We start from the raw sequence: 57,022 nt of genomic DNA, 5'->3' as shown, positions 1-57,022 counted from the left end.
GCCGGTCCGCGGGCGGTGGGACAATGGCCGGGTGAGTGATCGCGAGGAAACCGTCACGTTCTACGAGGCGGTCGGCGGAGCGCCGACCTTCACGAAGCTGGTTGCCCGGTTCTACGAGGGGGTGGCGTCGGACCCGTTGCTGCGGCCGATGTACCCCGAGGAAGACTTGGGGCCGGCCGAGGAGCGGCTGCGGATGTTCCTGGAACAGTACTGGGGCGGCCCGACGACGTACTCCGAACAGCGCGGACATCCGCGGCTGCGGATGCGCCACTTCCCGTTCAAGGTCGATCCCGCGGCCCGGGACGCCTGGCTGGCCCATATGCGGGTGGCCGTCGACGAGTTGGAGCTGCCGCCGCTCTACGAGGCCGAGCTCTGGGACTACCTGGAGCGCGCCGCGCACAGCATGGTGAACTCCGAGTGAGCCGCCGCTGAGTAATCCGCTCGTGGCCCGGCCCGGCCCCGGTTAGGGTCGGCGCCATGAGCGAACGCACCTTCCGGATCATGGTCCGCGGCTCCTTCGACGCGTTGAGCGAGGAGCAGCGGGCCGAACTGCTGGCGCGGGCGGCGGAGCACGACGTGCTGAACGCGGCCTTCACCGCGGAGGGCAGCCTGACCTACGACCTGGCGATGCGGCCGTTCTTCACGTTCCGGTACCTGGAGCACGGCGACCGCGAGGAGGACATCGTCGTGGCCGGCGAGCTGGCGCAGGCGAAGGCTGAGACGTGGCTCACAGAGCATGGGTACGGGTACAAGGGGCTCAAGGTCAGCGCCGAGGACATGTCGTTGATGCCGCTGGCGAAGCGGCAACGGAAGGCCCGCGCGGCCGGCGCTTAGCAAGCGTTGAGAGCGGTTCACGACGTTTTCGACGCGAGCTGCCTCACATGAGGGGCATTCGGACCGGACCCGGCGGACTGCTTCGGTGAGCGGTTTGAGCTGGGGCGTCGACGACACTTGAGGCGAGCGGATAACAGGGTGTCGTAGACCGGCGACTATGGGTCATGCCCGTTTTGTCTAGCTTTGAACTATGCGTACCGCTCGTCTTCGCCAGCCCGTCCGCACCGATCGCCGTCGTCGTCGCCTGCCGCTGTTCGCGGTGGTCGGCGGAAGCACCATGGTGGCCCTCGCCGCCGTCGCCACACCGGCGGTCGCGGCGCGGCCGGGTGCGCCGATCGCCGAGGCGCAGCAGACGGTGGTGGCCGGCGCTGCGGCGCCCGATTTGCTGACGGCGCGTATCAGCCACGCTGATACCGCGGCGCTGAGCGCGGGTGGCTCGGGGCAGGCGACTCAGGCTGCTTCGGCAGCGCAGGCCGCTCCGGCCCCGGCTGCTCAGGCCGCGCAGGAGCCGGCTGCTGCCGCTCCGGCGCCCGCTGCCGCTCCGGCCGCGCCGCAGCCTGCCGCAGCCCCGGCTCCGGCTCCGAAGCCGACGCACTCCTCCCCCGTCCCCGGCGCCCGGCTGACGGCCCATTTCGGCACGGCCGGCAGCATGTGGGGCAGCGGCGCCCACACCGGCCTGGACTTCGCCGCCCCGTACGGCACGCCGGTCAAGGCCGTCGCCGACGGCACCGTCGTCCAGACCGGCTGGGCCGGCCCTTACGGCCTGCGAGCCGTGGTCAAGCACGCCGACGGGAGCAGCTCCACCTACAACCACCTGTCGCGCCTGGCGGTGACCGGCGGCAAGGTCGCGGTCGGCCAGACCGTCGGGTACCTGGGCTCCACCGGCAACTCCACCGGGCCGCACCTGCACCTGGAGATCATGAACCGGCAGGGCACGTTGATCGATCCGCTGACGTGGCTGCGGGGCCAGGGTGTCACGGTCTGAGGACCTCTACCGCAGGCTGAGTCGCACCGCCGCACCACGACAGCCATGCCTCGGGTCGCTGCCTCACCCCTGAGGCAGCGACCCGAGGCAGTCATCGGCGCCGCCGCCGTCCGGGTCCAGTCCCGCCACCAGCTTCACCAGCGCCGCGAAGCCGTCTTCGCCCAGCGGCTCCACAGCCCGCTCGCGCAGCGCGCCAAGGAAGGTGGCGATGGCTCCCGCCGCCACTTCGAGGCCGTACGGCGTCAGCGTCACCAGGATCACCCGCCGGTCGGCGGCCGAGGGGCTGCGCTCGATCAGGCCGGCCTCGGCCAGCCGGTCGGCGACTTTGGTCGTGCCGGCCGTGGAGAAGCCCAGGATCGCCGACAGCTGGCTCATCTTCGCCGTGCGGTCGGGGCTGCCGGCCAGGAACCACAGGGCCTGGAAGGCCGACGGCGACACCCCGGCGCTGTCCTCGACGTCGTCCAGGAGCCGGCTGTTGAGGCGCCGGAACGCCCCCTGGAGCTGGTTCCACTGCCCGAGCAGGGCCAAGTCCGCCGCGGAGGGGCAGTTGTCGTCCGCGCCCCCTTGCGCGCCGTGCGCGCACGCGTCCACTCCGTTCACGTCCACCACGTTGACCAGGATAGGCCACCTGGCTATTATCTCGCCAGCTAGCTAATTGCTGGCGAGAAGATATCCCGCTACCTACCTGCCTCCCTGGAGCCCGCCATGACCACGAAATGGACCCTCGACCCGTCGGGCCACGCCGTGACCTTCCAGCACAAGACCTTCTGGGGCCTGGCGACCGTCCACGGGGTGTTCCGGACCGTCCACGCCGAGGGCGTCGTCGCCGACGACGGGACGACCGCCGACGGCACGGTGACCGTCGACTCCGCGTCGCTGGACACGAAGCACCGCAAACGGGACACCCACCTGCGCTCCGCCGACTTCTTCGACGTGGAGCGCCATCCGTCGTTCGAGTTCACGGCCGACCGCGTCGAGCCGGTCGCACCGGAGAGCACCGAGGTGCAGGTCCAGGGCACGCTGCGGGTGCGCGAGGTCGTCAAGCCGCTGAGCTTCGTGGCGCAGGCCGAACGGCACGGGGAGCGCGTGACGCTGAGCGCGACGATCCCCTACGACCGCGCGGACTTCGGGATGACGTGGAACCGGCTCGGCATGATGGCCGACCGGGGAGAGCTCGGGGTGAAGCTGCGGTTCACGCAGCAGGTCTGAGGCCAGCTGGGCAGGGCTGGTCAGGGCAGCAAGCCGGAGCCGGTGCGCACCACGACCGTCCCATAGCGAGCGTCCAGGCGCAGCCAGCGGCCTGCGGAGCGAACAGCGGCCGTCGCAGTTGCGGCTTCACCACTGGCTCCCGCTCCTGTTTCCGATCCAGTTCCTGTTTCCGATCCAGTTCCCGTTCCGGTCGGGCCCAGGAAGGCCATGGCCCGGGCAGCGTGCGCAACCCGTACCGACAGTCCATGGTCGAGCGGCCGGTCCCAGATCTCGGCCGCGACGCGGTCGACAGCAGCCCGCGTGCGCTCCCGGTCCGGAATCGCCTCGGCCCGCTCCTTGAACGCCGCGATCCCGGCCAGCGCGGCCGCCTCGACCTCGGCGATCGGCAGCTCCCCGACCGGCTGCCAGCCCGCGCGCGGCGGCAGGAACCCGGTCCAGGCAGTGGCGCCGGCCAGCGGACGCGGGAGGGGCAGGCCCCCGTCGGGCGCGATGGCGTGCAGGAGGTCGCCGGCCGACACGGTGATGTCGACGTCCGGCGCGGCCTCGGCCAGGGCCAGGGTGCGCAGGGTCAGCACGTCGAACGGCGGCTGGCCGTAGACCCCGACCGTCGTGCCCACGGCGACGACGCGGACCGCGGCGGCCTTGTCGAAGCGCAGCAGGCGGGTGAGGTAGCCGCCGAGGTCGTCGGCTTCGGCGGTGCCGGCCAGGAGCAGAGCCAGCGCCGTCGAGCCCGGGGCGTTCACGCCGCCGCCGGGGTGTAGTACTCGGCCAGGTAGTCCTTCTCCATCTGCGACAGGCGGCGCAGGTGGCCGCCGGCCAGGTTGTAGGGGACCAGGACCGAAGAGGCGGTCGCGTAGACGCCGTCGTCGTCGCAGACCTCGTAGGCGACGGTGAACTTCGCCGCCGCGACGTGCGTGACCCACACCTCGACCCGCACCGGCTCCGGCCGGTAGACCAGCGGGCGGCGGTAGGCGATCTCGTGGCTGGCCACGACCGTGCCGAAGGTGGCGAAGCCCTCGACCCCGGCCTCGGAGGCGCGGCGGAACATCCAGTCCACGCGCGCCTCCTCCAGGTACCGGAGGTACACCACGTTGTTGACGTGCTGGTACGCGTCCATGTCCGACCATCGGAGCGGGCAGAGGTACACGTGCCGCCTCCCCGCCGGGGAGTCCGGCGGAGAGGCGGTGGCGGTGCTCATCCGGGAGTTGCCGGACATCAGTCGCGGGTCAGCTTCCGGTAGGTGGCGCGGTGCGGGCGCAGCGACTCCGGGCCGAGGCGCTCGGCCTTGTTCTTCTCGTAGCCCTCGAAGTTGCCCTCGTACCAGAACCACTTCGAGTCGCCCTCCCACGCCAGGATGTGCGTGGCGACCCGGTCCAGGAACCAGCGGTCGTGGGAGATGACCACGGCGCAGCCGGGGAAGTCCAGCAGCGCGTTCTCCAGCGAGGAGAGCGTCTCCACGTCCAGGTCGTTGGTGGGCTCGTCGAGCAGCAGCAGGTTGCCGCCCTGCTTCAGCGTGAGCGCCAGGTTCAGCCGGTTGCGCTCGCCGCCGGAGAGCACGCCGGCCGGCTTCTGCTGGTCCGGGCCCTTGAAGCCGAACGCCGACACGTAGGCGCGGGACGGCATCTCGACCTGGCCGACCTTGATGAAGTCCAGGCCGTCGGAGACGACCTCCCACAGGGTCTTCTTCGGGTCGATGCCGGCCCGGTTCTGGTCGACGTAGGAGATCGAGACGGTCTCGCCGATCTTCACCGACCCGGCGTCCGGCTGCTCGAAGCCGACGAGGGTCTTGAACAGCGTGGTCTTGCCGGCGCCGTTCGGGCCGACGATGCCGACGATGCCGTTGCGCGGCAGGGTGAAGGACAGGTCGTCGATCAGCACCCGGTCGCCGAAGCCCTTGACCAGGTCGTCGACCTCGATCACGACGCTACCCAGACGCGGGCCCGGCGGGATCTGGATCTCCTCGAAGTCCAGCTTGCGGACCTTGTCGGCCTCCGCGGCCATCTCCTCGTAGCGGGCCAGTCGGGCCTTGCTCTTGACCTGGCGGGCCTTGGCGTTGGAGCGGACCCACTCCAGTTCTTCCTTGAGGCGCTTCTGCCGCTTGACGTCCTTCTGGCCCTCGACCCGCATGCGCTGGGCCTTGGTCTCCAGGTAGGTCGAGTAGTTGCCCTCGTAGGGGTAGGCGCGACCGCGGTCGAGCTCCAGGATCCACTGGGCGACGTTGTCCAGGAAGTACCGGTCGTGGGTGACGGCCACCACGGTCCCGGCGTACTTCTCCAGGTGCTGCTCCAGCCAGTTCACCGACTCGGCGTCGAGGTGGTTGGTGGGCTCGTCGAGCAGCAGCAGGTCGGGGGCCTCCAGCAGCAGCTTGCACAGCGCCACCCGGCGCTTCTCGCCACCGGAGAGCACCGAGACGTCGGCGTCCCCGGGCGGGCAGCGCAGCGCGTCCATCGCCTGCTCGATCTGGGAGTCCAGCTCCCACGCGTTGCGGTGGTCCAGCTCGTCCTGGAGCTTGCCCATCTCGGCGAGCAGCTCGTCGGAGTAGTCGGTGGCCATCTGCTCGGCGATCTCGTTGAACCGCGTGAGCAGGCCCAGGGTCTCCTTCACCGCCTCCTGGACGTTCTCCAGCACCGTCTTGGACTCGTCCAGCGGCGGCTCCTGGAGCAGGATCCCGACGGAGGCACCGGGCGCGAGCATGGCGTCGCCGTTGGACGGCTGCTCCAGCCCGGCCATGATCTTCAGCACCGTCGACTTACCCGCACCGTTCGGGCCGACGACACCGATCTTCGCCCCCGGCAGGAACGACAGGGTCACGTCGTCGAGGATGACCTTGTCGCCGTGGGCCTTACGCGTCTTGCGCAGGGTGTAAATGTACTCCGCCATAACTCACAAGCTTAGTTGCCATGGGCGCGTGATTTTTACGTCCAGTGGGGGCGGGTGGGGGACGCGGGGTCAATGTGCGCCGGGTGGGGGGACGTGGCGTCGGCGCGCGCCGGGTAGCGGGGTGCCCTCAGCAAGCCAACGGGGCGCCGGTGCTCCGACCTGGCTGCGGCCGCGCAGCGCCGGTGGCGTCGACACAACCGCCGTGCGACACCGCCGTACGGGAGTAGACCGCGACAAAGTCCCGCGCCGAGTGTGAGAAGTAACGCTCGGCGGGACGCGGGTAATCACCCCATTTGAAGGGACGCGGATCAAGCGGATCGACCGACGAGTCATAAGCCATGAACGACGGCCAGCTGATGTTGATGTCCAACTCCATCGCCCGCACCGCCCCGGCCTGCTGCAACGCGGTGGCGAGCGACCGCGGCGACATGACCGGCCCCAGCGCGAAGACAACGTCACCACCGGCGGTGACACCGACACCGGAGCGACGAACGTAAGTAGCACCGCCGTCAGTGATACCCCAGGTATTGAGCGAGTCGATGTTGCCGGCGATACGCCCCCCATCGATCATCAGCTGCCGCTGCTGCCGAACCCCGACGACGGTCGGATCCATTTTCACGTCCCGGCCCCAGACCCCGACGGTGAACGACCCGTCCCGATGAAAGACCTCCGCGGCGACCCCCGGAACGAGCGGACCGTACTGCTTACCGTCGAGGAAGAAGCCACCACCGGAGTCACCCATCAGAAACCCGCCATTCCACGTGGCAAGCAACCCGGAACGACTCTCACGCGGCAGCATGTCAGGCTGCGACCACGTACCACCAGGCTGCGCGTAGCCGGGATGCAACTCGAAACGAGCGGCAGCCTGCCGAATCCACGCGATAGCCACCGGCACCGAACTCCCACCGGCCCGAAGCATGGTGCCCTGCACGACGGGCTGACCATGCGAATCGGCGGCCAACGCCCGCCACTCGCCCTCACCGGTGAAGGAGCGCTGAGCGGTCGGGACGAGCGGGGCTTGGAGGGCTAGCGATGGGAGGGCGGTGGCGGTTTGGTTCACACCATGCTCGGCGGCATGTCCATGTCGGAGGCTTGACGAGGTCAGCGCACCGGATGCCGCGGCCGCACTGCCGCTGCCAGTTCCGATCCCGAAGCCGATCCCGCCATGCGCCCAGACCGCACCGCCGACCGCTGCGGCCACCGCCGCCCCGACCGCTGCCACCGGCACCCACCGCGCCCGCACTCGCTTTATTTTGCCCACGGAGGGGATTTTGCCCGAGTTTGGGGGCGGGCAGACGACGCCGAATGGCTGATGGGAGGCGGGCCGTCGCTTGGTCTGAAGCCCGAGCGCGAGCCCGAGCCCCGAGCCGGGTCGGGATCGGGGTCGGGACGGCGGTCGGGGCAGGCAGGCGGCCTCGGGGTCGGAACCAATGAATCGAAGGCTGCGACAAACCCGGGCACCCGACCTCTTTCGGTTTCGCGGCGGCATCTTGAAGCTTCAGCACTTGAAGCTCGCGAACGACAACGAGCAGCGGCAGCCTCCAGCACCAGCACCAGCGACATGCCGCTGCCGCCAGCCCCGGCCGCCGGCTGCCTGTCGCCCGCCGCCCGCCGCCCGCCGCCCGCCGCCCGCCGCCCGCCGCCACGATCTTCGCCCAACCACATGCCGTCGCAGCCAGGCACATGCCGCCGCAGCCGGCCACATGCCGTCGCAGCCAGGCGCATGCCGCTGCCGCCTTCGCCCAACCACATGCCGTCGCGGCCAGACACATGTCGCCGCCGTCTCCACCCAGTCGCATGCCGTCGCAGCCAGGCGTCCCGCAGAGCGGCCGGTCCCCGCGGGCCGGCCGCGTGCCTCGTTGAAGAGGCGGGGGAGGCTCCGGGCGGCGCGCTGCGCCGGGAGGCTCGGGTGGGGTCGCGGGTCAGGCGGCCAGGGGCAGCTCCAAGGGTTCTGTTTCGGTCGGGGTGGGTTTCGAGGTGGTGGGCTTCAGGGTCGCTGTCGCCGTCGGTACCAGGGTGGGTGGCGTGGTCGGGAGTGGAGTGGTCGGGATGCCAGGGTTGCGGGCGGGTGCGGGTGCGGTGTCACTGGTCGGGCGAGGGTCGGGGGTTTCGCGGTCGGCGGTTTGCGCGGCGGCGGTTGGGCGGCCGGGGCCGGGGATGCGGGTGGGCGGGTGGGAGCGGCGGTAGACGGTGGTGCCCCAGCGGAGGTCGTGGCCGATGGCTTGGACGTCGAGTTCGGCGGTGACCATGTTCTCCTCGCCGCGGCGCCAGCGGTTGATGCGGAGGCGGCCGGTGGCCACGACGAGGTCGCCGACGCCCATGGAGCTGGCCACGTGGTCGGCGAGGGTGCGCCAGCAGACGGCTGTGTAGTAGCTGGGGTCGCCGTCGGTCCAGGTCTCGGTGCGTTTGTCGAAGCGGCGGGGGGTGTGGCGGAGTTGGAAGCGGGCGACCGGGGTGGTGTGGTCGGTGGCCGGGGTGTAGCGGATTTCGCTGCAGACCATGCCTACGACGGTGACGGTGGTTTCGTTCATCGGGCATCCCCCTGGATGTCGGTGGGGTGCGGTCGCCGGCCCCCCGGTGTGCATTGGTGGGTTTATGGTGTCATTTGGGGTCAATCGGGCACAAGGGTTCGAAAGGGGGAGCACTCTTTCGGCCTAGTCAGGACTCTTCCGTGCGGGTGCGGGTGGTTTTAGTGTTCGTCGAAACGAGTCGAGGTGGGAGGACCGTCGTGGACGGTGCTGAGCGGGATGTCGAGGAGGCCGTCGCCGGCGTGCGGGAGGAGACGGTGCCGTCGTTGCTGGAGCGCAATGCCCGGGAGTACGGGGAGCGCGCCGCGATCACGGGGGTGCCGGACGCGGAGGGCAGCGCCGTCACGCTGACGTGGGCGGAGGTGCGGGAGCGGTCGGCGGAGTTCAGCGAGGGGCTGGTCGCGCTGGGGTTGGAGCCCGGCGATCGGTTGCTGACGATGATGTCCAGCCGCGTCGAGCACTGGATCACCGATTACGGGGCCCAGCACGCGCGCGCCATTCCGTGCACCGCCTACGCCACCTTGTCGACCGAGCAGATCGGCTTCGTCGCCGCGCACAGTGCCGCGCCGATCGTCGTGCTGGAGGGCCGGGCGGAGATCGAGCGCTGGCTTCCGGTGCTGGACGAGCTGCCCGCGCTGCGGCATGTGGTGGTGGTCGAGGAGGGTGACGTCGTCGTCGGGGAGGGCGCGCACGGCAAGCAGTTCCTGCCGTTCAGCGCCGTCGCGGCGATCGGGCGCGAGCGGCTGGCCGCCAATCCCAGCGTGTTCGAGCAGCGCTGGCGCCAGATCAAGCCCGACGACCCGGTCGGGATGATGTACACGTCCGGGACCACCGGCGATCCCAAGGGCGTCGTGCTCTCGCATCGCAACGTCCTGTACGAGGCGGCCGTCGTCGACTGCATCACCACGATCGAGGAGTTCCCCGACGCCGTCGCCTACCTGCCGCTGGCGCACATCGCCGAGCGCGAGCTCAGCCTCTACGGCTCCGTGCTGAAGGTCGCGCACGTCCATCTGTGCCCGGACCCGCGCCAGGTCGTCGGCGCGCTCGGCCGCGTCCATCCCAGCGGGCTGTTCGGCGTCCCGCGCATCTGGGAGAAGCTCGCCGCCGGCATCCAGGGCCTGCTGAAGATGGCCGATCCGGCGCAACGGGAGGCGTTCGAGCGGGCGCACGCGCTCACGCTGGAGGCGTTCGAGCTGCGGAACGCCGGCAAGCAACTGCCGGAGGAGATGGCCGAGGCGGTCGCGGAGGCCGATCGGACCGTGCTGGCCCCGGTGCGGGCGATGCTGGGCCTGGACCGGGTCACCCGCGCCACCAGCGGCGCCGCCCCGATCTCGGTGGAGACCCTGCGGTTCCTGCACGGCCTGGGCATCCCGCTGATGGAGGTCTGGGGCATGTCCGAGACCAGCGGCGCGGCCACCGTCTGCACCCCGGACGCGAACCGGGTCGGCACGGTCGGCAAGCCGATCCCGGGCGTGGACGTCAGGCTCGGGGACGACGGCGAGATCTTCGTCCGCGGCCCGATCCTGCTGTCCGGCTACCTCCAGCCGGACGGGACCGTGGCCTCGCCGCTGGACGCCGAGGGCTGGCTGGCCACCGGCGACGTCGGCACCCTCGACGCCGACGGCTACCTGACCATCACCGATCGCAAGAAGGAGCTCATCATCACGTCGGGCGGCAAGAACATCCCGCCGACGCTGATCGAGAGCCACCTCACCGCGCATCCGGTGATCGGTTTCGCCGCCGCGATCGGCGACCTCCGCCCCTACGTCACGGCCCTGATCGTCCTGGACCCGGACGTGGTCCCGGCCGAGGCCGCCGACTCCCCCGAGACGAAGGCCGCGGTGGACCAGGCGGTGGCGAACGCTAATACGAAGCTGTCGCGCGCCGAACAGGTGAAGAAGTACACGATCCTCGCCGGTCCCTGGACCCCGGACACCGGTGAGGTCACCCCGAAGCTCAGCCTTCGCCGCCGGATCATCACCGAACGCTATGCAGAGGTGATCGACACCATGTACGCAGAGGCCGCAGACGCGGAAACTCAGGCAGACGAAGAGACAGAGTAGCTGCGGTATCGCTTACGGAAATCGCGCATATAGAAGTTCATCGGCAGGTGACGTACCCGCTGCGGCAGCCACGGGTACGTCGCCCGGGTGACACGCATGGTCAGCCCGAACGCCCGCTCGCGGCGGCCGTTCCAGGCGAGGCCATACTGCGTTCTGATGCGCTCCGGCAGAAGTCCCGCCGTGACGAGCCTGTTAGTGGGAAGCAGAGCGCGCAGGTACCAGGGAATCGCTCTGCTATACATCAAGTCGCGATAGATGCGTTTGGCATCATCCGAGACCTCCAGAGAGTCCACCTGACGCTGCCAGTACGCGTCGAACTCACTGACCGAAGACGGCCACAGGTCCTCAGGGCATCCCAGCAACGTGGCGTACCGCGAACTCTCTCTACAGAACTCCTCCTGCATCGCTGCGGGCATCGGCCCGAGCGTCAGTTCGTAGATCCGCATAGCGGAGTCGTACAGCGTCGCCGCCACCCACAGCTGGAGATCAGGATCGTCTGCCGAGTACCCGGGCCCGACGACGTACTCATGGATGCGGTTCACCGTGGCGGCGATCCACGCGGCCTCGCCAGGTGTCCCGAACGACACGCCATAGACGTAGTCCAACGTCCCGCGCAGTCGCTTTAGCGGATCCTCGGTGAAGCGGCTGTGCTCGGCCACCCCACGCCCCACCATCGGATGCGCGACCTGGAGCAGGATCGCCCGCCCCGCCGCAGCCAGCACACACGCCTCACCGCTCACCCGGCGGATCGCGATCTCTTCGGCTTGCCTCACGGCACCCACGCTAACCGGCCCGCGCCAAAACCGCCCCCGACGGTCAGCGGCACCTCCGAACCGGGCCCGAAACAGGCCCGAAAGCCCTCCGCGGACGCCCGGTATTTCTCCATGGCCGTCATAGCCGAATCGCACCCCCGCCAAGCGTTGACGCGCTGGCCACAGCCTCAGCCACACTGAACCGACGGCTCAGCCGGGGTTCCCTTGGAGTCTTCTCCCCCGCTGCTTGGATTTTACCGTTACGTCGCAGATCACGCATTTACAAGCACTGCGATGCGCACCTACATTCACAGGGCATCTCGCGCGGGTGCCACCCTCACCGAACTCCCACACCGTCTCTGGAGTGAGATGTCCCCCCTGACCAGACGCAAGTTCCTGTCCGCTTCCGCCGCGGCGGCCGCCGGAGCCACGCTCATCCCGGAATCCCTGCGCACCGCCATGGCCGCCACCGCGGGCCAGACCGGCACCCTCAGCGACGTCGGCCACATCGTCGTCTTCATGCAGGAGAACCGCAGCTTCGACCACTACTTCGGCACCCTGGCCGGAGTCCGCGGCTTCGGCGACCCGACGCCGTTCCGGTTCCAGAACGGCACCTCGATCTTCACCCAGCCCAACGGCAGCGGCACCCTGCTGCCCTGGCACCTGGACACGAAGACCACCAGCGCGCAGTGCGTGGCCGACTTGGATCATGGCTGGAGCGGCACGCACAACGCCTGGGCCAGCGGCTCCTACAACGGCTGGGTGGCGGCCAAGACCAACAAGACGATGGGCTACTACACCCGCGCAGACATCCCGTTCCAGTACGCCCTCGCCGATGCCTTCACCATCTGCGACGCGAACTTCTGCTCGGTCATGGGCCCCACCAACCCGAACCGGCTGTACCTGTGGACCGGGATGATCGACCCGAACGGCACCGGCGGCGGCCCGGTCACCGACAACTCCGAGGCCGGCTACACCTGGACCACCTACCCGGAGCGGCTCCAGGCCGCGGGCGTGACCTGGAAGGTCTACCAGGAGACCGACAACTACGACGACAACGCGCTGGCCTGGTTCAAGCAGTACAAGAACGCCGCCACCAGCAGCCCGCTCTACCAGCGCGGCATGGTGAAGGCCTCGGACTCGATCGCCGCGTTCCAGGCCGACGTCACCGCCGGGACATTGCCCCAGGTGTCCTGGATCGTGGCCCCGGCCGGCAAGTCCGAGCACCCGAACTACGCCCCGGCGCTGGGCGCGGACTACGTCTCGAAGATCCTCACCGCGCTGTCCTCGAACCTGAACGTGTGGTCGAAGACCGTGCTGATCCTGAACTACGACGAGAACGACGGCTTCTTCGACCACGTCATCCCGCCCACCCCGCCGGCCGGCACGCCCGACGAGTTCGTCGGCGGCCTGCCGATCGGGCTCGGCGTCCGGGTGCCGCAGATCGTGATCTCGCCCTGGTCGCAGGGCGGCTGGGTGGACTCCACCATCTACGACCACACCTCCTCGATCCGGCTGATCGAGAAGTGGACCGGCGTGCAGGAGCCGAACATCTCGGCGTGGCGCCGCGCGACCTGCGGCGACCTGACCAACGCGCTGAACTTCACCACCTCGACCACCACCTTCCCGACCCTGCCGGCCACCGGACCGCTGGTGACCGCCGCCAACAGCGAGTGCTCCACGCTGCCCGCGCCCACGCCCCCGGCCAGCCAGACCATGCCGGGACAGGAGTCCGGCACCAAGGGCCAGCGCGCGACGCTCTACCAGCCGAACGTCACCGGCCGCTACGACCTGGCCGCCGGCCGGTTCTGGACCGACTTCTCGAACGCCGGCGCGCAGGCCGTGCCGTTGCAGGCCTACACCATGGCCTACCGCGCCTTCGCGAACTGGCAGTACCTGGTGCAGCCGAACTCCACGTCCAACGACTACTGGAGCGCGCAGAGCGTCAGCGCCGGCAAGTACTCGATCGACGTGCACGGCCCCAACGGCTTCCTGCGCTCGTTCGTCGGCGACCTGACCACCATCAGCAACGCCGCCCTGGCGCACCTGGAGGTCAAGCCCAGCTACGACACGGCGAACAACAAGCTGGTGCTGACGATGACCAACACCGGCACCGCCTCCGCGGTGATCACGGTGAAGGCGAACACCTACATCACCGGCGGGCCGTGGACGTTCACCGTCGGGGCCAACGCGACCGTCACCAACTCCTGGGCCACCGCCAACGGCTGGTACGACCTGACCGCCACCGCGAACGTCGGCGACAACTTCCTGCGCCGCTTCGCCGGCAAGATCGAGGTCGGCCAGCCCGCGGCGCCCACCGGCGGCCCGACGCCGGGCGTGCTGGACCGCACCGGCTGGACCGTGAAGTACTACGACAGCCAGGAGACCGTCGGCGAGAGCGCCCCGGCCACCAACGTCATCGACGGCAGCACCACCACGTTCTGGCACACGCAGTGGTACAACGTGACGCCCAACCCGCCCTGCCCGCACGAGATCCAGCTCGACATGAAGTCCGCGCACTCGGTGTCGGGCTTCAGCTACCTGCCGCGCCAGGACGGCGGCAACCACGGCTGGGTCGGCCAGTACGAGTTCTACGTCAGCACCGACGGCACCAACTGGGGCACGGCGGTCGCGACCGGGACCTTCGCCAACAGCAACGCGCTGAAGACGGTGAACTTCACCGCCGCGACCGGGCGCTACGTGCGGTTCCGGGCGCTGACCGAGGTCAACGGGAACCCGTGGACCTCCTGCGCCGAGCTGAACGTCATCGGCATCTGACGTCTTATAGAACGGAGAACGCTACGGAGATGCGCTACCGGAACGTCGGGTAGCGCATCTCCACCAGCTCGTGCGTCGGGTCAAGGTTGTGCGGCTCGGCGAGGCCCGTGAACTCGAACCCCTCCCGCTCGTAGAAGCGACGCCCGCGGTAGTTGTCGTCGCGGACGAGCAACAGCAGTTCCTTGGCATCCGTAGTCCGCGCGAAGGCGATGGACTCGTGCATCAGACGGCGCGCGAGGTCCATGCCGCGCACCGCGGGCTGAACGTAAACACCGAGCACGATGCACACCCCGGGCCGGTCGAAGTGCGGAAACACACCCCACATGCCGACGAGCTTGCCGCTGGCGTCGTCCACCGCCACGTGGAAGGCCCGGTCGTCAGCCGAGGCGTTGCTCTGCGCGCGTTCCTGCCAGTACTCGTCGGGCAGGGCCGAAGCCTGCTCGTGGGTCTGCCCATAGTTGTTCGGGGAGTCCAGCAGCGCCTCCAGACGCAGCTCACGGAACTCTCGCCATTCCTCGGCGGTAGTGCGGCGCACAATGAAAGCCATACGCCGATATTCACAGGTGCGCGGAGTCCGACGCCACCCAGTTACGCGGCCACGCGGCGAGCTCACATGTGCGTACCGCCGTCGATGCGGATCTCGGTACCGGTGATGAACTTGCCGTCCTCGGACGCCAGCATCGCGACCACACTCGCGACCGCCTCGGGGCCCGCGAACCCCTGGCCGATCGCCGGCAGCAGCTTGGTGATCAGATTCCAGTCGACGTCGTGCTCGGGGAAGCCGGGGCCGGCGTTCTCCTTGGAGGTTCCGGAGCCGTCGGTCATACCGGAGGAGATCGACCCCGGACATACGCTGACGGCGCGCAAGTTCTGCTTGGAGTACTCCAGCGCGATGGCGTGCGTGAAGCTCTGGATGGCGCCCTTCGACGCGGCGTACGCAGCCAGGTACGGGTGCCCGAACGACGCGGACGTCGAAGAGAAGTTCACAACGACCGGCGTCCCGGTCTTCAGCAGCTCGGGCAGCGCCTCGCGGGTCATCAGGAAGGTCCCGGTCAGGTTGACCGTGAGGACCTTGTTCCAGTCGGCCAGCGGCATCTCGTGGGTGTGCGCGGCGCGCAGGATGCCCGCAGCGTTCACGAGAACGTCGAGACCGCCGAGCACGCGCACCGCCTCGGCCACTCCGCTCCGCACCGAATCCTCGTCGGCGACGTTCACGACGACCGTCGACAGCCGCCCCGCCGGCCCTTCCTGCTCGGCCTTCGCCACCGTCGCCTTCAGTCCCTCCTCGGAGACGTCCGCGGCCACCACCGAGCCGCCCTCGGACAGCAGGCGCAGGACGGTGGCCTGGCCGATGCCGGAGCCGCCTCCGGTGATCAGGGCGCGGCGGCCTTCGTAGCGGGCCAGTGCGGTCATGGGGCACTTCCTTCCGATTACCACCATTTCTCAGAGAAATAGTGGGCGCGGCGCGGTCGAGGGCGGGCCAAAGGTAACGAGAGCCGCGTGACACCGCCAGAGCCATCTCCTCGCACAGAACCATCGCCTCGCACCACCCGCCCGGCCGCCTCAGCAGGCGCAGCAGCCCCACGGAACCGACGATCGCGGTATGGTCGCCAAGCACTACGCCCGGATCTTCCGGGCCCCCGGTTCGCTGGGGTTCTCCTCGGCGGCCTTCGTCGGGCGGCTCCCGATGTCCATGCTCGGGCTCGGCACGATCCTGATGATCAAGGAGTCGACCGGCGAGTACGCGCTGGCCGGCCTGGTCTCCGGGACGCTGGCGCTGGTGCAGGCGTTCTTCGGGCCGTTCCTGGCTCGGCTGACCGACCGGCGCGGCCAGGCCGAGGTGGTCTTCCCGATGCTCGCGGTGTCGGTCGCCGCGCTGGTCTCGCTGATGCTCTGCGTCCGCTTCGACGAGCCGACCTGGTCCTGGTTCGCCTCGGCGGCGGTGGCCGGCGCCTTCCTGCCGAACGTCGGGGCCCTGGTCCGGGCCCGCTGGACCAAGATCTACACCGGCACCGCGCAGCTGCACACCGCCTACTCCTTCGAGGCGGTGATGGACGAGGTCGTGTTCATGATCGGCCCGATCCTGGTGACCTTCCTCACCCTCCAGGTGCACCACGAGGCCGGGGTCGGGCTGGCCACCGTGCTGCTGGCCGCCGGCACCACCGCCTTCCTGGCGCAGCGCGGCTCGCAGCCGGCACCGCACCCGCCGGAGCACCACACCGGCCCGACCGCGATCGCCATCCCGGGCATGCGCGTGGTGGTGGTCTGCGCCGTCGCGATCGGCGTGATGTTCGGCTCGGTCGAGGTGGTCACCGTCGCCTTCGCCGAGGAGCACGGCCACGACGACTGGGCCGGCCTGCTGCTGGCGGTCTACGCCGGCGGGTCGTTCGTCGCCGGGCTGCTGTTCGGCGCGGTGCACTGGTCCGTGCCGCTGGGCCGCCGGATCCAGCTGCTCCTGGCGCTGGTGCTGGTCACCTCGGCGCCGATGGCGATCGCCCCGGACATCGGCGTGCTGGCGCTGGTGCTGCTGCTGGCCGGGTTCGCCATCTCCCCCACCCTGATCACGCTGGTCGCGCTGGTCGAGGACCTGGTCCCGGCGGCCCGGCTGACCGAGGGCATGGTGATCGAGACCACCGGCGCGGCGCTCGGCGTCACCACCGGCTCGGCGGTGGCCGGCTGGGTCGTCGACCGGTCCGGGGCGCACACCGCATATCTGGTCCCAGTGGCAGGAAGCGCCCTCGCGCTCTTGACTGCGCTGCTCGGCTCGCGTTGGCTACGTCCGGGGGATCCGGCGATCGAGTGAACCGGCGCGGAACTGTGAGCCGCACCGGCGGAAAGAATGCGGGTGAGGCGTGGCGGGCGCGAGCGAGTGGTCCAACTGGGCCGGCAACCAGAAGGCGAAGGCGGCCCGAGTAGCGGCCCCCAGGACCGCCTCCGAGGTCGTCGAGGTCCTGCGCGGTGCGGCGGACGAAGGGCTGACGGTGAAGGCCGTCGGCTCCGGCCACTCCTTCACCCCGGCCGCGGTCACCGAGGGGGTGCGGATCATGCCCACCGGGCTGACCCGGCTGAAGCAGATCGACAAGGAGGCCGGCCTGGTCACCGTCGAGTCCGGGATGCCGCTGCACCAGCTGAACGCGCTGCTGGCGGAGAACGGCCTGGCGCTGACCAACATGGGCGACATCCAGGTGCAGACGGTGGCCGGCGCGATCGGCACCGGCACGCACGGCACCGGCCGGGTCTCCGGCTCGATCGCGGCCCAGGTGGCGGCGCTGGAGCTGGTGCTGGCCGGCGGGGAGATCGTGACCTGCTCCCCGGAGCAGAACGCCGAGCTGTTCCAGGCCGCGCGCCTGGGCGTCGGCGCCGTCGGCTACGTCACCGCGGTGACCTTCCGCACCGAGCCCACGTTCCTGCTGACCGCCCGCGAGGAGCCGATGCGGCTGGACGCGGTGCTGGACGGCTTCGAGGAGCTGGCCACCGCCAACGAGCACTTCGAGTTCTACTGGTTCCCCTACACCGACCGGACCAACATCAAGCGCAACAACCGGGCCGACGGCCCGGCCGCGCCGCTGTCCGGCTTCCGGCACTGGGTGGACGACGAACTCCTGTCCAACTCGGTCTTCGGCGCCGCGCAGCGGCTGGCCCGCACCGCGCCCCGGCTGACCCGGACCGTGCAGCGCGTCTCCGGCTCGGCGCTGTCCGCGCGCACCTACACCGACCGCTCGGACAAGGTCTTCACCTCGCCGCGCCGTGTGAAGTTCGTCGAGATGGAGTACGCCGTCCCGCGCGCGGCCTTCGTGGAGGTCTTCCGCGAGGTCACCCAGCTGATCAACGCCTCGTCCTGGAACGTGAACTTCCCGATCGAGGTGCGGGTGGTGCCCGGCGACGACCTGTGGCTGTCCACCGCGCACGGCCGGGACACCGCCTACATCGCCTGCCACATGTACCAGGGCACGCGGTTCGACGAGTACTTCAAGGCGGTCGAGCAGGTCTTCGTCGCCCACGACGGCCGGCCGCACTGGGGCAAGATGCACACCCGCGACGCCGAGTACCTGGCCAAGACCTACCCGCGGTTCGAGGACTTCCTCGGGGTGCGCGACCGCGTGGACCCGAAGCGGCTGTTCGCCAACGAGTACACCAAGCGCGTCTTCGGCGACTGAGCGAACCTGGCACAGCCGAAGAGGCCGGATCCGCTGCTTGAGCGGATCCGGCCTCTTCGGCAATGCGGTCGGTCTCGGCCGTGCGGTGACGACCCGACCAGGTGTTACGCCGCCACGGGCGCGGCCGCGGGAGCCCCGGCCGCGACCGGAGCCGCGGATCCGCTCGGCACGGCACCGACCGGCGCCGGCGCCGCGGCCGTCAGCTCCGCGTTCGGCCCGTCGTACACCGCGCGGTCCAGGATCCCCTCGCGGGCGGCCACGACCACCGGCACCAGCGCCTGCCCGGCCACGTTCACCGCGGTGCGGCCCATGTCCAGGATCGGGTCGATGGCCAGGAGCAGGCCGGCGCCGGCCAGCGGCAGCCCGAGCGTCGACAGCGTCAGGGTGAGCATCACGATCGCACCGGTCAGGCCCGCGGTCGCGGCCGAGCCCACCACCGAGGTGAAGGCGATCAGCAGGTAGTCCTTGAACTCCAGGTGCACCCCGAAGACGTTGGCGACGAAGATCGCGGCCAGCGCCGGGTAGATCGCGGCGCAGCCGTCCATCTTGGTGGTGGCGCCGAACGGCACGGCGAAGCTCGCGTACTCCTTCTGCACCCCGAGCCGCTCGGTGACCACGCGCTGGGTCAGCGGCAGCGTGCCGATCGAGCTGCGGGAGACGAAGGCGAGCTGGATGGCCGGCCAGGCGCCGGCGTAGAACCGCAGCGGGTTGACCCGCCCGAACAGGCTCAGCACCAGCGGGTAGACGACCACCAGCACCAGCGCCAGGCCGGCGTAGACGTCGAGCGTGAAGGTGGACAGCGGCTTGAGCAGGTCCCAGCCGTAGACGGCCACCGCCTTGCCGATCAGGCCCAGCGTGCCCAGCGGCGCCAGCCGGATGACCCACCACAGCGCCTTCTGCACCAGCTCCAGCACCAGCTCGGAGGCCTTCACCACGGGCTCCATCCGCTCCCCGACCGACAGCACGGCCGCGCCGGCGACGATCCCGAGGAACACGATCTGCAGGACGTTGCCCTCGCTGAAGGCGCCGACCACGTTGGTCGGGACGATGCCCTTCAGGAAGTCGACCCAGCTGCCGGTGGTGCCCGGCGCCTTGGTGCCGGCGCCGAGGCGGACGCCGTCGCCGGGCTTGGTCAGCACCCCGAGCGCGATGCCGATGCTCACCGCGACCAGCGCGGTCACGGCGAACCACAGCAGAGTGCGCAGGGCCAGCCGCGCGGCGTTGGCGACCTTCCGCAGGTTGGCGACCGAGACCAGGATCGCGGTGAAGACCAGCGGCGGCACCGCCAGCTTCAGCAGCTGCACGAAGATTGTGCCGATCTGGGTGAGCGTGGTGGTCAGCCACGAGATGTGCGCGTCGCGCGCGATCAGGCCCAGCACGACGCCGCCGGCCAGACCCAGCAGGATCTGGACGCCGAACGGGACGTGGGGCAGCTTGCGGGCGCGCGACGGCGTGCCGGACGTGTCAGCGGATGCGGACATGGGTGTTCTGTCTCCAGGAATCGGGATGTGCGAAAAGCGCGCGGGCGCGAGGGAATGGCGTCAGGACTGACGCGTGGAACACAGCGCGCACTGCGTGCGGCACAGGTCGATGTGGCGGCGCTCGACGAGCAGCACGCCTTCCCGGATTGATCGCATGATCACACCAATCTACGGGAAAGATCAGCGGCCCTGGCAAGCCCCGACCTCCCCCATCTCACAAAGCGGACCTTCTACGATCGTGCACGGAAAGTAATAGTTCGAACACGGTCAGGAGCGGTTCATGGCTACGCAGCAGGTGGCACGCAGAGGAGGGCGTCAGCGGGCCGCTGTGCTCGGAGTAGCCGGGGCCGCGCTGGCCGCGGCCGCGCTGGCGGTGGTGTCCGCGGCGCACGCCGTGGGTCCGATCAACGGCACGTCGCCGCTGGCCCCGCCGCTCGGCGCCTGCCTCGGGTCGCAGTGCCCCGCGAACTGGCCCACTCTGAACAACGGCGACTTCCCGGGGCGCGACGCCGCGATCAACATCTTCGCCGGCACGAACTTCTCGGCGACCCAGCGCGCCGCCGAGATCGAGGGCAAGATCGTCGTGCTCGGGAACTTCACGGTCGACAAGAGCCCCGGCGGCGGCCTGTTCAACGTCGGCGTGGCCGGCGTCGGCTCGCGGGTACCCCCGCCGAACGGCGACGACTTCCTCACCGTCGGCGGCAATGTCACCGTCGCCCCCGGCACCACGATGGACGTCGGCGGCACCGACTCGCAGGGCGCCGCCTTCGGCAACCTGCGCCACGCGGGCACGGTCTCCGGCACCATCAACATGACCCCGACCGGCGTGGTCGTCCAGGACACGAACGCGGTCGCCCAGTACAGCCAGCTCCAGCCCTACATCGAGGACCGCTCGGCGTGCGCGGCCCAGGCACCGGCGACCGGCACCTTCACCCTGAGCGGATCGCAGGGCACCTTCCAGGGCGACGGCACGAGCATGCTCCAGGTGTTCAACCTGCCGGGCGACATCGGCACCGCCGGCTCGGCCGTCGACTTCTCCTTCGCCGGCATCCCGGCCGGCGCCACGATCCTGGTGAACATGACCGGCGCGACGCCGATCATCAACACCAACACCGGGTTCAACCTGGCCGGGGACCCGCTGAACGCGCTGCGCTCGAAGATCATGTTCAACTTCCCGACCGCCACCACCGTCACCATGACCGGCGGCGCGCAGTTCCAGGGCTCGGTCATGACCGGCAACCCGGCGAGCATGCTCAACGTGTCGATGCCCGGCACCAACGGCCGCATCTACGCGGCCGGCGCCGTCAGCCTGAGCAGCGCCAGCGCGGGCGCGGAGATGCACTCCTACCCGTTCGACGGCCTGCTGCCGGACTGCGGCACGACCCCGCCGACCACGCCGTCGACCACCTCGACCACCTCGACCACGCCGAGCACCACCCCGTCGACGACGCCCTCGACGACACCCTCCACGACACCGTCCACGACGCCCTCGACCAGGCCGCACACCACCCCTTCCACACCGCGGCCGACCACCCCGTCGTCCCAGCCCACCGGCCACCGGCTGGCGAACACCGGTGGCTCGGGCCTGACCGAGACGCTGGCCTTCGCGGCGTTCTCGCTCGCGGCCGGCGCGGGTGCGCTGGCCTACACCACCAGGAAGAAGGGCAGCCACTCCTAGGCCGCTCCCAGGTCTGTTCCGGGGCCCGACACGATCGGAAACCGACCAGACGGCACAATGAACGGCCGGCCGCCCGACTCCGGGCGACCGGCCGTTCGCCGTTCCGGCACCGGCCGCGACACCGGCTGAGACGCACCGTCCGCATCCCGGACGAGAGTGGACGTGCCCCCGAGTCGCTGCCACGCTGAGAAGCATGTCCCGTGCCGGAATCGCCCTCGTCTGTCGACGCCACGTCGACTACGGACGTCTCTCCAGCATGGTCTGTACCGCCGCGCGCTGACCTCGAGCCACCCGGCGAGCCGATCCCAGACTCCCGCTCCGTCCCCGCCCCGGCCGTACGACCTCGTTAAGGACCCTCCCGACATGTCTGCCTCCCAGCCCACGCCTGCCCGCGCCGCCCGTCCTCGCCAGCAGCGTGGCGAGGGTCAGTGGGCGAAGGGCTATTTCACCCCGCTGAACGGCAACGAGCAGGTCAAGAAGGACGACGACGGCCTGAACGTGCGCGCCCGGATCGAGAACATCTACGCGTACGGCGGCTTCGACTCGATCGACGGGTCGGACCTGCGCGGCCGCTTCCGCTGGTGGGGCCTGTACACCCAGCGCCGCCCCGGCATCGACGGCGGCAAGACCGGCGTGCTGGAGCCGCACGAGCTCGACGACGAGTACTTCATGCTCCGGGTCCGCATCGACGGCGGGCGCCTGACCCTGGAGCAGCTCCGGGCGATCGCCGAGGTCTCCGAGAAGTACGCGCGCGGCACCGCCGACGTCACCGACCGCCAGAACATCCAGCTGCACTGGGTGCGGGTGGAGGACGTGCCGGCGATCTGGAAGACCCTGGAGGCGGTCGGCCTGAGCACCGCCGAGGCCTGCGGCGACACCCCCCGCGTGATCCTCGGCTCGCCGGTGGCGGGCATCTCCGCGGACGAGATCCTGGACGGCTCGCCGGCGATCGACGAGATCCAGGAGCGCTTCATCGGCAGCAAGGAGTTCTCCAACCTGCCGCGCAAGTTCAAGACCGCGATCAGCGGCCTGCAGGACGTGGTGCACGAGATCAACGACATCTCGTTCGTCGGCGTGCGCCACCCCGAGCTCGGTCCCGGCTTCGACCTGTGGGTGGGCGGCGGCCTGTCGACGAACCCGCACTTCGCCAAGCGCCTGGGCACCTTCGTGACGCTCGCCGAGGTGCCCGAGGTCTGGGCCGGCGTCTGCGGCATCTTCCGCGACTACGGCTACCGCCGGCTGCGCAGCCGCGCGCGCCTGAAGTTCCTGGTCGCCGACTGGGGCGCGGAGAAGTTCCGCGAGGTGCTGGAGACCGAGTACCTCAAGCGCGCGCTGCCCGACGGCCCGGCGCCGGAGCCGGCCCCGGCCTACGACCGCGACCACATCGGGGTGCACCGGCAGCTGGACGGCAACCACTACGTCGGCTTCGCCCCGCGGGTCGGGCGGCTCGACGGCGCCACCCTGGCCAAGATCGCCGATCTGGCCGAGGCCGCCGGCTCGGGCCGGGTGCGCACCACCGCCGAGCAGAAGCTGATCATCCTGGACGTCGCCGAGGACCGGGTCGAGGAGCTGGTCGCCAACCTGGAGGCGCTGGACCTGCAGGTGCGGCCGTCGGTGTTCCGGCGCTCGACGATGGCCTGCACCGGCATCGAGTACTGCAAGCTGGCGATCGTGGAGACCAAGAACCGGGCCTCGACGCTGATCGACGAGCTGGAGCGCCGGCTGCCGGACTTCGACCAGCCGCTGACCATCAACATCAACGGCTGCCCGAACTCCTGCGCCCGGATCCAGGTCGCCGACATCGGTCTGAAGGGCCAGCTGGTGATCGACGAGCACGGCGAGCAGGTCGAGGGCTACCAGGTGCACCTCGGCGGCCACCTCGGCGCCCAGACCAAGGACGAGGACGACGCGCAGGACGGCGCGTTCGGCCGCAAGGTGCGCGGGCTGAAGGTGACCGCGGCCGGGCTGCCGGACTACGTCGAGCGCGTGGTGCGCCGGTTCCAGGAGCAGCGCGGCGCCGACGAGACCTTCGCGCAGTGGACCACGCGCGCCGGTGAGGCGGACCTGTCGTGAGCGAGCGCGCCGCGCCGGCGTACTGCCCGTACTGCGGCGAGGAGGACCTGCGGCCCGAGGAGGGCAGCCACCGGCGGTGGTCGTGCCGGGGCTGCCGGCGGGTGTTCGAGGTCTCCTTCGTCGGGCTGCTGGCGCCGGGCGGCTCGTCGTCCGGCGGCTGGTCGCCGGCTGATCGGGCTTCGGGTGATGGAGCTTCGGACGATCAGTCGTCCGGCGGTCCGACATCCGACGGTTCGACGTTCCCCCGATCCGACATCGAACACTGATAACACTGGCAACACCGAGGATTAACCACTCTTTTCAGCGGAGTCGGCTCAGGGATGGCGGGTAACCCGCAACAATGGTGCGCCAATCCCCCACAAGGAGCCGCCTATGACTGTCTTCGGCCCTGATATCTCGTCATACCAGGCCGGGCTGGACATTTCCCGGCTGTCCGATGCCTCGTTCGTCCTGGCGAAGACGACTGAGGGTACTTATTACACCGACGCCGACTACCAGGGGTGGCGGCGTCAGGCCGCGTCCCTGGGCCGCACCTTCGTCTGGTACCACTTCCTGTCCGGCGAGGACCCGAAGGCGCAGGCCCAGCACACGGTGGCGAACGTCGGCGACCTGAGTCTGCCCGGCATGCTCGACGCGGAGCCGGCGGGTTCGTTCTCGCCGACGCTGTCGCAGATGACGGCTTATGTCGACGCCGCCCACGCGGCCGGGCTCAAATTGCGCCTGGTCTATCTGCCGCACTGGTACTGGCAGCAGATGGGCTCTCCGAACCTGTCCCCCCTCGCCGCCCGCGGGCTGTCGCTGGTCTCGTCCTCGTACCCGGGCGGATCGGGCGGCGCGCGCAGCATCTATCCCGGGGACGAGTCCGCCGGCTGGCAGCCGTACGGCGGGATGTCCCCGCTCGTGTATCAGTTCACGAACCAGGCGTCCGACGGCGGACACCTGCTCGACTACAACGCCTATCGCGGATCGGTCGCCGATCTGGACTCGGCCTTGTCCACCAGTCCGACGCAGTCACCGATTCCCACTCCGACGGAGGACGACGACATGCCCGCATTCGCGACCGGCGAGATCAAGCCCGGCGCCGACATCACCACGATGGTGTGCCCGCCGCCGAGCAACTCCGGCGCGGCCGGGTGGGGTGCGGTGTGGTTCAGCCTCGGCTGCGACTTCGGCGACGGGGTCGTGCGCTGCGCCGCCTACATTCCCGGCTCCGGCTGGGACGTCAAGGACAACGTCCGGGTCCCGAAGGACAGCCCCCGCGTGAACCCGTGGGGCGGGCCGCTGCCGACCGGGGTGCAGAAGATCAGCGTCGTCCGGCTCGACAACCCGAGCGTGCCGATGTCCTACCTCATCGAGGCCGCTCATCGATGAGATCGCTCGTCAGCCGCGGCGGCGGCCGTCCGTCCGTGGGCGGCCCCGCCGCGGCGCTATGAGCGGTTAGCTCGTCCGCCCCATCCCGGGCTTCGACAGCGACGTCTGCCTCTCGTTCGCCGTACACGTCGATCCCGTGCAGCCGCGCGGTGGCGGTGAAGCTGCGCTGCACGTCCGGCCACGTGGCCATGACCAAGGACGCGAACACCCCGGCCTGAAGCGTCTTCTCCCGCCCCAGCACCCCCCGGTACACGATCTCGCTGACCACGTCCCCGCCGCGGGCCCCGGCCAGGCGCGGTCCGGCGATGTCGCCGAGCAGCGCCATCGCGTGGTCCACGACCCACTTGCGGCCCGGCACCGGCGGCAGCATCGAACGGATCTTCTCCGCCTCGCGGGCCATGGCCGCGTCCGAGACCACCTCGACCACGTCGCGCACCTCAAGCCGGACGATCTTCGGCCACGGCACGTCGTCGCCGTCGAAGCCGGCCGCCTCCGGGCCGACGGCCACGGCGCCGTAGCGGTCGAGCAGGCCCAACGGCTTGAGCGCCAGCGACGGCAGGGCGGTCGTCTGTCTCAGGTAGGCCGCCAGGGACAGCTCCCACGGCGCTTCGGCGGGCACGGACGGCATGGATATCGACAGTCTCTTCCGGTCCCCCACGCGGCTCACTCTAGCCACCCTGCCCCGCACTGCGGCGACCAGACTGACGGCATGCCTACTGTCGCGGACGTGCTGTGGACGATGCTCGCCGAGGCCGGCGTGCGCCGATGCTACGGGATCGTGGGCGACGCCCTGAACCCGGCGATCGACGCGCTGCGCAGCAACGGGGGCATCGACTTCGTGCACGTCCGCCACGAGGAGTGGGGGGTGTTCGCGGCGGTCGCGGAGGCACGGATGTCCGGCCGGCCGGTGGCGGTCTGCGGCACCGCGGGGCCCGGGGTGAGCCACCTGATCAACGGTCTGATGGACGCCCGCAAGGAGGGCGCGCCGGTGATCGCGATCGCCGGCGACGTGGAGACCGCGATCATGGACACCGACGGGTTGGAGGAGTTGAACCCGTACCTCTTCTTCAGCGCGGCCTCCCTCTACACCGGCCGCCTCGTCGACCCGAAGCAGCTGCGCGCCGTCGCCACCTCCGCGATCACCACGGCACTGGCCGAGCAGGGCCCGACGGTGATCTCGCTGCCCGGCGACGTGGCCGCCGCGGAGGCCCCCGGTCCGGCGCCGAGCATCGTCGTGCCGAACACCGACCTCGGATCCGCGCCGGACGCGGACATCGCGGCGATGGCCGAGATCATCGAGGGCGCCGGCACGGTGGCGATCTTCGGCGGCGAGGGGTGCGCCCGGGCCCGCGACCAGGTCCGCGCGCTCGCCGACAAGCTGCACGCTCCGGTCGGCTACAGCTTCAAGGGCAAGCAGTGGCTGGAATACGACAACCCGCACGCCGTCGGCATGACCGGCCTGCTCGGCTACGGCGGCTGCTGGGAGGCGATCAACCACGCCGACGTGCTGCTGATGCTGGGCACCGACTTCCCGTTCCCGCAGTTCCTGCCGCAGAAGGATGTGCGGGTGGTGCAGGTGGACCGCGACGGCCGGCGCCTGGGCCGCCGCGTGCCGCTGGCGCTCGGCCTGGTCGGCGACGTCGCCGCCACCCTGGACCGGCTGTTGCCGCAGCTCTCGCCGAAGAACGACGACGCCTTCCTGCGCAAGTGCCTGAAGAAGACGGAGCAGTTCGACAAGCAGCTGCGGCACTACGTCGAGAAGGGCCCGCAGCTGAAGCAGATCCGCCCGGAGTACCTGGTCGCCACCCTCGACCGCCTCGCCGACGACGACGCGGTGTTCACCGTCGACACCGGCACCGCGTGCATCTGGGCGGCCCACTACCTGCACTTCGGCCCGAAGCGCCACATGTTCGGCAGCCTCACGTGGGCCTCGATGGCCAGCGCCTCCCCCAACGCGTTCGGTGCGAAGATGGCGTTCCCGGACCGGCAGGCGATCGCGCTGTGCGGCGACGGCGGGTTCTCGATGCTGGGGCTCGGCGACCTCCTCACCGAGGTGCAGCGCGGGACCGAGATCGTGCACGTGATCCTGAACAACGGCAAGCTCGACTTCGTCTGGATCGAGATGCAGGAGGCCGGGCTCCAGCCGTGGGGCGTCGACTTCCGGAACCCGGACTTCGCGAAGGTCGGCGAGGCGCTCGGGGCCAAGGGGGTCCGCATCGAGCATCCGGCCGATGTGGAACAGGGGCTGAAGGAGGCGCTGAGCCACCGCGGCGGACCGGTCGTGGTGGACGTCGTCGTCGACCCGTACGCCCTGTCACTGCCGGCCCACGTCCCGGCCGCCACGGCCAAGGGCTTCACCCTGAGCATGGCTAAGCAGGCACTGAGCGGACATCTGGGAGATGTCGCGAAGGAGGCCGCGCACAACGTGCGGCTGCTGTAGTGTCGTGAGACACACAGTCCGCATCATGGACGGCAGTGGACGACCCGTGAAACGCGTGCGACTCTCTAGTCATGTCTCGTGCTGGAATCGCGCTCGTCGGTCGACGTCACGTCGACTTCGGCCGCCTGTCCAGCATGGTCTGTATGCCGGCCCAGTAGACCTCGCCCGCGATCCGTAATTCGAAGATCACCAGGGCGCACGGTCCGCCGGCGCTTCCCCAACGCCACCCGCGAACCGCCGCAGCGACGCGGCCGCGGCGCGTCGGACGTCCGGTACGCCCGCGCGCCCGCCAGTTTGAGGGGAAGCCCTGAATGTCAGCGGACACCGAGCCCACGGCGGCCGACGGGTCGACCGCCGCCTTCGCCGGTACCGACCTGCGGGCGCTGGCCGAGCAGGCCAACGCCGAGCTGGAGAACGCCCCGGCCGGGCGGATCGTCGAGTGGGCCCACGCCACCTTCGGCGCGGACCTGGTCGTCGCCTCGTCCATGGCCGACACCCACCTGGTGCACCTGGCCTCGACCTCGGCGCCGGGCATCGACGTGGTCTTCCTGGACACCGGCTACCACTTCGCCGAGACCGTGGGCACCCGGGACGCGGTCGCCGAGGTGTACCCGGTGCGCCTGTTGAACATCACGCCGCTGCGGACTGTCGCGGAGCAGGACGCCGAGTACGGCGCGCGCCTGTTCGAGCGCGACCCCGACAAGTGTTGCGCGCTGCGCAAGGTCGAGCCGCTGGAGCGCGCGCTCAAGCCCTACACCGCCTGGATCAACGGCATGCGCCGCGAGGAGTCCCCGACCCGCGCGGACATCCCGGTCGTCGGCTACGACGCCAAGCGCGACATGGTGAAGATCTCCCCGCTGGCGGCGTGGACCCAGGACGAGGTCGACGCCTACATCTCGGACAACGGTGTCCTGACCAACCCCCTGTTCCTCGAGGGCTACACCTCGATCGGCTGCGAGCCCTGCACCCGCAAGCCCTTGCCGGGCGAGGACCCGCGGGCCGGGCGCTGGGCCGGGAACACCAAGACCGAATGCGGGCTGCACACCTGATATGAGTACCTTGACCCACGACGAATCGGCTCCGTCGCGCGCGCATTTGCGCACCCTGGAGGCCGAGGCGGTGCACATCATCCGCGAGGTGGCGGCGGAGTTCGAGCGGCCGGTGCTGCTGTTCTCCGGCGGCAAGGACTCGATCGTGATGCTGCATCTGGCGCTGAAGGCGTTCGCGCCGGCTCCGCTGCCGTTCGGGCTGCTGCACGTCGACACCGGCCACAACTTCCCCGAGGTGCTCCAGATCCGGGACCGCACCGTGGCCGAGCACGGGCTGCGGCTGTACGTGGCGCACGTGCAGGACTACATCGACGACGGCCGCCTGGTCGAGCGGCCGGACGGCACCCGCAACCCGCTGCAGACGGTGCCGCTGCTGGACGCCATCCAGTCCAACAAGTTCGACGCCGTGTTCGGCGGCGGCCGCCGCGACGAGGAGAAGGCCCGCGCCAAGGAGCGGGTCTTCTCGCTGCGGGACGACTTCGGGCAGTGGGACCCCAAGCGGCAGCGCCCGGAGCTGTGGCGGCTGTACAACGGCCGGCACCGGCCCGGCGAGCACGTGCGGGTGTTCCCGCTGTCCAACTGGACCGAGCTGGACGTGTGGCAGTACATCGCCGAGCAGGAGATCGAGCTGCCGGAGATCTACTTCGCGCACGAGCGGCAGGTGTTCGCCCGCGGCGGGATGTGGCTGGCGCCCGGGGACTGGGGCGGGCCGCGCCCGGACGAGGCGTTGCAGCTGCGCCAGGTCCGCTACCGCACGGTCGGCGACATGTCCTGCACCGGCGCGGTGGACTCCGACGCCGCCGACATCGCCGCGGTGATCGAGGAGATCACCGCCTCCCGCATCACCGAGCGCGGAGCCTCCCGCGCGGACGACAAGCTGTCCGAGGCCGCCATGGAAGACCGCAAGAGGGAGGGCTACTTCTAATGACCGTTCTGTTGGACGCGCCGGCGGAGAAGGACACTCACGTCGCCGGGCTGCTGCGGCTGGCCACGGCCGGCAGCGTGGACGACGGCAAGTCGACCCTGGTGGGCCGGCTGCTGTACGACACCAAGTCGGTGCTGGCCGACCAGTTCGAGGCGGTCGAGCGCACCTCGCGGGACCGCGGTCTGGACCAGGCGGACCTGGCGCTGCTGACCGACGGCCTGCGCTCGGAGCGCGAGCAGGGCATCACCATCGACGTCGCCTACCGCTACTTCGCCACGCCGCAGCGGCGCTTCATCCTGGCCGACACGCCCGGGCACGTGCAGTACACCCGGAACATGGTCACCGGCGCCTCGACCGCCGAGCTGGCGGTCATCCTGGTCGACGCCCGCAAGGGCCTGGCCGAGCAGACCCGCCGGCACACCGCCGTCTCCGCGCTGCTGCGGGTGCCGCGGGTGCTGCTGGCGGTGAACAAGATGGACCTGGTCGGCTTCGACAAGGACCGCTTCCACGAGATCGAGGCCGAGTTCGCCGCCTACGCCACCGCGCTGGGCGTGCAGCACCACGCCGCGCTGCCGGTCTCGGCGCTGCGCGGGGACAACGTGGTCGAGCCCTCGGCCGATCTGGCCTGGTACGACGGCCCGACGCTGCTGGAGTACCTGGAGAGCGTGCCGATCGAGGCCGAGCAGCGGCCCGACGGCCGGTTCCCGGTGCAGTACGTGATCCGGAACCAGGCCACCGACTACCGCGGCTACGCCGGCACCGTCGCCTCCGGGCATCTGGAGGTCGGCGACCCGATCGTGGTCCTGCCCTCCGGGCAGCGCTCGACGATCGCCGGCATAGACCTGCTGGGCAGCCCGGCCGGCCGGGCCGCCGCCGGGCAGGCCGCCACCCTGCTGCTCACCGACGAGCTCGACGTCTCCCGCGGCGACCTGATCGCCCCGGCCGACGCCGCGCCGGTCGCGGTCCAGGACGTCACCGCCACGGTGTGCCACCTGTCGGAGCGGCCGCTGAACGTCGGCGACCGGGTGCTGCTCAAGCACACGACCCGGACGGTGAAGGCGATCGTCAAGGAGATCTCCGCCAAGCTGGACATCTCCGACCCGCTGGCCGCCGCCTCGGCGGACCCGGCCGCGGGCGCCGAGGCGGACGAGTTCGACTGGGACGACGACGCCCCGGTCACGCACAGCCTGCACGCCAACGACATCGGCCGCGTGGTGCTGCGCACCGCCTCGCCGATCCTGCTGGAGCCCTACGCCTCGGACCGCGAGACCGGCTCGTTCCTGCTCATCGACCCGGCCAGCGGCGACACGCTGACCGCCGGGATGTCCGGCGACCCGCTGGGGGTCTTCTCGTGATCGAGCACGCGCTGTTCTCCCACAACTTCACCGGGGACATGCGATGTCGGATGCCGGCCGGCCGCGCGGCCCACTTCCGCCACAGACCCGCTACGTAAGCGCACCGCTTGGAGTTCTCCGTTGATACGCAAGGCCTTCTCAGCCGCCGCCGCGACCGCGGCCGCCGTCTGGATGGTCGCCTCGCTGGTGATCGTCGTGGCCGCGTACGCGGCGGCCTCCGACGACTCCGGCGACTCCGGGTCCTCCTCCGCCGCGCCGGCCTCGGACACCACCGGCACGGTGTCCACCGCCGCTCCGGAACTGCGGCTGGGCTACTTCGCGAACGTCACGCACGCCACCGCCGTGGTCGGGGTCGCGCACGGCGAGTTCGCCTCGGCCCTGGGCACCACCAAGCTCACGACCCAGATCTACAACGCCGGGCCGGCCGAGATGACCGCGCTGCTCGGCGGCCAGCTCGACGCCGCGTATGTCGGGCCGTCCTCGGCCCTGGCGGCCTTCGCCCAGTCCCACGGGCAGGCGCTGCGGATCGTGGCCGGCGCCACCACCGGCGGCGCCGAGCTCGTGGTGCGGCCGGGCATCGCCACCGCCGCGGACCTGAAGGGCAAGGTCCTGGCCACCCCGCAGAAGGGCAACACCCAGGACGTCGCGCTGCGCTCCTGGCTCAAGCAGAACGGCCTGACCGCCAACGGCGACGGCACCGGCGACGTGTCGGTGGCCCCGCAGGACAACGCCGCGACCCTGGACCAGTTCAAGGCCGGGCACATCGACGGGGCCTGGCTGCCCGAGCCGTGGGCCTCGCGGATGGTGCTGGAGGCCGGGGCCAAGGTGCTGGTGGACGAGAAGGACCTGTGGCCCGGCGGGCAGTTCGCGACCACGAACCTGGTGGTGAACGCCGACTTCCTGGCCAAGCACCCGGACACCGTCAAGGCGCTGATCGCCGGGCAGATCGCCGCCAACCGGTGGATCACCGCCGACGGCGCCGCGGCCCAGCAGCTGGTCAACGACCAGCTCAAGCAGCTCTCCGGCAAGGCCCTGAGCCCGACGGAGATCCAGCGGGCCTTCGGCGAGCAGGCGGTCACCGACGACCCGCTGGCCGCCTCGCTGCAGACCTCGGCCGACCACGCGGTGGCCGCCGGCCTGCTGAAGAAGACCGACTTGCACGGCGTCTTCGACCTGACCGCGTTGAACGCCGAGCTGGCCGCGAACGGCCGGCCCGCGGTGTCCGACGCCGGGCTGTCGAAGTAGCAGCGTAGAAGAACGCGAAGGGGAGAGCGCCATGACCGCCACCATCGAGACCGCCGCCCGGTCGGCCGGTGCCGACGCCAATGCCGGCACCGGTACTGGCACCAGCACCGGCACCGGCACCGGCGCGCCGACGGCTCCGGCCGCCGCGGCCGGTCCGGCCGCCGTGCGCGTCTCCGGTGTGAGCAAGTCCTTCCGCGGCAGCGCCACGCCGGTGCTGGACGGCATCGACCTCGACGTCGCGCCGGGCGAGTTCGTCTGCCTGCTCGGCGCCTCCGGCTGCGGCAAGTCGACGCTGCTGAACCTGGTGGCCGGGCTGGACGCGCCGAGCGCCGGGACGGTCGAGGTGCCCTCGGGCCGGCCGGCCCTGATGTTCCAGGAGGCGGCGCTGTTCCCGTGGCTGACCGCCGGGGAGAACATCGGCCTGGCGCTGCGCCTGCGCGGGCTCTCCGGCCGCCGCGAGCGCAAGGCCGAGGCCGAGCGGCTGCTGGACCTGGTGCGGCTGCGCGGGTCCTACGACAAGCGGCCGCATCAGCTCTCCGGCGGGATGCGGCAGCGGGTGGCGCTGGCCCGGGCTCTGGCCCAGGACAGTCCGGTGCTGCTGATGGACGAGCCGTTCGCGGCGCTGGACGCCATCACCCGCGACGTGCTGCACGAGGAACTGATCCGGCTGTGGGAGGCCACGGGCCTGGCGGTGGTGTTCGTGACGCACAACGTGCGCGAGGCGGTGCGGCTGGGACAGCGCGTGGTGCTGCTGTCGTCCCGGCCCGGCCGGGTCGCGCAGGAGTGGCGCGTCGACATCCCGCAGCCGCGCCGCATCGAGGACAAGGCCGTGGCCGAGTTGTCGGTGGAGATCACCGAGCACCTGCGTCAGGAGATCAGCCGTCATGGCCGCTGACATTGCGGAAACGGTCGAGGAACCGGAAACCGTCGAGGCCGTCGAGTCCGTCGACCCTGACAAGGCCGCCGAGTCCATCGAGAACGTGACCGGCGAGGCCGTCACAGACGCCGACGCAGCTGCCGGGAGCAGCGACAACCTCGCAAACATCGAAGCCGGACTTGACGCGCTGGAAACATCGGCGGAACCGGAAAGCGGCAGACTGCGGAGCGTGGCCGCCTCCGCGATTCCGCCGATCGTCGCCGTCGTGCTGATCCTCGCCGTCTGGCAGGCTCTGTACGCCGCGAAGATCTGGCCGGACTGGAAGCTGCCCGGCCCCTCGCAGGTGTTCAGCTCCCTGAAGGACGCCTACACCAACGGCGACGTGTGGCCGGCGGTCTGGCACAGCATCAGCCACGGCGCGGTCGGCTTCGGCGCGTCGGTGGCCATCGGTACGCCGCTGGGCCTGCTGGTCGGCCGGGTCAAGGCGGTGCGCGCCGGGATCGGGCCGATCCTGTCGGGCCTGCAGTCGCTGCCCTCGGTGGCCTGGGTCCCGCCGGCGTTGATGTTCTTCGGCCCGACCCCGGCGATGCTCTACACCGTCGTCCTGCTCGGCGCCGTGCCGTCGATCGCGGTCGGCGTGGTCTCCGGCCTGGACCAGGTCCCGCCGATCTACCTGCGCGTCGGTCGCAACATCGGCGCCCGGGGCCTGGCCTCGGTCCGCCACGTGCTGCTGCCCGCCGCCCTGCCCGGCTACCTCGCCGGCCTGCGCCAGGGCTGGGCCTTCGCCTGGCGCTCGCTGCTGGCCTCGGAGATCATCGTGCAGTCGGCCGGACTCGGCCACTCCCTGGGCTTCCTGCTGAAGAACGCCCAGGACACCAACGACATGGCCGGCGCCTTCGCGGCCATCCTGCTGATCCTGGCCGTCGGCGTCGCGGTCAACCAGCTCGTGTTCGTGCCGCTGGAGCGGCGGGTGCTCAAGGCGAGGGGGCTGGCGTGAACCAGGAGCGGGCGATGCTGGCCGTCGCGCACGGGAGCCGCGACCCGCGGCACCGCGAGACGGTCGAGGCGGTGGTGGCCGCGGTCCGCGCGCAGCGGCCGGGGCTGCGGGTCGAGGCGGCGTTCCTCGACCACTGCGGCCCGACGACGGCGCGCGCGCTGCACGGCCTGGTCCGGGACGGCCACCGGCACGTGAAGGTGGTGCCGCTGCTGCTGAACACCGCCTTCCACGTCCGCCAGGACATCCCGGCGGCGGTGCGCGCCGCGCACGAGGAGCTGCCGCGGCGGTGGCGCACGGGCCGCGCGGCGGTGACCGAACCGGTGCTCACCGAGCCGCTGGGTCCGCATCCGCTGCTGCTGGCCGGCCTGGAGCGGCGGCTGCGGGAGGCCGGGGTGTGGCCCGGCGACGAGGAGGCGGCCGCGGTGCTGGCCTGGGCCGGGTCCTCGGACCAGGCGGCGGTGGCGGTGGTCGACGATCTGGCGCGGTACTGGCAGGACAGCGGCTGGCGGCGGGTCGTCGCGGTGCCGGCGGTCGGGGACCAGGCCGGCGAGGCGGTGCGGAGCCTGCGGCGCGGCGGCGCGCGGCGGGTCGTCGTGGCGCCGTACTTCCTGGCGCCGGGGCTGCTGGCCGACCGGATCCGGGACTCGGCGCGGCGCGCCGGGGCCGACGCGGTCGCCGCCGAGCTCGGGCCGGCGCCGGAGGTGGCGGCCACGGTGCTGGCGCGGTTCGACGGGTCGGTCGCGACCTGCCGGCTGATGGCCGCGGCCTGACGGTCCCCGTCCCCCGGGCGGCCGAGCGGGTCCCCGGGCGCCGGAATCACCCCGGGGGCGATGGGGTTGCACGCATGCGAAGCCTTGCGACCTTTGAAAGGATTCGTGCATGCGCGCAATCGTCGTCAGTGAACTCGGTGGACCGGACGTCCTGCAATTGTCGGACGTCGACAACCTCCAGCCCGGGCCCGGAGAGCTGCTCGTGAAGGTCGGCGCGGCCGGCGTGAACTTCATCGAGACCTACCAGCGCAGCGGCCTGTACAAGATGCCGCTGCCGTACACGCCGGGGGCCGAGGCCGCCGGACACGTGCTGGCGGTGGGCGAGGGGGTCATCGGCTTCCAGCCCGGCGACCGGGTGGCGACCTCCGACGGCCGGGGCAGCTACGCCGAACAGATGATCATGTCGGCCGAGCGCACTGTGCACGTGCCCGACGGCGTGGACATCAAGACCGCGGCGGCGGCGATGCTCCAGGGCATGACCGCGCACTATCTGACACAGAGCACGTATCCGGTCAAGGCCGGCGAGACGGCGCTGGTGCACGCCGCGGCCGGCGGCATGGGGCTGTTGCTGACCCAGCTGGCGAAGACCGCCGGCGCCAAGGTGATCGGGACGGTCTCCAGCGAGGCGAAGGCCAAGCTGGCGACCGAGGCCGGCGCCGACGAGATCGTCCGCTACGACCAGTTCGAGGACGAGGCGCTGGCCGCCGAGGTGCTGCGGCGCAACGGCGGGCAGGGCGTGCACGTGGTCTACGACGGCGTCGGCGCCTCCACGTTCGAGGCCTCGCTGGCCTCGCTGCGGCCCCGGGGCATGCTGGTGAGCTTCGGCAACGCGTCGGGCCCGGTGCCGCCGATGGCGCCGCTGCGGCTGTCCCAGGGCGGCTCGCTGTTCCTGACCCGGCCGACGCTGGTCAACTACATCGCCGCGCGGCAGGAGCTGGAGTGGCGGGCCGGGGACGTGTTCCGCTGGATCCAGGACGGCACGCTGAAGCTGCGGATCGGGGCCGAGTACCCGCTCGGCGAGGCCGGGCAGGCGCACCGGGACCTGGAGTCGCGGAAGACGACCGGGAAGCTGCTGCTGATCCCGTAGCAGGCGGGCTCAGGAGCCGGATCAGGCTGGTTCAGGCTGAGTCAAACTGGATCGGGCTGGTTCAGGCCTGGCCCGGCTCCTGGACCAGCGTCTGATACATGACATGGAGCCCGACGTAGCCGTGCGTCGGGCTCTTGAACGCCCCGGGCACGGTGCCGATGATCTCGAAGCCGATCGCCTGCCACAGGTGCACGGCGCGGGCGTTGCTCTGCACGACCGCGTTGAACTGCATCCCGCGGTAGCCCTCGGCGCGGGCCCAGGCCAGGGCGTACTCGCCGAGGGCGCGGCCGACACCGCGCCCGGCGGCCGCCGCGTCCACCATGAAGCTGGCGGTCGCCACATGCGCGCCGGGGCCGGGCCGGTTGGGGCCCATCTTCGCGGTGCCCAGGACGCGGTCGGCGTCGTCGACCGCGACCACGGTCAGCCCGGGAGGCCGCTCCATCCAGGTCGAGCGGCCCTCATCTTCAGAGGGCTCATACGCGTACACGAACGTCTCGCCCGCGGCGCAAATGGCCCGGAAGATCGGCCAGATCTGCGGCCAGTCCTCGGCGGTCGCCGCACGGATCCTCATACCGCCGGAGCCTAGCCGGGCTCAGGACTCCAGGACCCGGGCTTTTTCCTTGGCGACGTCGTAGTCGGCCGGGGGCCACTGCGGGTCGATCCGCTCCAGGGTCTCGATGAGCAGGTTGGTGATCGCGAAGTTCCGGTACCACTTGCGGTCCGCCGGGATCACGTACCAGGGCGCGGTGGCGGTCGAGGTCAGGTCCAGCGCGGCCTCGTACGCCTCGCGGTAGGCGGGCCAGAGCTTGCGCTCGTCGACATCGCCGGTGTTGTACTTCCAGAGCTTGGTCTCGTCGTCCAGGCGGGCCAGCAGCCGGTCCTTCTGCTCGTCGCGGCTGATGTGCAGGAAGCACTTCACGACGGTCGTGCCCTGGTCGGCGAGTTCCTGTTCGAACTCGTTGATCAGGCCGTAACGCGGCTCCCACTGCTCCGGCGGCACCAGGTTGCGGACGCGGACGATGAGCACGTCCTCGTAGTGGCTGCGGTCGAACACGCCGACGTAGCCGGCGCCCGGCAGCGCCTTGCGGATGCGCCAGAGGAAGTCGTGGGACAGCTCCTCCTCGGTCGGCGACTTGAACGAGGTGATGTGCAGGCCGCCGGGGTCCATCACGCCGGTCACGTGCTTGACGGTGCCGCCCTTCCCGGAGGTGTCCATGCCCTGCAACACCAGCAGCACGCTCTCCCGGGCCGGCTCGGTGCCGCCTCGGGACTGGGCGAACAGGCGCTCCTGCAACGCGGCCAGGCGTTCGCCGAGCTCCGGCAAGGCTTCCCGGGCGGCCTTCTTGGAGTGCCCCCCTGGGTGCGAGTCCGTGGGGATCTCGGACAGGTCGATGGGGGAATCGGGGGCCCGCAACAGATCAATGAACGACTTCGACGACTTCGCCATGAACGAAGAGTGCCATCTAGGTGACCGCTGCGCACGTCGTCGCGGCGGTTCAGGGGGTGCGGAATCCGGCGGTTCTCAGCTCACTGGTGGTCAGAGGGCTGCCGGGACCGCGACGGAATCTGCGTGCGCTTCCGCTTCCGCTTCCATTTCGGCTTCGGCCTCGGCCAGCGCGACGCCGTCGCGGGCCAGGGCGGTGATCCTGGAGACGGCGCGCAGGTACTTCTTGCGGTAGCCGCCGCGCAGCAGCTCGGGAGTGAACAGCTCGCCGAGCGGCGTGCCCGAGGCGACCACCGGGACCTTGCGGTCGTAGAGCCGGTCTATGAGCACCACCAGGCGCAGGGCGACGTTCTGGTCGTCGAGCGGCCGCACGCCGGTCACACCGACCGCGCTGACGCCGTCGATCAGGGCGCCGTAGCGGCTGGGGTGGACGGCGGCGAGCTCCTCGGCGAGGTCGTCGAAGGTGTCCAGGGTGGCGGCGGCGCGCTCGTCCACGGTGCGGCGGACGGCGTCCTCGGCCACCGGGGCCGGCGGCGTCGGCAGGTCGCGGTGGCGGTAGTCGGGGCCGTCGACGCGGATCACGTCGAAGCGGGACGACAGCGCCTGGATCTCGCGCAGGAAGTCGGCGGCGGCGAAGCGGCCCTCGCCGAGCTTGTCGGGCAGGGTGTTCGAGGTGGCGGCCAGCTTCACGCCGCGGTCGGAGAGGCGGGTCAGCAGCGTGGAGACCAGGACGGTGTCACCCGGGTCGTCGAGTTCGAACTCGTCTATGCAGACCAGCGCGAAATCGGCCAGGCGCTCCACCGCGGTGGCGAAGCCCAGGGCGCCGACCAGGCTGGTGTACTCGACGAAAGTGCCGTAGGCCTTCTTCTCGCGCGGCGCGGGCGCCTCGTGCCAGAGCGAGGCCAGCAGGTGGGTCTTGCCGACGCCGAAGCCGCCGTCCAGATAGACGCCGCCGGCGCTGGGAGCCGCCGCTTTCTTCTTGAACAGCCCGCCGCCCTTCTTCTGCGGCGCGCCGACAGTCGCCGCGAAGGCCTCCAGGCGGTCGCGGGCGACGGCCTGGCTGTGCTCGGCGGGGTTCGGAACGTACGAGGAGAAGCGCACCTGATCGAACCGCGGGGGTGGGACCAGGTCCGCGATCAGGCGGTCCGCGCCGACGGCGGGGCGGCGGCCGACAAGGGTCGCAGCGGGCGCGGAGACGAGCGGGGCAGACGTCGGCACACTTCCAATGTCCCAGCTCCAGAGGGGTGTCGAGGACCGCGAAGGCCGTGCAATTGATCACATGTGAAGCCGATCACAACCCTCTTGCGGAACCTGGTGCGCAGCGGGGCCGATCTTGCGGGTGCGCAGCGCGTGTCAGGAGTCGCTTGTTGTGATTCGCTGGGTGCATGTATCAACTGCTGCCGCCTTCGCGCCGCAACCGCCAGGTGGACCTGGCCGAGGTCTACGCGTACCCGGCCGGGGCGCGCCGCTGGGTCCGGGCGAACATGGTCACGAGCGTCGACGGCGCGGCGACCGCCGCCGGAAAGTCCGAAGGCATTTCCGGCGAGGCGGACAAGCGGATCTTCGGCGTGCTGCGCGCCCTGGCCGACGTGGTCCTGGTCGGTGCCGGAACGGTGCGGGCCGAGCACTACCGCCCGACAAAGGTCCGGGAGCAGTACCAGGAGGCCCGCGCCGCCGCCGGCCAGGCCCCCACCGCGGCGATCGCCGTGGTCTCGGGCCAGCTGGACCTGGACTGGTCGCTGCCGCTGTTCAGCGAGCCGGCGGTGCCGACGATCGTCCTGACCTCCGAACACGCCCCCGAGGACCGGGTCCAGGAGGCGACCGCGGCCGGGGTGGACGTGATCGCGGCCGGCTCCGGCGGCGTGGACCTGGGCCTGGCGGTGGACCGCCTCGCCGAGCGCGGCCTGGGGCGCATCCTCTGCGAAGGCGGCCCGCACCTGCTCGGCCACCTGGCAGCGGCCGAACGACTCGACGAGCTGTGCCTGTCGGTCTCACCCCAGTTGCGCGGCGGAGACTCGATGCGGATCCTGGCCGGGCCAGACCTTACGGGGGGATTACCGCTGATACTGCACACGCTCCTGACGGAAGACGGCTTCCTCTTCAGCCGTTACTTGGTAGGAACGCTGAGCTCGGCAACGAAGGGTGAGTCTGATGGCGGAGAAGGTTGAGCGGACCGACACGGAGTGGCGCTCGCTGCTGACACCGATGGAGTACGCGGTGCTGCGCGAGGCGGGTACGGAGCGCCCATGGAGCGGGGAGTACGTGTCCACGCACACCGCGGGGACGTACCACTGCCGGGCTTGTGACGCGCCGCTGTTCCGGTCCCAGGCGAAGTACGACTCGCACTGCGGGTGGCCGTCGTTCTACGAGCCGCAGGAGGGCGACGCGGTGACGCTGCTCGAGGACCGGAGCCACGGGATGGTGCGGGTCGAGGTGCGGTGCGCGGCGTGCGGCTCCCACCTGGGGCACGTGTTCGACGACGGCCCGGTGGACCACGGCGGGCAGCGGTACTGCATCAACTCGGTGAGCTTGAAGCTGGACGAGGACGCGGCCTGATCCGGTCCTGAACCAAAGACCCGCCCGGCGCATCGGCGCCGGGCGGGTTTGTGGTTTTTGGTCTTATTTGGAGGCCAGTCTGGGGTCGGTTTGGGGCCGAACGCTAGCCCCGCTGCCACTTCACAGCCCCGGCCACCAGGCCGACCAACGCGACCAGGGCCAGCAGCGAGGTGGCCGCCAGCGAGGTCGGCGGAATCGGGTGCAGACCGGAGCGCAGCGGGGGCCAGGCAGTAAGAATACGAGGGTTGAGCAGCGCGGAGAGGACCGGCGTGTCGCGCAGCGACTGCTCGGCCCGGGCCAGACCGTCCCCGACCGTCGGCAACTCGGTCAGCAACCGACCGGCGGCCAGCGGCGTCCCGAGCACCACGACCGCCACCGCGACCACCACCGAAGTGCGATACCAACGCGCCAACCACCCGACCGCCAGACCGAGCACCCCGGCCGCGACCGCCGCCGCAGCCGTCGGCGCCACACCCTGCACAACAGGATCGGCAGCAGCACCATCAGGGATGAGAGTCCGATCACCGGCATACGCCCAGGCAAGCGCCAACGCATAGCCGAGCGCGGCAGCCAACGCCACCAACGCCCCGGTCAACGCACAGACCACGACGGTGCACGTGGTCTTGGCCAACGTCAGCCACGCCCGCCGCGGCACCACCGCGAGGGTGACGTACCGCATCCCATGATGCCGCTCATGCCCCGAGGCAGCGGCCCCCATGACCACCGCAGCGGCCAACGCGGGCAACGTCCCGCCCAGCCGGAACAACGCCACCACCCGCTCCGAAGCCCCGGCCGACACCGCCAACGCCGCAGCCACCCCCAACCCGGCCGCCACCACAGCCGCCACCCCCGGCACCCGCCGCGTCCCCCGCAAACTCCCCAACCGCCGCACCTCATACCGAAAAGCAGCAATCACGCGGACGCCTCCTGCTCTGCCGAGGCCGCCTCAACGACCAGACCGTCCTGCTCCTGCTGCCGCACCGCCCGCGCCGCAGCCGCCCGCCACGGCGTCATACCGTCGTCAACCGGCGCCGCAGGCACAGCGGCGACAGTGAAAGGAACAGCAGGCTGCGCCGACGCGGAGGTCGCCTCCACGACGACGGGGGCGGAGTGGGCACCGCCCGGAACGTCGTCGGTCGCCTTGATGCGCGTACGACGGAAGGTGCCGAAGGCACGGTTCGCGCTGCGCCGGGAGGCGAGGGGCGCGGGGGGTGTTTCGGTTTGCGAAGGCTCAGGCGCGACTCGATCAATGTCGGCCTGAGACTCAGCTGCCCGCTGGGGAGGAGCCTCGGCTGTCTGCTGGGAAGGAGCCTCGGCGATCGCCTGCGGCGGGTTGGTCAGTACTCGGCCGACCTCGCTAAGCTGGTCCTGGGCTTGCTGGCTGGTGTCCGATGCATCTCGGTCCGGCCGAGCTTCGAGGACTTGGCTTGCCTGTTCCGCCTGTTCCGCCTGTTCCGCCTGTTCCGCCTGGTTCTGGACCTGGTCGTCGCTGTGCGAAGCATCAGTACTGTGCGACGCGTCAGTCTGCGTCTCCCCGGCAGCTACCGGACTGGCCTGCTCGCTACCCGCCAACGCGTCGACCTGCGGCGGCCGATCCTGGACCGGTGCCGCGATCTGTGCGTTCGCTTCTGTGGCGGGTGCTAGCTGCGGTGCCGTTTGACCGGGGACTTCAGCCTGGCCGCGCGCATCGGTCACCGGCGCGTCCGGCACAACCTCGACAACCGCCACCAGGGTTTCGACGGCGGGCTCGATGACCTCCGCCTCCTCGATGTCGAGGGGCTGGGTGTCGGTGTCGCTGCCGACCAGGCGAACACCGGAGGACCAGACCGTGGCGAAGCTGGCGCCTTCCGCTCCGGCATGGCTCAGCCCCGGCAGCAGTTCCTTCTGGCGCGGCACCGGGCGGAGGCCGAAGACATCGTCGTCGTGGCCGATCTCGCTCAGCTCGTGGAGGCAGATGCCTGCGACGTGGGCCACCTCGCCGATCCGCGCTCGATCGAGGCCGCGCACTTGGAGGGCGCCGGGGCCGGCGGTGGACAGGCGCGCGCCCTCGGTCTCGAGCGCGGCGGCCAGGCGGGCGGCCTGCGGGCTGCGGACCTGGACCACGGTGGCGCGGCGTTCGTCGAAGACCTCGGCGGCGGAGCGGCTGGCGATCACGCGGCTGATGCCGTCTTCGTCGTCACGCCGCAGGATCACGACGTGGTCGGCGGTGCCCGCGAGGGAATCGGGGTCGGCGGCGGCAACCAGGACGGTGCGGCCCTGGGCGGCGTAGGCGCGGATCAGGGCGTGGAACCAGGCACGGCCGTGGCTGTCGAGCGCGTGGGGCTCGTCCAGGATCAGGGCCGCGGGGTCCCCGATCAGGGCGGCCGCGATGGCCAAACGCTGGCGCTGGCCGGCGTCCAGGCGTCCGCAGCGGACGGCGGTCTGCGTAGACAGGCCGGCGACTTCCAGGACTTCGGCAATCCGCGACTTCGGGACACCCCCGGCTGCGGAGTAGAGCTGAAGGTGCGCCTGCACGGTGCGGCCCGGGTGCAAGGCATCGGGGTTCAGGGCCAGGCCCACTTCACGGACCGCCGGACGCAGCGCGTGGTACGGGCGCCCACCGAACAGGGTGCGACCGCTGCACGGTTCCAGCTCGACCATCATCCGCAGCACCGTCGACTTGCCCGACCCCGGCGCCCCGAGCAGCGCGGTCACCTGGCCCGGATAGACGTCGAAGGACACCCGCTCCACGGGTCCTCCGCCCGAGCCGCGCGACCGGCGGGTGCTGGTCAGCTCGATCGTCTCGATCACCGCGACTCCTCTTGCTCCGGGCCATACTGCCGCGCGACGCCGCCCCTCCCCACGGCCTCCTCCAGCCGATCACCGTCCGCGACATCGCTGACCGCTACGGTATCCGTGATCACTCACGAGACACGGGGAAATCACCGTGAAGAGTGATGAAGTGTCGCAGGCAGTTCGCTACCGTCCGCTTCTGGACAACCTCGCACAGGCATGCGCACCATGAGAGGACCCCCCACACCATGAGGAGGTCTGCGCCATGGGCCTCGCCCCCGCCGTCCCCCTTTCCACCGCCATCGCCGAACACCTGGCCGCGACCGAAGGCGAATACGGGCTGTACGCCGAGATCATCGCCGCGGACCCGCGCCTGATCTTCGCGGTCGAGTCACTGATCCGCGAACACGCCGAGCTGCGACGCGCAATGCGACGCGACCTGTCGGCCGACCTCAGCGACGCCCAGGCCGCCGACCTGGCCCGCCGCCTCGATCGACACTGCCAACGCAGCAACGACCTGGTCTACGAGGCCTACATCGTCGATCTGGGCGGTGAGGACTAGCGCCGGCGCCAGGTTCTGGAAGGCCGACTCTGAAGCTCTAGAGGGCCGGCTCCGCACCCTGGTGCGACTGACTTGGAGCTCTGAAGGACTAGCTCCGCGCCCTGGTGCGATTGGCCCCGAGCTCTTGAGGACAGGCTCCGCGCCCTGGTGGACTGACCCCGGGGCCGTGGAGGACTGGCTCAGGCGCTGGCAAAATAGCCTCCGGCGCTAATCGGCCGTCGGCCGCAACATCGGCGGGTTCAGCAGCGAGGCGTTGCCGCGCCGGAACAGCTGCGCGGGCCGCCCACCTTGCCGCGATGTGGTGCCGCCGGTGGGCACCAGGAAGCCGGGTGTCCCGGTCACCTTCCGGTGGAAGTTCCGCGGGTCCAGCGGCACCCCCCACACCGCCTCGTAGACGTTGCGCAGCTCCCCCACCGTGAACTCCGGCGGGCAGAACGCCGCAGCGAGTGACGAGTATTCGATCTTCGACCGCGCCCGCTCGACCCCGTCGGCCAGGATCCGCGCATGGTCGAAGGCCAACCCCTCCGAGCCTGGGAGCTCCGCGACCGGCATCCATGCCGCCGCCCGCGCATCTCCCCCGGCCGACGGGAACGGCCGCTCCGACCCGCCCTGGCCCAGGGAGGTCAGCGGCGCCAAGGCCAGATACGCGACCGACACCACTCGCATCCTCGGATCGCGCCCCGGATCGCCATAGCTGGCGAGCTGCTCCAGGTGCACACCGTGGTCCGGCAGCCCCGGCGCGTCCGGCGACGCGATCTGCAGCCCGAGCCCGGTCTCCTCGGCCAACTCCCGCACAGCGGCATCGCCGAGGCTCTCGTCCGGCTTCACGAACCCGCCGGGCAGCGCCCACCGGTCCGCGAACGGCGCTTCTCCGCGCCGCACCGCCAGCACGCTCAGCCCCTGCTCCGCGACGGTCAGCACCACCAGATCCACCGTCACCGCGAACGGCGGGTAGGCGGTCGGGTCGTACGGTTGGTCGAGGTGCTGTGGCATCCGTTCATCGTAGCGTGATGTCGTCAGGGTGACGAGAACTGGGGTGGGCCACCGGGGTAACACTCGCGGTCACCCCGGCGATCTCAGCCAGTGAACAAACCCATCCCGTTAATCGGAGGAACGCCCACCACCGGCGGCCTACGATCGTCCTATGGCAACTGAGGACCCTGAGTGGATCACCGTCTTCTGGTACGAGAACCTGCCGGGCGCACCGCGCCCCATGCACGCCATCGCCTATTGACTGCTCGACCACGGCATCGACTGGATGCCGTTCGGCCCCGACGACGTCCACATCCATCTGACCTGCGGCAAACGCCCTGACGGCCACTGGTACGGCACCCTCGGCTTCCACATCCGCGCCGATATCCTCCGCGCGCTCGGCCTGCATCCGGACCAACGCTGGTCCGCACCGATCGACCCGGTCCAGCCCGCCTGGTGGCGGGCCCAGGCGCTGCGCCTGATGCTGCAGGACACCGACCGGCATCGGAAGCGGCGTAGTCACTGATGAGCGCACCTGAGCCGCTGATGTGGGCCGTGACCGCCGCGACTGCCGCGTCAGTTCCATGGCGCCCGCACTTATTACGAACCCGAGAACCTCCTCACCATGTCCTGGTGCTCCCCAACCTGCGGTGATGTGATGGTGCCGTGAGTACTGCTGAACGGCCCGACCGGCCCGATGGGGAAGGAAGACCGGTCGGGCGCCGCGTCGTCTTCGGCGTAGTGGGCCTGGGCGCCTTGGGCGTCGTGGGCGGCGCCGCCGTCCAGCGTTTCCTGGCCGGCGTCGCCCAACATGATCCGACGGGCCTGACCAACCTCCTTCCGTTGGGCAACGAGTGGCGGTTCTACACGGTGACCGGCAGCGTGCCGACCCCAGACCCGGCCACCTACCGGCTCTCGATCTCCGGCCTGGTGGACCGGCCGCGCCAGTACTCCCTGACCGACCTGGCGGCGCTGCCCCAGACCGATCTGGTGCGCGACTTCCAGTGCGTGACCGGCTGGCGTGTGCCGAACGTGCCGTGGAGCGGCATCCGGCTGAGCGACCTGCTGGCCCTGGCCGGGGTCCAGAGCTCAGCGAAGGCACTGCGCTTCGTGTCCTTCGACGGGACCTATACCGAGTCGCTGACCCTGGACCAGGCACAGAACCCGGACATGCTGGTGGCGACGCGGATGCTGAACGGACCGGTGAGCCACGACCATGGTGGGCCGGTGCGGCTCTACGCGGCGCCGATGTACGGCTACAAGAGCATCAAGTGGCTGTCGGAGATCCAAGTGGTCGACGCGGTCCATCCCGGCTATTGGGAGAACTTCGGGTATGACGTCGACGCCTGGGTCGGAAAGTCCAACGGTAGGAACGGCGATGTCCCGACGAGCTGAGGGCGACGGCGAGAGCGACGGCTGGTACGACCAGGGTGGTGGTGAGCCTGGCGGCGGTAGGTCGGGTAGTGGTGGGGCTGGCTCTGGTGGGCCAGGCGGTGGCGGACGGGTGGAGCGGATCGAACGGTTCACGCGCGCCGAGCGGTACATCCACCGCGCGACGGCGGTCCTGATGCTGACGTTGATCGTGACCGGGGCGGTGCTCTACCTGCCGTCGTTGTCGGTGCGGATCGGCCACCGGCCGGCCATGGCCCTGATCCATCTTTACAGCGGATGGAGCCTGCCCATCCCGATGGCGGCCGGGCTGTTCTCGCGAGCGTATCGGGCAGACGTGCGCCGGTTGAGCCGGCACAACGAGACCGACCGGACCTGGTTGAAGAAGCGCGCCTGGCGTTCGGAGCGGGCCCACGAGCTGGCGTTGCCGGTGGGCAAGTTCAACGCGGGGCAGAAGCTGAACGCCTCGTTCCAGTGCGGGGCGATCCTGGTGATGGTGGGCACCGGAACGCTGATGTGGTTCCCGCACCTGGTCGGGGTGTCGATGCGGACCGGGGCGACGTTCGTGCACGACTGGCTGGCACTGGCGATCGGCTTCGTCGTGATCGGCCATCTGTGGTTCGCGCTCAACGATCAGCAGGCCCGGACCGGAATGCGAACCGGCTGGGTGACCCGGCGGTGGGCGGAGCAGGAGCACCGGGCCTGGGCGACCGAAACAGCGACGGACTCCGAAGGCTAGGCGATGGGCCGCGCGGCCCGCGGTGAGGCGGGCCCGCGCGAGGTGGGTAGTGCGCTGCATCAGGCGCGCGATTGGGAGAGGTAGTCGACCATCGCCGCACACTCCGCACGCGGGTGGGCGACGACCACGTTCATGGCGTCGGTCGGCGGACGCAGATGCGCCAGCATGCGCCGGTCCTTGCCCGCGAGGTACGTCGCCCGCAGGCAGGGCGACGACATCGGCTTCTTGGTGGCGCTGCCGATGCGGTTGGCGAGGGATACCGAGGCCGGGCGGGCGGGGGCCATGGCCGAGGTTGTCGCTGTTGCGGTCGGGGTCTTGGTCGCGAGGGGTCGAGAGCGGGTGACCGGGGTGGCCTGAGCGAGCTGGGGTGTCTGGGGTGTCTGGGCGGCCGGGGCGGCCAGAGCAGCCGGCGCGGCCGGGGCGGCAGGCGCGCCATGGCGGGGAAGGTCGGGGATCGGGGCGTCAGCCGGCGTCATGAGGCCTGCGGTCGTGCCAGTCGAGACGTCCGGCTCGGCGGAGAGGATGCCGGTGTCGGGGCTCGCGAAGTCGCCCAGGTTGCGGGGGTTGAGATGCGAGATGTGGTAGGACTCGATGCCCGGGCGGTAGGTGCCGGACGCGGCGGAGTCGGGTTCGGGACCTGAGAGGCCCTTCGGCGCCGGACGGTACTCCCACGGGGTGCAGCGGTGGTGGTGCGGGATCTCCAGGCACCGGGGCTCGACCTCCGATCCGGGCATGGTCAGCGACCAGCCGGAGGCGGACCAGGTCTGGAACGTCACGGTGTTCGGGCTCGACGCGAACAAGCCGTGCGTCAGGTGATGCCGGGCCTGCGGAGCCGGAGCCACGAGCGTGGTGACGGTGGCCGAGGCCGCACTGGGGACGGCGGCGGCCGAGGCCGTGCCCGGCAACGCCGGGACCGCCAGCGCGGCAGCCGCGAGAGCGAGCACCGAGCTACTGCGCCGCCCCAAGCTCAGTGGACGGGGAACCGGTGGCAACTTCGGCGGCCGCGGCGTGCTCACCTCGCCGCCGGGACCGATGAGGGCCTGCGCGGCAAAGCGACGGACATCGGCCAGACCGCGCCGCAAACGGCGTCGCGTAGCCCGGTTCAGCTGCGGAGTCGGAGCGGGGAGTTGCTCTATGCGGATGTTCATGGTCTCTCCAGTTCGGGGTCGGAGGGGTCAAAGGGGACGGATTCGGTCGAACGCTGGGAGGGGACGGGGGCCGGAGCGAACTCCGGATCGGTGTCGAAGTCGACGGCGGCCTCACCGAACAGATCCCGCCGGGTATTGGCGGCGGACTCACGCACACCCTCGCCATCAATGGCGTGATGCAACCCGGCCCGGATCAGCGAGGCGAACTTGTACTCGGGATCAATGGCCAGCGCCCGGTCCACCGCGCACTGCGCAACCGAGGGCCGACCAATCGCCCACGCCGCCCACGCGGCGAGCGCATAGGGAGCGAGGCGAAGCTCAGGATGAGGCGCCCGCCGCGCCAACTCAGTACTCAGCCGCAACAACCGCCGAGCGGAATCCTCAGTCGCAGCAGCGCAGGCGAGATAGTCCCGCACCCGCCAGTTGAGCAGCGCAATCAGCAGCTGCGCAGCCTCAGCGTCGGAGATCTGCGGGGCGTCGGCAGCGGGCGCGGCCGCTTCCTCGGACTGCGCGCCGATCGCCGGGACGCGGTTGGCGCGGCGGGCGGAGCGGGCGGCGGGAATGGGGGCGGCGGGTGGGGCGGGAGCGGTGCTGCCGCGAGTTGGGGTGGGCGCGGGGAGGCCGGTGTCGCCAGCCGAGGCGGTGGGCGGCGGGAAGCCGGGGTCACCAGCTGGGGTCGGGGCGGGGATGGCGGTGTTGCTGGCCGGAGTGGCGGCGGCAGTGTCTCCGGCCGATGTGGGAGCGAGGACGGAGGCTGTGGCGGATGGGCCGCGCCGGATGGCGGAGCGGGGGGATTCGGCGGCGGCTGTGCGGGAGCGCGTTCGGGAGCGGGGGCTGGCGGCGGTGGCGGGCGGCGCGGCCGGGGTGGCCGCGGTGGCGGGCGGCGCGGCCGGGGTGGTGGCGGGCGGCGCTTCGGCGTCAGCGGTGCGTGGAGGGGCGGGGGTGCGGCGCCGCGCGGCGCCGGTAGCAGGGGTCGACTCGGTGGTACCTGCGGTGGTGGTGCGGCGCGGCGCAGTGGGGGCAAGGGCCGACGTGGAAGCGGAAGTGCGCGGTGCGGCGGCCGAAGTGGGCGACACGGAAGCGATGGCGGCAGAGCTCGACCCGGCGGGGGAAGCGGGCGACACAGTGGCGGCAGAGGCAGAGGTCGACGCGGTGGTGGCGCAGCGCGGTGCGGCGGCGGCCGACGCGGCGCGGCGGGGCACAGTGGAGGTAGAGGTGGAGGCCGACGCGGCGGTGCGGCGCGGCGCGGTGGCGGCAGACGCGGCGGGGGAAGCGGAAGTGCGTGGTGCGGCGGCCGAAGTGGGCGACGCGGTAGCGATGGCGGTAGAGGTCGACGCGGCGGTGCAAGTGGGCGGCGCAGTGACGGCAGAGGCAGAGGTCGACGCGGTGGTGGCGCGGCGCGGTGTGGCGGCGGCAGAGGCGGAAGCCGACGCGGCGCGGCGGGGCACAGTGGAGGCAGAGGCGGAGGCCGACGCGGCGCTGGTACGGCGCGGTGCGGTGGCGGTGGACGCGACGCTGGCGCGGCGCGGCGCGGCGGTAGAGGCAGACGCGGCGGGGGTGCGGCGCGGTGCGGCGGTAGAGGTCGACGCGGCGGGGGAAGCGGAGGTGCGCGGCGTGGTGGTGGCGGTGGGTTTGGCCACTTCCTCGGGCTGGGAGCTGGCCGCCGGGGCGCGGTTGGCACGGCGGCTGGGGCTGGTGGCCGAAGTGGACGTGGCGGTGGCGCGCGATGCCTCAGTGGTCGCTGCTCGGGATCGTGAGCGGGGGCCGACGGCGGGCGGAGCTGCTTCGGTGGGCTGCGTTCCGATCGCGGGGACGCGGTTGACGCGACGGCTGGATCGGGCAGCGGGGATTGGGGCGGGAGTAGCGTCGCCAGTTGTCGATGGACTCCGGTGGCTGGCGGAGGTTGAAGACTCGGCGGCGGTCGTCCGGGATCGCTTGCGAGGGCTCGCGGCGGCGCTCGGCTCGTCAGGGGATGGCTCAGTGTCGGTGACGGTGGCGGTGGTGGTGCGGCGGCGGGTCGAACGCGGCGATTCGGCTGCCACCGGCCGGGTGCGGAGCTGAGGGCCGGTCGCGGCACTCGGCGAGTCCGAGTACGGCGCAGCATCGGCGTACGGCACACCATCGGCGATAGTGCAGGTGGTGGTGCGGCGGCGGGTCGAACGCGAGGATTCGGCTGGCACCGGCCGGGTGCGGAGCTGAGGGCCGGTCGCGGCACTCGGCGAGTCCGAGTATGGCGCAGCATCGGCGTACGGCGCAGCATCGGCGATGGTGCAGGTGGTGGTGCGGTGACGGGCTGAGGTCGGGGACTCGGCGGCGGCCGTCCGGGGCCGGGGCCGGGGGTCGACCGCAGCACTCGGAGAATCCGGGGTGGTGGCGGGTGGTGCGGCGGTGATGGGGGCGGTGGTTGTCGGGCGGCAGGCGGAGCGGGGGGATTCGGCGGCGGCTGTGCGGGTGCGGGGGTGGGAGTTGTTGATGGTGGCAGTGGCCGTGGGGGTGTGGGAGGTGGCCCGGGCGGCCGGGGTGGGAGTGGGTGGGGTGTGGGTGGGCGGAGTGTTAGTGGGCGGAGTGGGGGTGGGTGGGGTGTCGGTGGGTCGGGTGTCGGTGGGCTCAGTGCGGGTGGGTTTGGGGCGGGGGTCGGCGCAGCGGAGGAGGAGGGTGTCCATGAGGTGGCGGGCGTCGGCGAGGCCGGCTTCGGTGTCGTACCAGGTGGGGTCGACGGATTCGGCGGCTTGGGCGGTGCGGGCCAGGATGTCCGCGGGGTAGGGGGCGAGGGTGGCGTCGAGGGCTTCGCGGCTGGTGTAGACGGTGTGGCCGCGGGTGGAGAGGGCGGCGGTCAGGCCGGGGGGTGCCTCGGCGGGGACGACGGTGCCGGCGGTGGGGCAGCAGCGGGTGTTGCGGCACATGTAGGACCACCAGCGGCCGTTGGCCGTGTAGAGGGCGTCCACGACGGTGACGCGTTCCTCGGCGGGGGCGGCCTCGATCTGGGCGCGGAAGGCGGCCATGAGTTTGCGGCAGTGGTCGGGGCGGGCCTTGGTGCCGGTGGCGCCGCGGGGGCCGAAGGCGACCAGGATCGCGATCTCGGCCTCGTGGTCGCGCAGGCGGGCGGCGAGTTCGAGGGCGGCGGCGCGTTCGCGGCCGCGGACCTGGTCCAGGTCGATGCGCACGCCGTGGCGGATGTAGCGGCCGCCGCCGGTGGCGCGGCTGATGCCGAGGATGACCAGGCTGTTGTCGGGGTGGAAGCCGAACAGCAGCGGGATGGAGGCGACGACCGAGCCGGGGGAGGCGAGGCGGACGGTGCCGATGGAGGGGTAGCCGGGGGCGAAGGCGGGAGACGGAGACGGGGACGACAGGTCGTGCGAGAAAGTGGGCGATCCGTCGAGCGCGGGATCGGGGGAAGATCCCGGCGAGGAATCGAGTCGCGGGGCGGTTGGCGGGTGGGAGGTTGGGTCGGGGGCGGCGGAGGCAGCGGAGGTGTTGGAGCGGGAGCCGGCTGTGGGATGGGGGTCGGGGGCGATGTGGCCGGGAGGAGTGGAGCCGTCGGTGGCGAAGTTGCCGGCGGCGGAGGCCGGGCCGGAACTGGTAGCAGGGCTGGAAGTGATGGTTGGGGAAGTTGAGGAGCCGGCAATCGGGTCAGCGGGCTGAGCCGGTCCGGGCGGCAAGGCAGGGTCGGACAGTGTGGGGTCGAGCAGTGTGGGATCGGGCAAGGCAGGGTCGAGCAGTGTGAGGTCGGGCAGTGAGGGGTCGAGCAGTGAGGGGTCGGGCGAGACCGGGTCGGGCGAGAGCGGATCGGGCGAGACCGGGTCGGGCGAGAGCGGATCGGGCAAGGCAAGGTCGGCGTGGGCTGCCGTTTCCAGGGCCGGACCGGCACCGGAGCCGTTCCGGCCGGCGGGTCGGCCGGTGGCCGGGGCGGTGGGGCCGCTCGGGCTGGGGGCCGGGGTGCCGGGCGGAGGGGGGCTGGTGGTCTCCGGGCCGGCGGTGGGGGCGCCGGGCTCGGGGGCCGTGGTGAGGTCGTGGTCCATGACGGATACTGTGCCGAGTGGTGGGCACTGTGCGCGACTGAGACATGACTGTCTGTGGATAAAGGGGGGGTGTGGATAACTTGTATCCCTCTAATGGTCTAATTCGCAGGCTTGGGGGGTGGGTGGGCGCTGAGGAAAAGGTGGGGGTGATCTCAGCGCTTTCTCAACCGGGCGGGGCAGAATGCGGCCATGCACATCCTCGTGGTGGACGACGACCAGGCGGTCCGGGACTCGCTGCGGCGCTCGCTGGCCTTCAACGGGTACGAGGTCGAGCTCGCGTCCGACGGGTTGCAGGCGTTGGAGGCGATCGCGAAGCGGCGGCCGGACGCCGTCGTGCTCGACGTCATGATGCCCCGGCTGGACGGCCTGGAGACCTGCCGGCGGCTGCGGTCCGCCGGTGAGGACCTGCCGGTGCTGCTGCTCACCGCGCGGGACGCCGTGCCGGACCGGGTCGCCGGGCTGGACGCCGGCGCCGACGACTACCTGCCCAAGCCGTTCGCGCTGGAGGAGCTGCTGGCCCGGTTGCGGGCGCTGCTGCGGCGGACCCAGGGCGCGCTGGCCGACCAGTCGGACGCCCCGCTGGGCTTCGCCGACCTCACGCTGGACCCGGCCACCCGGGAGGTGACGCGGGCCGGCAAGCCGGTGCGGCTCACCCGGACCGAGTTCAACCTGCTGGAGCTCCTGATGCGGCACCCCCGGCAGGTGCTGACCCGGGCGCAGATCCTGGAGGAGGTCTGGGGCTACGACTTCCCGACCACCGCCAACTCGCTTGAGGTGTACGTCGGCTACCTGCGCCGCAAGACCGAGATCGACGACCTGCCGCGCCTGATCCACACGGTTCGGGGCGTGGGGTACTCCCTGCGCGAGACCGCCCCGTGAACCCGTTCGTCGACGCCGAGCAGCAGGGTCAGGAGGAACGTCCGGGTCCGTACGAGCGCCTGCGGGCCAAGATCACGGATCTGATGTCGCACGTCCCGTTGCGGACCCGGATCACCGGGCTGGTGATGGTCGCGGTGGGCGTGAGCGTCGCGCTGGCGTCGATCGCGGGCCTGATCACGGTGCGGAACCAGATCCTGAGCCAGACCGACTCGACGCTGTTCAACCACGCGAGCCAGACCGCGCAGATGGTCCGCAGCCAGGAGGACAGCGCCTGGCAGTACCGGCAGACGCTCAAGGGCCTCGACCTGCCGACGTACAGCGACACCGAGGTGGTCGTCTTCGACGACGAGCGCCAGACCTACACGCTCCGCAGCTCCCTGCCCGCGATCGCGCCGAACGACGCGGACGTCGAGGTGGCCAGCAACGGCACCGGCACCAGCTTCCGGAACATCACGCTCAGTGACGGAACCCGGGTCCGCTCGGTGACCGTCCCGGTCGAGCAGAGCCCCAACACGCCGACCACCCGCCAGGCCGTCCTGCTCGCGCAGTCCACCCACGACACCCAGCAGACGCTGGGCCGGCTGACCCTGGTCTCCATCCTCGTCGGGATCGCCGGCATCGCGGTGGCCGGCAGCGCCGGGATCACCGTCGGCCGCACCGGACTGCGGCCCGTGGACCGCCTCACCGAGGCCACCGAGTACGTCGCCCGGACCGGCGACCTGCGGCCGATCGAGGTGCAGGGCACCGACGAGCTGGCGCGCCTGGCCACCAGCTTCAACGCGATGCTGACCGCGCTGGCCCGCTCCCAAGACCACCAGCGGCGTCTGATCGCCGACGCCGGCCACGAGCTGCGCACCCCGCTGACCTCGATGCGCACCAACATCGACCTGCTCGCGCAGGTCTTCGGCACCGGGTCGGACAACACCGCGCCGGCCGCGAACCGGGTGCGGATCAGCGACGCCGACCGGGCCGAGCTGATCGGGGACGTGCGGGCCCAGATGGAGGAGCTGTCGCTGCTGGTCGGCGACCTCGTCGAGCTCTCCCGGGACGCCAAGCCGCAGGCCGCGCCGGAGCCGGTGAACCTGGGCGACGTGGTGCGGCAGGCCGTGGACCGGGTCCGCCGGCGCGCGCCGCACCTGAGCTTCGACATCCAGGTCGAGCCGTGGTTCTTGGAGGGGGATCCGACCGCGCTGGAGCGGGCCGTGACGAACCTGCTGGACAACGCCGCCAAGTGGAGCCCGGAGCACGGGACGGTCACGGTGCGCCTGTCGGACGGCCTGCTGCAGGTCGCCGACCAGGGCCCGGGCATCGCGGACGACGACCTGCCGCACGTCTTCGAACGCTTCTACCGCTCCCCCGAGGCCCGCACCATGCCGGGCTCCGGGCTGGGGCTGGCCATCGTGCGCCAGGCCGCCGAGAACCACGGCGGCCGGGTCGCGGCGGCGCGGGCGCCGAGCGGCGGGGCGCTGCTGGGGCTGTGGCTGCCGGGGCGGTCGACCGAGGCTCCCCCGAGCGAATCCGCCTCCGCAACGCCCACGGCGTGACGGGCCGGGCCGGGCTGCGTCAGCAACACCGGCCCAGCACCGGCACCGGCACCGGCACAGCCGGTCGGGCCACACCAGCGGCATGACCGGCCGGGCTACGCCAACCGTGTGACCGGTCCGGCCGCGTCGGCAGTGTGACCGATTTCGCATAGCCCGGCCGACGGATCGGACCGCGTGGGCGAACCGGCACAGCCAGGCCGACGCCGCCGGACCGCCCTGACCGACCTCATCGAGCCACGCGACCGAACCCTGTGACCGAACCTGAAGATCGACACACCCGCCGACCGCCGCCGCGCGGCCGCGTCCGCCACTCCGACGTGCCATACATGCTGCTGAGGCCGAGAACGGCATAAGGTCGGGAGCCGGGAATCCGCCCACGGAAACGTGGAGACTCCTGGGTGTCTTTTCGGTCACCTCTTGACCAGGTCTCAGCAGCTCTTAAGGTGAACAGGCGAAGCTCCTCAACATGAACGAACCCTCGAGCAACGCAGGCGGCGTCGGCGGCCTGGGCGACAACGGCGCCGGGCAGCCCGCGCACCAGGACGTGCGCGACAGCTTCGGCGCGAATCCCGCCGCGGCCGGCGGCTCCGGGGCTCAGGACCCCAACGCCACCACGGCGTCCTCCGCGAGCGGCGACCAGCCCTCCGTCCCCCCGCAGCAGGACGCCGTCCCGTACGACGCGGCCCCGGCGGGCACCGACTATCCGACGCTGGTCCAGCCCGCCGGCGACCAGCCGACGCTGGTGCAGCCGGCGGTGCCTGCGCAGCAGGTGGACTCGGCCGCGGGGCACGGCGCTCCGCAGTCCGCACCGGACGGGCAGGCGGCGCACATCGCGCAAACCGCGCACACAACGCACTCCGCGCCCGCCGCCCCGGCCGCCTCCGCCTCGGTCCCCGAGCAGACCCAGGTCGGCCAGCCCGCGCCCGCCGCACAGCCCACCGACCACTCGGCTCCCCATTCGGCCCAGTCGGCCCAGTCGGCCTCCCAGCCGGCCGCCGCCTTCGGCCCCGCCGCCCAGCAGCACGCCGCCCAGCAGGCCGGGCTCGGCGACGGCAGCCACCTCGGCCCCGGCCCGACTCCCCCGCCGAACTGGGCCCCGCCCTCCGACGGCCAGACCTTCCCGCCCTACACGCCGCCCGGCGCCCCGAACGGCCGCTCCGGCTCCGGTGCCGGCAAGCTGCTGGTGGCGGTCGCCCTGGTCGCCGGCCTCATCGGCGGCGGCATCGGCACCGCGGTCACCTACGCGGCGAAGGACAAGAGCCCCTCGGCCACCGCCGACAACACTGGCGCCCGCGCGCCGCTGAACACCAACAACACGGCGCTGAACACGCCGGGCTCGGTGACCCAGGTGGCCTCGGCGGTGATGCCGAGCGTGGTCGACATCCAGGTCAGCACCTCCGACGGCAGCGGCGACGAGGGCACCGGCATCATCTACAGCTCCGACGGCCTGATCGTCACCAACAACCACGTCGTGGCCTCGGCCAGCAGCAGCAGTTCCAGCAACGGCAACAACAACCAGCAGCCGCAGAACGGCGACCCGTTCGGCGGCAACGGCGGGACCAGCGGCGGGAGCAACGGCGGCAACAGCCGCAGCAGCGGCCCGGCGACCATCACTGTCACATTCAACGACGGCAAGACCGCCACCGCGCACATCGTCGGCACCGAGCCGCTGGCCGACCTGGCCGTGATCAAGGCCGACGGCGTCTCCGGGCTGACCAAGGCCTCCTTCGCCGACTCCAAGAACCTGGCGGTCGGCCAGCAGGTGGTGGCCATCGGCTCGCCGCTCGGCCTGACCAGCACCGTCACCTCCGGCATCGTCAGCGCGCTGAACCGGCCGGTGGAGACCCAGGGCGAGACCGGCCAGACCGTGGTGCTGGACGCGGTGCAGACCGACGCCGCGATCAACCCCGGCAACTCCGGCGGCCCGCTGACCGACATGCAGGGCAACGTCATCGGCATCAACTCGGCGATCGCCTCCAACAGCCAGTCCGGCGGTCTGGGCGGCAGCTCGCAGCAGGCCGGCTCGATCGGCCTGGGCTTCGCGATCCCGATCAGCGAGGCGCTGCCGATCGTCGACCAGCTGGCCAAGGGCCAGCCGGCGCAGATCGCCTCCCTGGGCGTGCAGCAGACCGGCGGCGGCGACACCACCACCCGCACTGCCAAGGGCTACAAGGTGGAGCAGGTCGCCTCCGGCGGCCCGGCGGAGAAGGCGGGCCTGAAGCCCGGCGACGTGGTCACCAAGATCGGCGACCGGCTGGTGTACTCCTACGCCGACGTGGCCGCCGCGGTGCGCTCGCACCGGCCGAACGACACCATCCAGATCACCTACACCCGCGACGGCAACTCCACGACCGCCACCGTGACTCTGGGCGTCCTCAAGACCCCGACCGCCCCGGCCCAATAGGGACGGTAATCATCAGGCGTACCCTTGAGGGGTGTCTGAAGAACGTGGATTCTCGGTCCTCCGCGCCGGCTTCGGTGCGGAGGCCGTTCCGTATCCGGCGGCTCTGGACCTCCAGCGCGAGGTTCACGCCCGCCGCGTGGCCGGCGAGGTCGCCGACACCCTGATCCTGCTGGAGCACCCCCCGGTGTTCACGGCGGGCCGCCGCACCACCCCGGAGGAGCGGCCCGACGACGGCACTCCGGTCCTGGACGTGGACCGCGGCGGTCGGATCACCTTCCACGGCCCCGGCCAGCTGGTCGGCTATCCGATCCTGCGGCTGCCGGAGGCGATGGACGTGGTCGGCCACGTCCGCCGCCTGGAGGAGGCCCTGATCCGGGCCTGCGCCGAGCTGGGCCTGGAGACCACCCGGATCCACGGCCGCAGCGGCGTGTGGATCCTCGGCGACGAGATCGAGCGCCAGGACCTCGGCGGGCTGAACCTGCGGCTCAAGACCGTCGGCGCCCCGGTGGAGGACGACGAGGAGTTCGACCCGCGGCTGGCCGGCCCGGAGTACGCGCCGTCCAACGCCGGGCAGCGGCGCGCCGACCGCAAGCTGGCGCAGATCGGCGTGCGGGTGGCCAAGGGCGTGACCATGCACGGCTTCTCCCTGAACTGCGACGTCGACCTGGCCTGGTTCGACAAGATCATCCCGTGCGGGATCCGGAACGCCGGAGTCACCTCGCTGTCCGCCGAGCTCGGCCGGGACGTCAGCGTCGACGAGGTCGCCCCGCTGGTCGCGAAGCACCTCGGTGCGGTGCTCACCGAGCAATCCCAGGCGTCCGGCCTGGTCGGCGCGGTGAAGGAATAGTCCGCGACCCGCTTAAGCTGGTAATCACAGGAAACAGCTGTACCCCTCTCACAAGGAGACTCGAAGTGACGGCCGTCACCCCAGAACCAGAAGGCCGCAAGCTGCTCCGGCTTGAGGTCCGCAACAGCGCCGTCCCGATCGAGAAGAAACCGAGCTGGATCAAGACCCGGGCGAAGATGGGACCGGAATACACCGGCCTGAAGAACCTGGTGA

50 protein-coding genes and 1 pseudogene (1 of these 51 cut by a window edge) are annotated in these 57,022 nt (G+C 71.1%); 32 read left to right on the top strand and 19 right to left on the bottom strand.

The window, feature by feature from the left end; translation table 11 throughout:
* The 3 genes from ABD481_RS05625 to ABD481_RS05615 all read left to right on the top strand — a co-directional run.
* Positions 1-421, top strand: the 3' portion of a protein-coding gene (locus ABD481_RS05625; protein WP_344664442.1) for a globin. It extends 2 nt beyond the left edge of the window; the window shows 421 of its 423 coding nt (coding positions 3-423); only part of the start codon is in view: it crosses the left edge, with 1 base visible at position 1; the stop codon is at positions 419-421.
* Between the two features lie 56 nt (positions 422-477).
* Positions 478-834: a DUF6204 family protein gene (locus tag ABD481_RS05620; RefSeq protein ID WP_344664441.1), complete on the top strand. Its 357-nt coding sequence runs from the start codon at positions 478-480 to the stop codon at positions 832-834.
* Between the two features lie 190 nt (positions 835-1,024).
* The gene (locus ABD481_RS05615) at positions 1,025-1,819 is read left to right on the top strand and encodes a M23 family metallopeptidase (protein ID WP_344664440.1); all 795 of its coding nucleotides are present in this window, start codon (positions 1,025-1,027) and stop codon (positions 1,817-1,819) included.
* A gap of 63 nt (positions 1,820-1,882) precedes the next feature.
* On the opposite strand, the gene ABD481_RS05610 is transcribed toward ABD481_RS05615, so the two are convergent.
* The gene (locus ABD481_RS05610) at positions 1,883-2,428 is read right to left on the bottom strand and encodes a MarR family winged helix-turn-helix transcriptional regulator (protein WP_344664439.1); all 546 of its coding nucleotides are present in this window, start codon (positions 2,426-2,428) and stop codon (positions 1,883-1,885) included.
* 96 nt (positions 2,429-2,524) lie between these two features.
* Between ABD481_RS05610 and ABD481_RS05605 the strand changes: the two genes are divergently transcribed.
* Complete coding sequence (locus tag ABD481_RS05605) at positions 2,525-3,028, top strand: YceI family protein (protein WP_344664438.1); 504 nt, start codon at positions 2,525-2,527, stop codon at positions 3,026-3,028.
* A gap of 20 nt (positions 3,029-3,048) precedes the next feature.
* Here the strand turns inward: ABD481_RS05605 and ABD481_RS05600 are convergent, their stop codons facing one another.
* From ABD481_RS05600 to ABD481_RS05580, 5 genes are all read right to left on the bottom strand, one after another.
* The gene (locus ABD481_RS05600; protein ID WP_344664437.1) at positions 3,049-3,771 is read right to left on the bottom strand and encodes a DUF8185 domain-containing protein; all 723 of its coding nucleotides are present in this window, start codon (positions 3,769-3,771) and stop codon (positions 3,049-3,051) included.
* Complete coding sequence (locus ABD481_RS05595) at positions 3,768-4,226, bottom strand: acyl-CoA thioesterase (RefSeq protein WP_344664615.1); 459 nt, start codon at positions 4,224-4,226, stop codon at positions 3,768-3,770. The genes ABD481_RS05600 and ABD481_RS05595 overlap by 4 nt, the downstream gene beginning before the upstream one ends.
* A gap of 17 nt (positions 4,227-4,243) precedes the next feature.
* Positions 4,244-5,908 carry an energy-dependent translational throttle protein EttA gene (ettA, locus tag ABD481_RS05590; protein WP_344664436.1) on the bottom strand — a complete coding sequence of 555 codons (1,665 nt, stop codon included), beginning with the start codon at positions 5,906-5,908 and terminating at the stop codon, positions 4,244-4,246.
* A gap of 127 nt (positions 5,909-6,035) precedes the next feature.
* Positions 6,036-7,169, bottom strand: coding sequence for a hypothetical protein (locus tag ABD481_RS05585; RefSeq protein WP_344664435.1), 1,134 nt, complete (start codon positions 7,167-7,169; stop codon positions 6,036-6,038).
* Between the two features lie 661 nt (positions 7,170-7,830).
* Positions 7,831-8,439 (bottom strand): single-stranded DNA-binding protein, encoded by a 609-nt coding sequence (locus tag ABD481_RS05580; RefSeq protein WP_344664434.1) that lies wholly within the window; start codon positions 8,437-8,439, stop codon positions 7,831-7,833.
* A 197-nt stretch (positions 8,440-8,636) separates the two neighbouring features.
* On the opposite strand from ABD481_RS05580, the gene ABD481_RS05575 reads away from it, so the two are divergent.
* Positions 8,637-10,499, top strand: coding sequence for an AMP-dependent synthetase/ligase (locus tag ABD481_RS05575; protein ID WP_344664433.1), 1,863 nt, complete (start codon positions 8,637-8,639; stop codon positions 10,497-10,499).
* Here the strand turns inward: ABD481_RS05575 and ABD481_RS05570 are convergent.
* The gene (locus ABD481_RS05570; protein ID WP_344664432.1) at positions 10,475-11,272 is read right to left on the bottom strand and encodes an oxygenase MpaB family protein; all 798 of its coding nucleotides are present in this window, start codon (positions 11,270-11,272) and stop codon (positions 10,475-10,477) included. The genes ABD481_RS05575 and ABD481_RS05570 overlap by 25 nt on opposite strands.
* A gap of 348 nt (positions 11,273-11,620) precedes the next feature.
* On the opposite strand from ABD481_RS05570, the gene ABD481_RS05565 reads away from it, so the two are divergent.
* Positions 11,621-14,029, top strand: a complete 2,409-nt coding sequence (locus tag ABD481_RS05565) for a phosphocholine-specific phospholipase C (protein ID WP_344664431.1) — start codon at positions 11,621-11,623, stop codon at positions 14,027-14,029.
* Between the two features lie 34 nt (positions 14,030-14,063).
* Here the strand turns inward: ABD481_RS05565 and ABD481_RS05560 are convergent, their stop codons facing one another.
* Together ABD481_RS05560 and ABD481_RS05555 are read right to left on the bottom strand one after the other, a co-directional pair.
* On the bottom strand, positions 14,064-14,576 hold the full coding sequence (locus ABD481_RS05560) for a GNAT family N-acetyltransferase (protein ID WP_344664430.1): 513 nt from the start codon (positions 14,574-14,576) through the stop codon (positions 14,064-14,066).
* A gap of 62 nt (positions 14,577-14,638) precedes the next feature.
* Positions 14,639-15,442, bottom strand: coding sequence for an SDR family NAD(P)-dependent oxidoreductase (locus tag ABD481_RS05555; protein ID WP_344664429.1), 804 nt, complete (start codon positions 15,440-15,442; stop codon positions 14,639-14,641).
* 190 nt (positions 15,443-15,632) lie between these two features.
* Between ABD481_RS05555 and ABD481_RS05550 the strand changes: the two genes are divergently transcribed.
* Both ABD481_RS05550 and ABD481_RS05545 read left to right on the top strand, forming a co-directional pair.
* Positions 15,633-16,832, top strand: coding sequence for an MFS transporter (locus tag ABD481_RS05550; RefSeq protein WP_344664428.1), 1,200 nt, complete (start codon positions 15,633-15,635; stop codon positions 16,830-16,832).
* A gap of 49 nt (positions 16,833-16,881) precedes the next feature.
* Positions 16,882-18,186, top strand: coding sequence for a D-arabinono-1,4-lactone oxidase (locus ABD481_RS05545; RefSeq protein WP_344664427.1), 1,305 nt, complete (start codon positions 16,882-16,884; stop codon positions 18,184-18,186).
* A gap of 104 nt (positions 18,187-18,290) precedes the next feature.
* Here ABD481_RS05545 and ABD481_RS05540 read toward each other — a convergent pair whose 3' ends face one another.
* Entirely contained in the window at positions 18,291-19,667 is a 1,377-nt protein-coding gene (locus ABD481_RS05540) for a dicarboxylate/amino acid:cation symporter (RefSeq protein ID WP_425559116.1), read from the bottom strand.
* A gap of 280 nt (positions 19,668-19,947) precedes the next feature.
* Here ABD481_RS05540 and ABD481_RS05535 point away from each other — a divergent pair, with 280 nt between their 5' ends.
* The 4 genes from ABD481_RS05535 to ABD481_RS05520 all read left to right on the top strand — a co-directional run bounded on the left by ABD481_RS05535 (position 19,948) and on the right by ABD481_RS05520 (position 24,789).
* Positions 19,948-21,345 carry a choice-of-anchor A family protein gene (locus ABD481_RS05535; protein WP_344664426.1) on the top strand — a complete coding sequence of 466 codons (1,398 nt, stop codon included), beginning with the start codon at positions 19,948-19,950 and terminating at the stop codon, positions 21,343-21,345.
* A 363-nt stretch (positions 21,346-21,708) separates the two neighbouring features.
* Positions 21,709-23,418: a nitrite/sulfite reductase gene (locus tag ABD481_RS05530; protein ID WP_344664425.1), complete on the top strand. Its 1,710-nt coding sequence runs from the start codon at positions 21,709-21,711 to the stop codon at positions 23,416-23,418.
* Positions 23,415-23,684: a hypothetical protein gene (locus ABD481_RS05525; protein WP_344664622.1), complete on the top strand. Its 270-nt coding sequence runs from the start codon at positions 23,415-23,417 to the stop codon at positions 23,682-23,684. The genes ABD481_RS05530 and ABD481_RS05525 overlap by 4 nt, the downstream gene beginning before the upstream one ends.
* A 106-nt stretch (positions 23,685-23,790) precedes the next feature.
* Positions 23,791-24,789 (top strand): GH25 family lysozyme, encoded by a 999-nt coding sequence (locus ABD481_RS05520; protein WP_344664424.1) that lies wholly within the window; start codon positions 23,791-23,793, stop codon positions 24,787-24,789.
* Here the strand turns inward: ABD481_RS05520 and ABD481_RS05515 are convergent.
* Positions 24,767-25,417: a hypothetical protein gene (locus tag ABD481_RS05515; RefSeq protein WP_344664423.1), complete on the bottom strand. Its 651-nt coding sequence runs from the start codon at positions 25,415-25,417 to the stop codon at positions 24,767-24,769. The two genes, ABD481_RS05520 and ABD481_RS05515, sit on opposite strands and share 23 nt — an antisense overlap.
* Positions 25,418-25,498: 81 nt before the next feature.
* Here ABD481_RS05515 and ABD481_RS05510 point away from each other — a divergent pair, with 81 nt between their 5' ends.
* From ABD481_RS05510 to ABD481_RS05470, 9 genes are all read left to right on the top strand, one after another.
* Entirely contained in the window at positions 25,499-27,229 is a 1,731-nt protein-coding gene (locus ABD481_RS05510) for a thiamine pyrophosphate-dependent enzyme (RefSeq protein ID WP_344664422.1), read from the top strand.
* Positions 27,230-27,540: 311 nt separating this feature from the next.
* Positions 27,541-28,278, top strand: coding sequence for a phosphoadenylyl-sulfate reductase (locus tag ABD481_RS05505; RefSeq protein ID WP_344664421.1), 738 nt, complete (start codon positions 27,541-27,543; stop codon positions 28,276-28,278).
* A 1-nt stretch (position 28,279) separates the two neighbouring features.
* Positions 28,280-29,203 (top strand): sulfate adenylyltransferase subunit CysD, encoded by a 924-nt coding sequence (gene cysD, locus ABD481_RS05500; protein WP_344664420.1) that lies wholly within the window; start codon positions 28,280-28,282, stop codon positions 29,201-29,203.
* Positions 29,203-30,558, top strand: coding sequence for a sulfate adenylyltransferase subunit 1 (locus ABD481_RS05495; protein WP_344664419.1), 1,356 nt, complete (start codon positions 29,203-29,205; stop codon positions 30,556-30,558). The genes cysD and ABD481_RS05495 overlap by 1 nt, the downstream gene beginning before the upstream one ends.
* 120 nt (positions 30,559-30,678) lie before the next feature.
* A complete protein-coding gene (locus ABD481_RS05490; RefSeq protein WP_344664418.1) occupies positions 30,679-31,803 on the top strand; it encodes an ABC transporter substrate-binding protein in 1,125 nt (374 codons plus the stop codon).
* A 31-nt stretch (positions 31,804-31,834) separates the two neighbouring features.
* A complete protein-coding gene (locus ABD481_RS05485; RefSeq protein ID WP_344664417.1) occupies positions 31,835-32,698 on the top strand; it encodes an ABC transporter ATP-binding protein in 864 nt (287 codons plus the stop codon).
* Positions 32,688-33,677 (top strand): ABC transporter permease, encoded by a 990-nt coding sequence (locus tag ABD481_RS05480; RefSeq protein ID WP_344664416.1) that lies wholly within the window; start codon positions 32,688-32,690, stop codon positions 33,675-33,677. The genes ABD481_RS05485 and ABD481_RS05480 overlap by 11 nt, the downstream gene beginning before the upstream one ends.
* Positions 33,674-34,447 (top strand): sirohydrochlorin chelatase, encoded by a 774-nt coding sequence (locus ABD481_RS05475; RefSeq protein WP_344664415.1) that lies wholly within the window; start codon positions 33,674-33,676, stop codon positions 34,445-34,447. Before ABD481_RS05480 ends, ABD481_RS05475 begins: the two co-directional genes overlap by 4 nt.
* Before the next feature lie 109 nt (positions 34,448-34,556).
* Positions 34,557-35,534, top strand: coding sequence for a quinone oxidoreductase family protein (locus ABD481_RS05470; RefSeq protein ID WP_344664414.1), 978 nt, complete (start codon positions 34,557-34,559; stop codon positions 35,532-35,534).
* Between the two features lie 61 nt (positions 35,535-35,595).
* On the opposite strand, the gene ABD481_RS05465 is transcribed toward ABD481_RS05470, so the two are convergent.
* From ABD481_RS05465 to zapE, 3 genes are all read right to left on the bottom strand, one after another.
* The gene (locus tag ABD481_RS05465) at positions 35,596-36,105 is read right to left on the bottom strand and encodes a GNAT family N-acetyltransferase (RefSeq protein WP_344664413.1); all 510 of its coding nucleotides are present in this window, start codon (positions 36,103-36,105) and stop codon (positions 35,596-35,598) included.
* A 21-nt stretch (positions 36,106-36,126) separates the two neighbouring features.
* On the bottom strand, positions 36,127-36,981 hold the full coding sequence (locus ABD481_RS05460) for a polyphosphate kinase 2 family protein (protein WP_344664412.1): 855 nt from the start codon (positions 36,979-36,981) through the stop codon (positions 36,127-36,129).
* 90 nt (positions 36,982-37,071) lie between these two features.
* Positions 37,072-38,196 (bottom strand): cell division protein ZapE, encoded by a 1,125-nt coding sequence (gene zapE, locus ABD481_RS05455; protein ID WP_344664411.1) that lies wholly within the window; start codon positions 38,194-38,196, stop codon positions 37,072-37,074.
* Between the two features lie 167 nt (positions 38,197-38,363).
* Between zapE and ABD481_RS05450 the strand changes: the two genes are divergently transcribed.
* Positions 38,364-39,146: a pyrimidine reductase family protein gene (locus ABD481_RS05450; RefSeq protein ID WP_344664410.1), complete on the top strand. Its 783-nt coding sequence runs from the start codon at positions 38,364-38,366 to the stop codon at positions 39,144-39,146.
* Entirely contained in the window at positions 39,130-39,534 is a 405-nt protein-coding gene (msrB, locus tag ABD481_RS05445; RefSeq protein WP_344664409.1) for a peptide-methionine (R)-S-oxide reductase MsrB, read from the top strand. The genes ABD481_RS05450 and msrB overlap by 17 nt, the downstream gene beginning before the upstream one ends.
* Before the next feature lie 103 nt (positions 39,535-39,637).
* On the opposite strand, the gene ABD481_RS05440 is transcribed toward msrB, so the two are convergent.
* Positions 39,638-40,450 carry a hypothetical protein gene (locus ABD481_RS05440; protein WP_344664408.1) on the bottom strand — a complete coding sequence of 271 codons (813 nt, stop codon included), beginning with the start codon at positions 40,448-40,450 and terminating at the stop codon, positions 39,638-39,640.
* Positions 40,447-42,255, bottom strand: coding sequence for an ATP-binding cassette domain-containing protein (locus tag ABD481_RS05435; protein ID WP_344664407.1), 1,809 nt, complete (start codon positions 42,253-42,255; stop codon positions 40,447-40,449). The genes ABD481_RS05440 and ABD481_RS05435 overlap by 4 nt, the downstream gene beginning before the upstream one ends.
* A gap of 316 nt (positions 42,256-42,571) precedes the next feature.
* Here ABD481_RS05435 and ABD481_RS05430 point away from each other — a divergent pair, with 316 nt between their 5' ends.
* Positions 42,572-42,868 (top strand): hypothetical protein, encoded by a 297-nt coding sequence (locus ABD481_RS05430; RefSeq protein WP_344664406.1) that lies wholly within the window; start codon positions 42,572-42,574, stop codon positions 42,866-42,868.
* A gap of 207 nt (positions 42,869-43,075) precedes the next feature.
* Here ABD481_RS05430 and ABD481_RS05425 read toward each other — a convergent pair whose 3' ends face one another.
* A complete protein-coding gene (locus ABD481_RS05425; protein WP_344664405.1) occupies positions 43,076-43,861 on the bottom strand; it encodes an NUDIX hydrolase in 786 nt (261 codons plus the stop codon).
* 265 nt (positions 43,862-44,126) lie between these two features.
* Between ABD481_RS05425 and ABD481_RS05420 the strand changes: the two genes are divergently transcribed.
* From ABD481_RS05420 to ABD481_RS05410, 3 genes are all read left to right on the top strand, one after another.
* Positions 44,127-44,366 (top strand): hypothetical protein, encoded by a 240-nt coding sequence (locus ABD481_RS05420; RefSeq protein WP_344664404.1) that lies wholly within the window; start codon positions 44,127-44,129, stop codon positions 44,364-44,366.
* Between the two features lie 140 nt (positions 44,367-44,506).
* Positions 44,507-45,235: a molybdopterin-dependent oxidoreductase gene (locus ABD481_RS05415; protein WP_344664403.1), complete on the top strand. Its 729-nt coding sequence runs from the start codon at positions 44,507-44,509 to the stop codon at positions 45,233-45,235.
* Positions 45,219-45,968 carry a cytochrome b/b6 domain-containing protein gene (locus ABD481_RS05410; protein ID WP_344664402.1) on the top strand — a complete coding sequence of 250 codons (750 nt, stop codon included), beginning with the start codon at positions 45,219-45,221 and terminating at the stop codon, positions 45,966-45,968. The genes ABD481_RS05415 and ABD481_RS05410 overlap by 17 nt, the downstream gene beginning before the upstream one ends.
* Before the next feature lie 59 nt (positions 45,969-46,027).
* On the opposite strand, the gene ABD481_RS05405 is transcribed toward ABD481_RS05410, so the two are convergent.
* Both ABD481_RS05405 and ABD481_RS05400 read right to left on the bottom strand, forming a co-directional pair.
* The gene (locus ABD481_RS05405) at positions 46,028-46,912 is read right to left on the bottom strand and encodes a hypothetical protein (protein WP_344664401.1); all 885 of its coding nucleotides are present in this window, start codon (positions 46,910-46,912) and stop codon (positions 46,028-46,030) included.
* Positions 46,913-47,112: 200 nt separating this feature from the next.
* Complete coding sequence (locus ABD481_RS05400; protein ID WP_344664400.1) at positions 47,113-51,135, bottom strand: DUF4192 family protein; 4,023 nt, start codon at positions 51,133-51,135, stop codon at positions 47,113-47,115.
* 189 nt (positions 51,136-51,324) lie between these two features.
* Here ABD481_RS05400 and ABD481_RS05395 point away from each other — a divergent pair, with 189 nt between their 5' ends.
* The 5 genes and pseudogenes from ABD481_RS05395 to ABD481_RS05375 form a co-directional block, all read left to right on the top strand.
* On the top strand, positions 51,325-52,014 hold the full coding sequence (locus ABD481_RS05395) for a response regulator transcription factor (protein ID WP_344664399.1): 690 nt from the start codon (positions 51,325-51,327) through the stop codon (positions 52,012-52,014).
* On the top strand, positions 52,011-53,558 hold the full coding sequence (locus ABD481_RS05390; protein WP_344664398.1) for a HAMP domain-containing sensor histidine kinase: 1,548 nt from the start codon (positions 52,011-52,013) through the stop codon (positions 53,556-53,558). The genes ABD481_RS05395 and ABD481_RS05390 overlap by 4 nt, the downstream gene beginning before the upstream one ends.
* Before the next feature lie 466 nt (positions 53,559-54,024).
* Entirely contained in the window at positions 54,025-55,962 is a 1,938-nt protein-coding gene (locus ABD481_RS05385; protein ID WP_344664397.1) for a trypsin-like peptidase domain-containing protein, read from the top strand.
* A 31-nt stretch (positions 55,963-55,993) separates the two neighbouring features.
* Complete coding sequence (lipB, locus tag ABD481_RS05380; protein WP_344664396.1) at positions 55,994-56,809, top strand: lipoyl(octanoyl) transferase LipB; 816 nt, start codon at positions 55,994-55,996, stop codon at positions 56,807-56,809.
* A gap of 65 nt (positions 56,810-56,874) precedes the next feature.
* Positions 56,875-57,022 (top strand): annotated as a pseudogene (locus tag ABD481_RS05375) (lipoyl synthase); the annotation flags it as partial.

The organism is Catenulispora yoronensis, from assembly GCF_039531695.1.
Classification (GTDB): domain Bacteria; phylum Actinomycetota; class Actinomycetes; order Streptomycetales; family Catenulisporaceae; genus Catenulispora; species Catenulispora yoronensis.
This window is presented reverse-complemented; position numbering and strand designations above follow the sequence as displayed.

Bases quoted from the DNA above. Each gene is read 5' to 3' on its own strand.
- ABD481_RS05385 (WP_344664397.1), top strand. From the start codon at position 54,025: ATGAACGAACCCTCGAGCAACGCAGGCGGCGTCGGCGGCCTGGGCGAC.
- ABD481_RS05520 (WP_344664424.1), top strand. From the start codon at position 23,791: ATGACTGTCTTCGGCCCTGATATCTCGTCATACCAGGCCGGGCTGGAC.
- ABD481_RS05515 (WP_344664423.1), bottom strand. From the start codon at position 25,417: ATGCCGTCCGTGCCCGCCGAAGCGCCGTGGGAGCTGTCCCTGGCGGCC.
- ABD481_RS05395 (WP_344664399.1), top strand. From the start codon at position 51,325: ATGCACATCCTCGTGGTGGACGACGACCAGGCGGTCCGGGACTCGCTG.
- ABD481_RS05565 (WP_344664431.1), top strand. From the start codon at position 11,621: ATGTCCCCCCTGACCAGACGCAAGTTCCTGTCCGCTTCCGCCGCGGCG.
- ABD481_RS05485 (WP_344664417.1), top strand. From the start codon at position 31,835: ATGACCGCCACCATCGAGACCGCCGCCCGGTCGGCCGGTGCCGACGCC.
- ABD481_RS05560 (WP_344664430.1), bottom strand. From the start codon at position 14,576: ATGGCTTTCATTGTGCGCCGCACTACCGCCGAGGAATGGCGAGAGTTC.
- ABD481_RS05425 (WP_344664405.1), bottom strand. From the start codon at position 43,861: ATGCCACAGCACCTCGACCAACCGTACGACCCGACCGCCTACCCGCCG.
- ABD481_RS05535 (WP_344664426.1), top strand. From the start codon at position 19,948: ATGGCTACGCAGCAGGTGGCACGCAGAGGAGGGCGTCAGCGGGCCGCT.
- ABD481_RS05430 (WP_344664406.1), top strand. From the start codon at position 42,572: ATGGGCCTCGCCCCCGCCGTCCCCCTTTCCACCGCCATCGCCGAACAC.
- msrB (WP_344664409.1), top strand. From the start codon at position 39,130: ATGGCGGAGAAGGTTGAGCGGACCGACACGGAGTGGCGCTCGCTGCTG.
- ABD481_RS05420 (WP_344664404.1), top strand. From the start codon at position 44,127: ATGCCGTTCGGCCCCGACGACGTCCACATCCATCTGACCTGCGGCAAA.
- ABD481_RS05450 (WP_344664410.1), top strand. From the start codon at position 38,364: ATGTATCAACTGCTGCCGCCTTCGCGCCGCAACCGCCAGGTGGACCTG.
- ABD481_RS05620 (WP_344664441.1), top strand. From the start codon at position 478: ATGAGCGAACGCACCTTCCGGATCATGGTCCGCGGCTCCTTCGACGCG.
- ABD481_RS05495 (WP_344664419.1), top strand. From the start codon at position 29,203: ATGACCGTTCTGTTGGACGCGCCGGCGGAGAAGGACACTCACGTCGCC.
- ABD481_RS05595 (WP_344664615.1), bottom strand. From the start codon at position 4,226: ATGAGCACCGCCACCGCCTCTCCGCCGGACTCCCCGGCGGGGAGGCGG.
- ABD481_RS05550 (WP_344664428.1), top strand. From the start codon at position 15,633: ATGGTCGCCAAGCACTACGCCCGGATCTTCCGGGCCCCCGGTTCGCTG.
- ABD481_RS05510 (WP_344664422.1), top strand. From the start codon at position 25,499: ATGCCTACTGTCGCGGACGTGCTGTGGACGATGCTCGCCGAGGCCGGC.
- ABD481_RS05555 (WP_344664429.1), bottom strand. From the start codon at position 15,442: ATGACCGCACTGGCCCGCTACGAAGGCCGCCGCGCCCTGATCACCGGA.
- ABD481_RS05580 (WP_344664434.1), bottom strand. From the start codon at position 8,439: ATGAACGAAACCACCGTCACCGTCGTAGGCATGGTCTGCAGCGAAATC.
- ABD481_RS05615 (WP_344664440.1), top strand. From the start codon at position 1,025: ATGCGTACCGCTCGTCTTCGCCAGCCCGTCCGCACCGATCGCCGTCGT.
- ABD481_RS05465 (WP_344664413.1), bottom strand. From the start codon at position 36,105: ATGAGGATCCGTGCGGCGACCGCCGAGGACTGGCCGCAGATCTGGCCG.
- ABD481_RS05540 (WP_425559116.1), bottom strand. From the start codon at position 19,667: ATGTCCGCATCCGCTGACACGTCCGGCACGCCGTCGCGCGCCCGCAAG.
- ABD481_RS05605 (WP_344664438.1), top strand. From the start codon at position 2,525: ATGACCACGAAATGGACCCTCGACCCGTCGGGCCACGCCGTGACCTTC.
- ABD481_RS05410 (WP_344664402.1), top strand. From the start codon at position 45,219: ATGTCCCGACGAGCTGAGGGCGACGGCGAGAGCGACGGCTGGTACGAC.
- ABD481_RS05460 (WP_344664412.1), bottom strand. From the start codon at position 36,981: ATGGCGAAGTCGTCGAAGTCGTTCATTGATCTGTTGCGGGCCCCCGAT.
- ABD481_RS05505 (WP_344664421.1), top strand. From the start codon at position 27,541: ATGTCAGCGGACACCGAGCCCACGGCGGCCGACGGGTCGACCGCCGCC.
- cysD (WP_344664420.1), top strand. From the start codon at position 28,280: ATGAGTACCTTGACCCACGACGAATCGGCTCCGTCGCGCGCGCATTTG.
- ettA (WP_344664436.1), bottom strand. From the start codon at position 5,908: ATGGCGGAGTACATTTACACCCTGCGCAAGACGCGTAAGGCCCACGGC.
- ABD481_RS05470 (WP_344664414.1), top strand. From the start codon at position 34,557: ATGCGCGCAATCGTCGTCAGTGAACTCGGTGGACCGGACGTCCTGCAA.
- ABD481_RS05530 (WP_344664425.1), top strand. From the start codon at position 21,709: ATGTCTGCCTCCCAGCCCACGCCTGCCCGCGCCGCCCGTCCTCGCCAG.
- ABD481_RS05400 (WP_344664400.1), bottom strand. From the start codon at position 51,135: ATGGACCACGACCTCACCACGGCCCCCGAGCCCGGCGCCCCCACCGCC.
- ABD481_RS05480 (WP_344664416.1), top strand. From the start codon at position 32,688: ATGGCCGCTGACATTGCGGAAACGGTCGAGGAACCGGAAACCGTCGAG.